Here is a 57,671-nt window from a genome sequence, read left to right as displayed (position 1 = left end):
TCAAAAAAGTGATGTCCTCAATTAATCGTTTCATGTCCTCTTTATTGGTTCCGTCATAAAAACCACGCACTCTTTTTTTGGTATCCACCAAAACAAAATTTTCGGTGTGAACCATATCGTAGAGTTCACTTGGTTTACCCAATTTTACAGCCAAATAGGATTTTCTGGCCATCGTGTAAATTTCTTTTTTATCTCCGGTTACTAAGTTCCATTTGTTGTCATCAACATGGTGTTTTTTGGCGTAAGCCTTCAAAACGGGAACACTGTCAGTCTCTGGAAAAACGGTGAAGGAAATCAATTTTACCTTTGGATTGTTGGCGAAAGCTTTTTGAATATCGGACAAATTGGTCGTCATCTTTGGACAAATGGAGCCGCAAGTGGTAAAGAAGAAATCAGCGACATATATTTTTCCTTCGTAATCTTTTTGGGTAATGGTTTTCCCATTTTGATTAATGAATGAAAAATCGGCAATCGTATGATATTTGCTTTTGTACTGAACGGTGCTGTCTACTAATTCTGGATTTACATCCGCGGGATTGAAAATGGGAAGTGTTTTTTTTGGCTTTAAAGCTGAATAAAATAACGATAAAATAATTGCCGAAAAAACAATGAAAACTCCAAAAAAGAGACGGTATTTTTTAAAAAAATCTGACATGGTTCTATTTTGATGCAAAAATACAAAAACGGGATTTGTTTTTAATTCAAATTAACACAATCTTATTTTAAGCAGATTCTTTCCAAATAAAGGGTGTAAATTATTTCTTTCATGATTAAACCTTTTAGAAATTTTGGTGTCAAAACCTCCGCATATATTTGATTTTAATAGAAAATCAAAAAATTATTAATAGCTTTGTTTACATAACTAAAAAACAAAAAAAATGAAAAAAACCAGCAATAAGCAATTGCTTTTTGTGATTCCTGCAATTATGGGTTTTGCGGTGAGTCAAGCACAGAATGTTCCGGCAGCTAAAGAACCGGGAATCAATGTGAATTACATGGACAAAAACGTAAAACCAAGTAATGATTTCTTTCGCTATGTGAATGGAACTTGGTTGGATGAAACGGCGATTCCAGCTGATAGAACCCGTTGGGGTAGTTTTGATGAATTGCGTCAAAAAACGGATGCTGATGCATTGGCGATTTTAAAAGAAGCTACAACAAATCCAAGTTACAAATCCAATACAGATCAAGGCAAAGCGGTAAATTTATACAAGTCTATTCTTGATACCGTAGGAAGAAACAAGTTAGGTATTGCTCCGTTGAAACCGTATTTGAAAAAAATTGACGCGGTTAAAAACGCCAAAGATTTAGAAGCATTAATGATTGAGATGGAACCTATCGGTGGCATTGGATTTATGGGTGCTGGCGTGGGAACTGATGCGAAGAACAGCAGTAGAAACGTGATTAATCTAGGTCCTGGAGGCGTAGGTTTGCCGGACAGAGATTATTATGTTTCTGAGGATGCCGATTCTAAAGAGAAACGTGCGAAATATGTTTTACACGTTGCCAAAATGTTGCAATACCTTGGGGATAAACCAGCAGTGGCTAAAATGAATGCTGAAAAAATCTTGGCTCTTGAAATTGCAATGTCCAAACCAAGATTGGACAGAGTAGAACGCAGAGATCGCCGCAAGTCTTACAATCCAATGACATTGAGTGAATTGAGTAAATTAACTCCATCGATTAACTGGAATAATTATTTTACAAAAATTGGATTGGCAAAAGTAGATACCGTTATTGTATCGCAACCAAAATACATGACGGCGCTAGAAACTATTTTTAAAGAAAATAAAGTAGAAGACTGGAAAGCATACATGCGTTGGAGTTTATTGAACAGTGCTTCTAGCCAATTGTCAACTGAAATTGAAAACGCAAACTGGGAGTTTTACGGAAGAACATTGACGGGTGCAGTAAGCCAAAGACCACGTGACGAAAGAGCACTTCAAACGATCAACGGAGCGGTAGGAGAAGCTTTAGGAAAATTATATGTAGAGAAAAAATTTCCGGCTGCAGCCAAAGCTAAAGCGGAGAAGATGATCAAAAATATATTTTCAGCTTTCGAAAACAGAATCAATAATTTGTCTTGGATGTCAGCAGAAACAAAGGTAAGCGCGCTTGCTAAATTGCATAAATCAAGAATAAAAATTGGTTATCCAGACAAGTGGAAAGATTATTCGGCCTTGACGATTAAAAGTCCGGCAGAAGGCGGAACCTATTTTGAAAACGCTAAAAATATGTCTCAATGGCGTTTCAATGAGAATATTGCTGAGTTAAGTAAGCCAGTTGATAAAGAAAAATGGGGAATGTCACCGCAAACGGTAAATGCGTATTACAATCCTTCAAATAATGAAATTGTATTCCCGGCAGCTATTTTGCAACCGCCTTTTTACAATTACCAAGCAGATGAAGCGGTAAATTATGGTGGAATTGGTGGTGTTATTGGTCACGAAATTTCACATGGTTTTGATGATTCAGGATCTCGTTACAACGCTGACGGAAACTTAGTAGACTGGTGGACGGCTGAAGATTTGAAACAATTCTCAGCTTTAACTGGAGCACTTGCAGCTCAATACAGCGCCTTGCAACCTATTCCGGGAACTTTTGTAGATGGTAAATTTACGCTGGGTGAAAACATTGGAGATTTAGGTGGCGTAAATGCTGCTTATGATGGTTTACAATTGTATTTGAAAGAAAACGGAAATCCGGGATTAATTGACGGATATACTCCAGAACAACGTTTCTTTATTTCCTGGTCAACGATCTGGCGTTCAAAAATGCGTGATGAAGCCTTGAAAAATCAAGTAAAAACAGACCCGCATTCTCCAGGAATGTACCGCGCTTATGTTCCTTTGCAAAATATAGATACGTTCTATAAAGCGTTTGATATTAAAGCAAATGATGGCATGTATATCGCACCTGAAAAGCGTGTAAGAATCTGGTAATTTTCAAAATAAATAGAATTTCAAAAAGCCCATTCACTATCGTGAATGGGCTTTTTAGTTGGTGTGAAATATATATGTTTAGAATACTTCTTATCTTTTGAGTTAGATGGTAAACTAGTTAAAGATACTATTATGGATGAATTCCATTTGGCTTTAAACGATTTTCTTAAAATTCACTTTACAATAAAAAAAATTAAATAATCATCTACTTCAATCTATATTTAATATATTTATATATAGCTTTGGTGTGAAAGACAAAACCTATTAAAATAAATAATTAATAACATATGTATAATAGAAAAATCGTCCCCTCAATATCATTGTTTTGGATTTTGATTTTCTTTAGTGTTGCACAAGCACAAGAAAGAGTAATTATTGTTAATGCGGTAAAAAATCAAAACAATTCAGTTGAGATTTCTTATGAAAAATTCAAACCGGGTACTTATACAGTCTATCTAAAATTTAAAAATTTAGAAAACACATCATCAAGTGATATTGAGAAAATTGTAAAAGACAAATCTGGAACATTGTATACTTTACGTCCAAGGGATCCAAATAAAGGGATTGGATACAGTTATTCAGTCACTTATGTTCCCGGTAACTTCAAAGTTAAAGTTGACACTACTTATTGTTATCTGCTGCCATTTAAAAATGCTAAGAATTATATAGTTTATGAGAGCAAGAATGTTTATGAAGTGTATTTTAACAAAAAAAAAGACATCATGTTCAAGTCGTACGCTATTCGAGCCAAAAATCCTGATAGCATTTATGCCATGCGAAAAGGAATTGTTATTGAGGTTGCCAATAAACAGTCTAATAAAACTTATCAAGATGACTTAGTTTTTACCACTCAAAGAAGCAGCATACGTGTGGAACATGAAGATGGTACCTATGCAAACTACAATGGTTTTAAATCTAGCTCAATTAGTGTTAAAGAGGGTGATGCTGTTTATCCATCAAGCTTTTTAGGAGTCATTGATGAATTTAACAAAGAGTACTACCTTCTAAATTTTGACATCTACTATCCTGTCAGAGAAAAAAACAACAATGATCATAAATCAATGCTGTCACACAATTATTTAACTCCTTATTTTCACACCACAGAAGGTGACGTACAATTGGTTAACGGTGGGGAATATACCGCATTAGTCAAAGAAGAATTCATTTCAACCGAGATGTCCAAAAAAGAAATTAAAGCTTTTTCAAAGAGATAAATGCAATCGATGTTGTCGTATTTAAAAGAGTTAAACAATGCAATCCTAGTTGAGAAAACAACTTTTTATCATTTTTATAATTCACAAAATTTACTAATTATGCGAATATCCTTGTTTATAGTTTTGTCATTATTAGCCTCTTGTGCTCCTATTAAAATAAAAAAAATCCCCATGCCCGATGGTGACATTCAAGATATCAAAGGTCACGTAAAGGAAATAAAAGTCAAAAACATAAAAGGATCTTCTGTTATAGACCCAGAGACAATACCCTTCGGACTAATTTCAAACTGGAACAGAGAAGGTCATAAAATTGCACAAAAAGACATTTATGCAAAAGATTATTTTGACGAAACTTTATTTTTTTATCAAAAAGGATTAGAAATCAAATCAATTACAAAATCAAATACCAATAGCCCAGAATTAATGATGGAGCACAAGTATGATAAAAAGAGTAACGAAATAGAGTATTTAGCCTACTTTGACAAAAAGCTAGATAGCAAGAGAGTAACACAATATGACAAAAGAGGAAATAGAATAGTAGTCGTACATTTTGATGGAAATGGAGAACTAAAATTCACAGAAAAAACAACTATTGACTACAAAAACAAATCTTTAATTACCTATTCATACAATGAACAAGGAGAACTTAAAGACGGTTATTTAAAATGTATTTTTGATAAAAACGGAAATAGAATCAAATCAGAATTAGAATTTAAAAAGGCTAAATACCATTCAGTTACAATTAATGAATATGATAAGCGAAATAACTTATTAAAAACTTATTCTTTGCCTAAATCACCGAAGAATACTCTTGTAGAATACAAATATTCCTTCGATAAGATTGGAAACATAATTATACAAGAAAAATTTGAAAATAGTGTTTTGGTAAATACAGTGTTGATCGACATTGTTTATTGGTAACAAGCTTTTACCTTAGCTCATAAATATAAAAGTTAACTCTGGTAATAAACTAAATAGTATAATGTAGAAAATCCCAAGTGAAAGCCTGGGATTTTTTTTGTTTTATTAATTAAGTATTTTTAATTATCATTTTTCTTAAAAAGAATAACTACCTGTTATTTATTTTTTAAAAAGAATTTTTTCTTTTCCGTTTGTATATTCGACAGTCAAAATGGGCTCGAAAAATCCTTGCTTATTTTGCTTTTTGACATATTTTATGGAGTCTGATGTGAAATCGACTCTCTTAACTATTGTTTTTACTACACAGGTGATAAGACCTTTTTCTTTATCTACTATCATATGGCCTAAACTCAATATGCTATCATCCTTATAATAAATGCAGGCGCAGATAGATTGTTCTGTGTTTCCTTTTTTGTAAAAAAGTGAATATCCTTTTTCATTTACTTCGTAATGATTAAAATTTTTATAGTAGGTTTCATACTTAAACTTTCCAATTTTAATTTTTTCTACCTTTTCAGTCTCCTGACAATAAAGGAAGGTAGTACATAAAATAGCGATGAATAGAATTGTTCTTTTTGTTAATGTCATAATCGTTATATTTAATTTAAAATCCAAATTCTTATTGATTTCACTCCGCCTTTGGGATATGTATTTGCACCTCCAATTACATATCCGTTCTCAATTAAATCAGCATGTCTCGTTAAGACGTCACCCGATGAAGTACATTCTGGATGAAAACTAAATCACAAACAATTAAGAATTAATTTCCCTGTTTATAATACCATAGACAATATAAAAAACGATCAAGCCCACAAAAAAAATCCAATCTTTAAAAAAATATTGTCTTCCTGTTTTTTTGATTAGATAGACGATTGACATTACTATTAAATTAATTATAGTCATAATTGCAAAATAAGCTGGAAAAAGAAGCGCTAATGCGTCTTGATAGATTATACCCCAGTAGCTAAAAGATAAAAGAGAAGCAATTAGTAGAATATAATTTAACCAACTCAAATAAATAAATTTGTCTTTTTTAATATCTGATGAAATAAAAAATAAGTATAGTGATAAAGTAAATATTGAAAACATTAAAAATTGAAATGCTCCAAAGTATCCTTTTGTGTCGAAATACATTAGATTGAAAAAATAATCAATCAAAGCTAAAATAATAGATAAGCTTCCTGTAAATACAAAAGTTTTCTTAAATAAATATATATGTTTTTCCATGCTTAATTACATCCTAAATCACTTATTGCTACTTCTCCTCTCAAAACTTGGCAAACTTTTGTCCAATCTGGCCTCCAAATAACGTTTGGACTAGCAGATTGGTAATGCCATATGATATTGCACTATCATAACCATATATACTTTCTAACTAACTGTTCTTAAATTGTATTTTGCTTTTTCTTTGTAATAGTCAGTTTCTTGAAAGGCAGTTTTATAGCTTTCTGAAATCTTTCCAAAATCAAAAAAATTCTTAAAGAAATATGAAAATGAAAAATCGAATCAATTTTTTTGAGACGGTTACTCTTTATTTTTATATGATTTCGCTACTATTTTTCCTTCCTTTCCTCAATGAATAATTCACCATATACAATCCAAAAAGGGTAACTCCGCCACCTATCGCAATGGCTGCATTGAGGACTTCACCAAAAATCACAGCGCCTAAAATCACGGCTATAATTGGATTGATATACGCATAAACACTACTTATTTCAGCAGGAAGGTTTTGAAGTGCATAGATAAAGGCAATGAAAGTCAGTACCGAACCAAAAACAACTAAATAAGCAATCGACCACCACGAAATTGCAGGAATAGTGCTCAGACTAACTGAAGTTCCTGTGGCTCCATTGTACGCAAAAAGTAAAATACTGGATATAAACATTTGCAGCCCTAAACTAAAATACGGATTAAAGCTCGCCGCCTTTTTCTTTGTATATAAGGTACCAAATGCCCACGTTAAGGTAGCAATCAAGGATAAAAAAATACCCAACCTAAAATCAGCCTCCATAAAATCACTCAAATGATCGTAAAAGATAACGCAGACACCGCCAAAACTGATAATTAAACCAATAACCGTGAGTCTGGCCAATCGTTCTCCTCTAAAAAAAGTAATGATTACAATCCATAAAGGAACAATAGCTCCAATGATTGCTCCCAGTCCGCTACTGATGTATTTTATGCCCCAAGTGCTTAATCCGTTACTTAAAACAAAATTAAGGATGCTTAAAATAATAATGGTTTTCCATTGTTTTCCTTTTGGCCAAGGAGTTTTTTTGAACAAGAAAAAGGAGATATACAATAGTCCGCCAATGAATTGTCTAATGGCAGCAAGTTGTAACGCCGGCATGTGTTTTACACCTTCTTTTGAAGCAATCCAAGTAGTTCCCCAAAAAAAACTGACCCAGCATAAAGCCAAAATAGGCAATCCAATAGCATTGACTTTCGACAAAAAAGCATTTTTAATTTTAGTTTTCACGTTATAAATTTGGTTTCGTAAAAGTATACTTTAAAACGGTTTCTATTTTAGTACTCAAGATTGTTTTTCCAATTGATGGATTGTTATGATTAAATTTTGGCAAAGCCAAATCTAAATCCAGCGCTTTTTGACTGTAATACATTTCTCGTGAAGGATGAGATGGAGCGACCGCATTGAAAGTTTCATTCCAAGCATCATTTTCTATAATTTTTAGAATTATACCAATGCAATCTTCCTGATGAATTAAATTAATCGGAGCGTCCGGATTATCCAAATTTTCACGACCAGCCAGAAAATGTATCGGATGACGGTCGTCGCCAATTAAGCCCCCAAAATGCAATGCCGTTGTTTTGAAATTGCTATTGCTCAGCAAAAGCAGTTCTGTTGCCAACAATTGTTTACCGCTTTCAGTATCCGGTTTCGGAATTGTTTCTTCAGTTACCGATGCATCATCATCATTATAAACTGATGTCGAACTGATGAAAAGCACTTTTCTAACAGATGATTTTTCTATGAATGGAATCACATTTCTAATCTTGGAAACAAAATTTTCTGTACCTGAACCGCGAAGTTTCGGTGGAACATCGATGATTAAAATTTCAGAATTTTCCAGAAAATTCGTTAGGTTTTCAGTTGTTTTATTTTCTGAAAGCACAATTAAAAAAGGGGCAATTCCTGCATTTTTCAATACGTCTAATTTTTCTGCAGATGTCGTCGAGCCATTTACTAAATAATCGTTTTTAATTAAGGCTTTCGCCAAAGGCAGACCCAACCAACCACAACCCAGAATACTAATTTTTTTCATTTTTATTTTTTGTAGCCAATTTGTTTGCGCTCTTTTCGTATGTTGTCTTTCTCGTCTTTTGTGATGAGGTAACTCAAAGCTTCATATACATCACTAAATTTCTTATCGTATTTTGTTTCTATTTCAAGCAATTTTTCGTTGAATTCCTTGTGTTCCAATGCATATTTACGAATAATGACGAAAGTACGCATGATAGCAATATTTACATGTATCGCTACATCCGAATTTAAAATGCCACTAAGCATTGCTATTCCTTGTTCCGTGAAAGCAAAAGGGGTTACAGTTACGTTTCTTTTATTTTGGTTTGCGGTCACAAATTGTGACCGCATACTTTCCCATTATTCAATATTTAGTCGAAACATAAAGTCGACGGGAAATCTTTTTATATTTCTTTTTACGGCTTGATTTAGGACTTTGGTTTCTACTTCATAAAGTGCAGCAAGGTCAAAATCAAGTATCACTTTTTGTTCCCGAACATCATGTATTTTATATTTTAATGTATGTATCTGCATATAATTTGTAGTGAGTTCGTTTTTTTATGGTTTTTCTAAACTGTCTTTCACAACGCTTAAACTATCTTTTATAATAGAATTTGAAACAGCAGCTTCCAAAGCATTCACAACAGATACAGGTCTTGGTTTTATTTTTTGTCTAATGACCACAGCATCATTCAAAACAAAAGGCATTGGCATCATCCAGTTTTCTCTTTTTGTTATTTGAAATAAAGGGTTTGTCATTAAATCAAAAGAGCTTTCCATCAGTTCCATGTCTAAAACTGTTGAGGCATTTATGCTGAACTGCATTTCTAAAGATGCGTTTCCAACAACATAATAACTCAATATTTTCTTTCCTTTTCGTTGGTAAAGCGAATTTTTCTGGCCTAATGTGGTCACGCCATTGGCTTTGAAATTATGAATAGCCATTTTTTCATTTGCAAAAATATCATAGCGATTTACGTTTCGATTCGGAGAAATTTTAATTTTAAAAAATCTTTGATTGCCCACGATTCTGTCTTCCAGAAATTCTATACTTGGTTTCAGAATGTCTTTTTTGGGCGCTTCGGAAGCATAGGTAAAACCAGAATTGTATTTGCTGAACAATGGTATTTCGTTCAGAGCGGTTGCGTTTTTCGGGTTTTCACCTAAATAGCCTTTGGTCCAGGAGTCAAGATTGGTGTCATACGTTGCCCAATTGGCTTGATCCGTATCGACATTGTACACATACAACAAACTGTTTGATTTGGCTTTTCCATATTCGTAACCTGATTCGGAGTGTGCTTTTGCAAAAAAGCCAATGGCAAGAACTAATAAACCTAAAGACCAAATTCCTTTTTTGGCGAAAGCCCCAAAAACGGGTAAGAATAGAGCAAAGATCAAAACAGTAAGAACAGCACTTCCAAAAAGCACTTTTAATCCCAAACCAATAGGAAACATTTGGATGAAAGGCGTTATGATGATCAAAGCAGGAATGCTTAAAAAAAGATTTAATGTTTTATTTGATTTTTGAGTAACAATGAAAATACCAAAAATAATCAGACCAAAGTACACTGGGATAATCAAAAATCCGGCGCCTTGTAAACTAAAAGCAAGGGCTCCATTTATCAAAATCCAAATAAATAATGGCGCTACGTAATGATTGATGGTTACTTTTCGTTCTGAAAATAAATGATAAAACAGCATGCTTATCGCCAAAGCCAAAAGTACAAATGCGGCAATGTAAGCGTGTCCGTTATACGTAAATCCGTTGAGTAAATCATTGTATTGCGGATACACATTTAGCAATGCTTTCCAGCCAAAGAACGTAATTAATCCAGTACTAATTATCGAGGCGAAAAACGGAATAAATCCTTTTATAATTACGCGCAACGATAAAATACGCTTGGCTTTTCCTAAAAACAACAGGAAAATAAATAGCGCCAGTGCGATTATGACCATTGGTAAAACCCAGCTAAAAGGATAGCTTATAAAAGTATACGGAATGGTAAAGTAGACATAATCTTCGCTGGCTTGTGTCGTGCTTAAGTTGGTATTTGAAAAATAATTTAACAACGGCATCAAATAAGAACCTTGATGTGCCAGTGTGTTTTTGTTCAAGTGATGGATATCGTCCTGAGCAGTATGATAATTAAAATGGTCATCGATAAAAGCAAAATTATAGCCTTGAATATTGCCTTGTTCCCTAAAAACAGTCAAATCGGTATCATTGGGCAACATTTTATAAATGCTGTACATCAAGGAATTTGAAACTGGAAAAGTCGCTTTTGCGGCAGCGAACTCTTTCACTAATCCAGCATTTCCCTTGTTAGTTTCCATCAGCATGTAGCTGGGTCCGGAAGAACCACGTGCTTCAAAATTGAGGACCAAACCTATTTCTTTTGCCCATTGATGTTGGGTTACAAAAAGTGCAGCGCCGTTTAATCCTAATTCTTCCGCATCTGAAAACAGAATAATAATGTCATTTTTATGCGAAGTTTTATTGTATAAAAAAGCACGAATACTCTCCAGAATTGTCGCTACACCAGAACCCGCATCGCTCGCCCCTTTCGAGTAGGAATGTGGCGCGCTGTCATAATGAGAAAGCAATAGTAAGGCCTTCGAACTATTGGAACCTTTTATTCGGGCTAATATATTTTTTGACTGCACCAGATTTCCCCAATCACTCAAGGTATATCCTTGCTGGACGGAAGTTTCCAGTCCTAAGTTGTTAAGCTCTTTCACGAGATAATCAGCGACTACTTCATGTTCTTTGGAACCTACATAATGCGGTTTTTTTGCAATAGCTTCTACTTGGGTCAAAGCTCTTTTGGTCGAAAACTCAGCAAGGGAACTTTCTTCATCAGAAGTCCAATGTGGCATCATGGTTAAGTAAATCAATCCTAGAGTTCCTAGGATAAATAAACCGGCAAAAATGGAGGAATAATCTTTTTTCATTTTTAGTTAAGTAGATTTTTGGGGGGAGATCTGGTGTTAAATATCTTTTTTGACTATCATATAAAAATCATTGTCCAAAAGCATATACCCTTGGTCATATAGGAAATAGTAGGTATTTCCAGTTTTGGTTTGTAAAATATTGGTAAAAAATTCAAAATCGAAACCTTTGCTTAGGAGTTTTGTCCGTGTGGTTTTTGATTTTCCGTCAGTATTAATTTCAGATAAAATGCGATAATTTTTGCGCAACTTGTTGTTGATGTTGCGCATAAAATTAGTACTGTCTTTGTTTATTTTATTATTGAAAGCGTTACGACAGCCGTCGCTACAAAACTTTTTGTCTTCACGGCCCACAATTTTTTCTTCGCATTCTAAGCAGGTTTTGTTCATGGATTGATTTTTTTGATGTCGTATAAGTCAGTTCTACGATCTTTTAGAATTCGAACACTTCCGTGCTCGTGAAGTTCTTTCAGTAAGTCTAAATCTACATCGACAATCAGTGTCATCTCCGTATTTGGAGTTGCTTCAGCTTTGATTCCGTTACTTGGAAAGGCAAAATCAGAAGGCGTAAATACTGCGGATTGCGCATATTGAATGTCCATGTTGTTCACCTTTGGGAGATTACCCACACAGCCAGCTATGGCAACATAACATTCATTTTCAATCGCTCTGGCCTGCGCGCAATGTTTGACTCTGGTGTAGGCATTTTGAGTATCAGTCAAGAACGGAACGAATAAAATGTTCATTCCTTCATCCGCCATTAATCGGGATAATTCAGGGAATTCAACATCATAACAAATCATGATGCCTATTTTTCCGCAATCAGTATCAAAAGTCTTAATTTGTGATCCGCCTGTCATTCCCCAATGCTGTACTTCGTTTGGAGTGACGTGAATTTTAGCATACATTTCAGAAGTCCCGTCTCTTTTACAAAGAAAACCAACATTGTATAACGTACCATTTTCCAGGTAAGGCATGCTTCCCGTGATGATGTTGATATTATAAGAAATGGCTAATTCCTGAAAGCGTTTGCGAACAGGTTCTGCATGTTTGGCTAATTCGCGTATGGCTTCCGCTTCCGATAAATGGTTGTAATCCGCCATCAATGGAGCCGTGAACAATTCCGGAAATAAGGCGAAATCGCTTCCGTAACCAGAAACAACATCTACAAAAAATTCACATTGTTCGAATAAAGCTTCCAGATTATTCAATTGACGCATTTGCCATTGAACGAGTCCCAATCGGATTACGCTTTTTGCGAGGTTTATCAGTTTTGGACTTTCGTCGTAATAAATGTTATTCCATTCCAGCAAAACTGCAAATTCTTTAGAATCTGAGTCGCCTTCCAAGTAGTTTTTAAGTACTCGGATCACGTGAAAATCGTTACTCAACTGAAAAGAAAGAACAGGGTCATGCAATTCTTTCCTTTTTACTTTTTCGATATAATTTTTAGGAGTAAGTGTTCCTGCGTGTTGTCCGTAGTTTGGAATCCTGCCGGCAAAAACAATTGCTTTCAAATTCAATTGTTCACACAATTCTTTTCGGGCGTCGTATAATCGTCTTCCAAGGCGTAGTCCTCTGTAATTTGGATGAATAAAAACATCTATTCCGTATAAAACATCTCCTTTTGGGTTATGAGTAGAGAAGGTGTATTTTCCGGTTATGTCCGAATAATTATGGTTTTTATCTACTAAACTTTCGTCAACAATTAGAGACAAAGCAGAACCAACTACTTTTCCATCTACCAAAATTACCAGTTGACCTTCGGGAAAAAGGCTTAATAATTTTTCAATATGATGTTCTCTCCAGTAAGAACCTACCATTTCTTTGTACGATTCTACCATAGAGTTTTTTAACTCTTTATAGTCATCAAATTTCAGATTTCGTAACTCTACTTTGTTTATTTTGGTTTGCATAAAAATTTTATTTTATCAAATATATATAAATTTTCCCATTTACAAACGCTTACAAATAGTTACAACCGAAAGTAAGTAGTTAGCAACCGAATACTTTTTGACAGTAAGCGCATCTTTGCAGTGTTGATTTGAAAGAACAATTCAACAAATAACTTATATACACTAACATTTAAATTTTACACGCCATGAGTACATTAAGAAACAAAGTACAGTTAATTGGACACGTTGGGAATGATCCGGAAATCAAATCATTTGACGGAGGGAAAAAGTTGGCCAATTTTACATTAGCAACTAATGAAAGCTACAAAAACGAAAAAGGAGAAAAAGTAGAGGAAACCCAATGGCACAAATTAGTGGCTTGGGGAAAAACGGCAGAAATTATAGAAAAGTATGTTACCAAAGGAAAAGAAATTGCTATCGAAGGAAAACTAACCCACAGAAGTTACGACGATAAAAATGGCGAAAAAAGATATGTCACCGAAGTAGTGGTTAATGAGGTAATGCTTTTAGGAAAATAAAATCAGTTCCCAATAGTAAGTCCCGGTTTGCAGCTAAATTTTACTGCAAACCGGGACTTTTTTTTAACAAAAATTGAACGCTTTTATTGGTTCATTAATTCCTGAAAACAATCCACAAATTGTCCGAGATGAAAACCATCCATTAATCCGTGATGAACATGAACAGACATTGCCATGGTTTTTTTGCCGTTGTCAGCAATTTTCATTTTTCCAAACGAAATTTTAGGACAACTATCCGGAAAAGTATAACTTCTTGCGTGGGATAAAGAGGTAAAATCTAACCACGGAATCGCCGAAAAGTGAATGACATTATCATCGTCAAATGATCGGGTAAAGAGTCCGGTTGTAGTTTGAATACGTTCGATTTCGTTAGAAGTGTTTGTTGCAAAAACCGAAAAATCAGAATTGTATTCAATCAATGAAAAACCAAACGTCCCGTCTTCCCGACCAATAGTCGCTGAAGCATTAACTTGGTCACAAACATATATATTGTTGTCTGAAATTCGATAGCGAAACGATTCAATCGCATTCACTGCGATCAATGTATTATGTAAATAGTAACTGAAAAAGGAAGCTTTCAATGCTTTTGCAGTTGTGTAGGCTTTGGTACAATCAATTTCGACAGTGGCGCCAAAAAATGGTTCTTCGAATTGTTTGAAAAAATGGAAGTGTTCTTTTCTTGACCAATTTTCTGTATCTAAAAGGGTTCGCAAAATGGGATATTTTTATTTATTTTTCAAAAGTACTGTTAATGTTTTGAATCATAAATCCGTTTTTTTGGAATTTTTGTTTTAAGGAACTGAGTAAATGTTCTTCAAATCGAAACAAAAAGACATAAAAAAACCCTAAAAGAAATTTCTTTTAGGGTTTTTATAGAATATGGAGAAATAATTATTTTACTCTGAAAGTAACTCTTCTAACTAATTTTCTTGCAGCATCTGAATCTTTATCAACTGAAGTGTCTTCACCAGCAGCAACAACATTCAATCTTGATGCATCAACATTAGCTTTTATCAAAGTATTTTTTACATTATTTGCTCTTGCAGCAGATAATTTATCATTGTATTCTGATCTGCCTAATTCGTCAGCGTGACCAATAATGTCAACTGTAGCAGTAGGATTGTTTCTTAAATATGTCAAGATAAAATCTGTACCTTCTGTAGAAACATTTGTTGGAGTAGATTTATTGTAATCAAAATAAACAGCAACATAACCACCGTTGATTAAACTTTTGATCAAATCGTTATTGTAGATAACAGAACCGTCACCAGTATTTCCAGCATAATTTTTCAAGATGTATGCTTCAGTATCGTCAGCAACATTGTTGCTGTTCTTATCAATTGATCTACCTTTTGTATCCACCATTGCACCTGCAGGAGTATTAGCTTCTTCATCTAAATAATCAGCTACACCATCTTTATCTGTGTCTAACATTTTATTTTCAATAGCCATAAATCTTTGGTCAATTGCGTCGAATCTACCTTCATTGTCAATCACCCAGTCAGCATGTTTTTCGTTTTTACCTAAGTAAACTGTTAAACCTACAGTACCATTAAAAAGAATTCCTGAAAATCCTCTTGCGCTACGAGTACTTGCAGCATCAAAAGCAGCATCTTGAGCAGCATTAAGGATAGTTGTGAAATCTCCTGTCAAAGCAATTCTGTTTGATAGTTTGATTTGACCTGTTACACCAGCAATGAAGTTACCCATTCTGTCTTTCAATGCAGAATTTTGATCTTCTAATTGCGCTAAACCAAAACCAGCATGACCGATTAAACCAAGTGTATTGGTCCAAGTTTCAAAGTTCATGATTCTTCCTAAGTTAGCAACGGCTTGTAAGTCTGCTCTGTAATATTTAGTGTCGAAATCAATTGAATTGTTTTTTCCTTCAAAACTGTTCATTCCAAGATCAGCTTTCAAACCAAATTTGTTATTAAACATATATCTAACTCCAAGATCAGCCACGAAAGGACTTGGCGTAGAAGTAAAATAACCAGCAGTCATTGGTCGTTGTGTTTTATTAACACCACCTGCAATTTCAATAGACCATTTATTATAGTCGTTTTCAGTACTTTTTACAGTTTCTGTCTGAGCACTCATTGTAGTAATTGCTGAAGCAAAAACTAACGTAAGTATAATTTTTTTCATTTTGGGAAAATTTTAATTTTCGGCAAATTTACTACACAAAATCGTTAGATTTACGAAAAAGAGTAAATTATATAAGAATTTGTTGTAATTTTATAAAAATAGGGTTCAAAAAGAGTTTTTATTGAATTATTTGCAAGATCAGAAGAATTTTTTTTTTAAAATCTAAAAATTTTTATGGCGAATTAGAATACAATCCTGCTTTTTAATCGTTCGTCAGAATTTCAAATGTCTGATTAGCAGGCACTTATTTTTTGTTTTTGATATCAAATTTAGTGTTTTATAATTGTCTTAAAACCTCCGTGATTTTTTCGAAAGCTCTGAAGTTTTCATGCTCCACTTTATGGTCAATTTTTTCGTGTGCCCAAGTTGTATGAAACGGAATATGAACGGCGTGTCCGCCAATGGCCAAAACAGGTAAAACATCAGATTTTAAGGAATTTCCAATCATTAAAAATTCTTCCGGTTGTATTTCCAATCGTTTGATTAAATCGGAATAATCAATTTCTTGTTTGTCAGACATCACTTCAATGTGGTGAAAGTAATGACCCAAACCCGAATTGTGTAATTTTCTTCGCTGGTCTAATAAATCGCCTTTGGTGGCAACCACTAATTTATAATTTCCGTGTAAAGCTGCTAAAGTTTCCTCGACGCCTTCTAATAAAACAATCGGTTTTTCGAGTAATTCTTTTCCATATTGAATGATTTTTTCGATGATTTCAATAGGAATGGTATTATTTGAAATATTCATGGCTGCTTCAATCATCGAGAGAATGTAGCCTTTTATTCCGTATCCGTACAATTTTAAATTATCAATTTCTACTTTAAATAGTTCTTTGGAAATCCCTTGATGGGACAGATAATCTTCCATTAAACCACAAAATTTCTTCTCGGTTTCATCAAAATACGTTTCGTTGATCCATAAGGTGTCATCAGCGTCGAAAGCAATTATTTTTAGATTCATGGTGTGTTATGTTTTTTGGGTATAATTACAAAAGTTACTTCTGAATTATAATTTCAATTAGTTTAGTTGTAAAATTTGTCTTCTTTCCACTTTTCAGGATTGGTTTCTATATAATTTTGTATTCTCTCAAATGATTCGGAATCACGAATAATATGGTCGTGAAAACGTGCTTGCCATTCAAAATCAGCATGGATAAAATGTGCATTTTTGGTTACCACCGATTTGTAGGAACGAATTATGGTGGAAATCGTTCCTCGTTTAGGAGAAATTTTTGACATTGTTTCATTTATTATTACAATATCTGTATTATTTGTAGAGACGTTGCAATGTAACGTCTTTACAACGGTATTTGATTCAATTACATTTTTTTTGTCAATTATCAATATTCCATGAATGTGATTCGGCATAATGACATAATTTCCCAATTCAACAAATGGGAAATGTTTGGGGATTTCTGCCCAAAATTGATCCGTCAATTTTCCGATTTCATTCAGCTGCATTTCATTTTCATCATTGCCCAAAACGATTTCGCCAAAAAAATGTTCCCGGTTTGAAGTACAAATGGTTATAAAATAGGCACCGTTATTTCCATAATCCCAATTTTTCAATCGGGCAGAGGGTATGCGGTATTTATTTTGGAATTTGGTATTCATATTATTTTCGTTCGGATTTATCAGATAGAGACGTTGCATTGCAACGACTGCCGTCTCCTGTATGTTGATGATAACGAATATAATAATTTTTTATATAATTTCTGAATGGTTCTTGGTTAAAACAGTAGAGACGTTGCAATGCAACGTCTCTACGTAATAGTGGATATATGAATGTTTAATTTATCGTCTCCCCATTCGGAACTCCATCATTATCTGGATTTACAAACACTAATTTTCCTTCGGTATTAGTTGTCATCAAAATCATTCCCTGACTTTCTACGCCGCGAAGGTTTCTTGGAGCCAAATTCACTAAAACAGTGACTTTTTTCCCTACAATATCTTCTGGTTTGAAACTCTCCGCAATTCCAGAAACGATGGTACGCACGTCAATTCCGGTATCTATTTTCAAAATCAAAAGTTTGTTCGCTTTCGGCATTTTTTCGGCTTCCAGAATCGTTCCTGTACGGATGTCCATTTTGGCGAAATCCTCAAATTGAATCGCTTCTTTCTGTGGTTCTGCTACTTTATTTTCGGCTTTGTTGGCTGTTTTAGTCGCTTCTAGTTTGTCTATTTGTTTTTGAATTTCCTCATCTTCAATTTTGGCAAATAATAATTCCGCCTCGCCAATTTGGTGTCCCGCTTGAATCAAATCAGAAGTTTGAGCAATAGTATTCCAGTTTAATGGGCTTTCTATTTTTAGAATTCTTGATAATTTTTTGGCTGTAAATGGCAAGAATGGTTCGCAAAGTGAACTTAACGCAGCCGCAATTTGCAACGCCACATACATTTGCGTTTGCACGCGTTCCGGATTGTCTTTGATGACTTTCCAAGGCTCTTCGTCGGCCAAATATTTATTTCCCAAACGGGCCACATTCATCAATTCGCTCAACGCTTCGCGAAATCTGTAACGCTCCAGAGAACTTGAAATCACAGCTGGATACGCTTTCAATTCAGCCAGAGTTTGTTCATCAACTTCTGATAGCACATTTGGTTGCGGAACAATTCCGTTGTAATACTTATTGGTTAAAACCACGACACGATTAATTAAATTCCCGTAAATCGCTACTAGCTCATTATTATTTCTCGCCTGAAAATCTTTCCAGGTAAAATCATTATCTTTCGTTTCCGGTGCATTTGAGGTCAACGCATAACGCAAAACATCTTGCTGATTTGGGAATTCTTCTAAATATTCGTGAAGCCAAACCGCCCAGTTTTTAGAAGTTGACAATTTATTTCCTTCTAAATTCAAGAACTCATTCGCAGGCACATTGTCGGGCAAAATATAACTTCCTTCCGCTTTCAGCATCGCAGGAAAAATTATACAATGGAAAACAATATTATCTTTCCCAATAAAGTGAACCAGTTTTGTATCCTGATCTTTCCAGTACGGTTCCCAATCTTTTCCTTCGCGCAAAGCCCATTCTTTGGTAGAAGAAATATAGCCAATCGGCGCATCGAACCAAACGTATAATTTTTTACCTTCGGCACCTTCAACCGGAACGTCAATTCCCCAATCGAGGTCACGAGTAACCGCGCGAGGTTCTAATCCGCCGTCAATCCATGATTTTACTTGCCCGTAAACATTCGGTTTCCAGTCGTTTTTATGTCCAACGAGAATCCATTCTTTCAAGAAATCTTCATAACGGTCCAAAGGCAAAAACCAGTGTTTCGTTGCTTTCATAATCGGAGTTTCTCCCGTAATGGTCGATTTTGGATTTATCAAATCCGTAGCATTTAAGGTCGAGCCACATTTTTCGCATTGATCGCCGTAAGCTTCTTCGTTGCCGCATTTTGGACAAGTTCCCACCACAAAACGATCTGCCAAGAATTGGTCTGCTTTCGCATCATACAATTGCTCGGTTACTTCTTCAATAAAATCACCTTGTTCATACAATTTTCTAAAAAATTCCGAAGCCGTATCATGATGGATTTTGGCCGAAGTTCTTGAATAATTATCAAACGAAATTCCAAAATCAGAGAACGATTTACGGATAATTCCATCATATTTATCGATTACTTCCTGTGGCGTAATGCCTTCTTTTTTAGCTTTCATCGAAATTGCCACGCCGTGTTCGTCACTTCCGCAAACAAACAAAACGTCTCTTCCCTGCAATCTTAAATATCTGGAATAGATGTCCGAAGGCACGTAAACACCCGCCAAATGGCCAATGTGAATCGGTCCGTTCGTATAAGGCAATGCAGCTGTAATCGTATATCTTTTTGGATTCTGTATCATAAAATTATTTTTAGATTCTGAAATTAATTCAGAACGAGCTGCAAAAATAAGCAATAGAATTTTTATTTGGAGCTATTTCCCGCTATCCGTTGCAATCTTTCTATTTTAAAGAAAAAAATAGAAAGGATTTTCACTGCCATCGGGGCTAAAAGATTTCGTATGGTGACAACTTTTTACGCTAAGCATATTTAGTTATCTAACAATACTAAAAGATTCAAAAACTTAAGATCAGCAATATAAAACTCTAAAAAATAGTATTATATTTACATTTTTTTTACCAAAGTATTTTAAATCTAAACGCTTACAATTAAATTCAACTATTTATTAAAATGAAAAAAATAACGATACTGTCACTGTTTTTATGTGTTTTTTCTGTTTATTCTCAGATTCAAAAAGAAGTTTCCAGCGATTGGACTTCTTTTAACCAAACTATAACCATTCAAACTGCCGTGTCAAAAAAGTTTAAAGTAATTGCCTCTGTAAAAGTGGAGTCCGAAGAACCTATGGCTTGGGCTGGGGTTTGGGCTAGAGTAGATACCAAAAATGAAGAAGATGGCTTTTTTGATAACATGAATGATAGACCAATTAAAGCAAAAGCTTGGCAATCCTATACTGTTGAAGGAATTATTGATACCAATACTAAATCATTAAGTTTTGGTGGCTTGTGTCTATATAATGGAAAATTCTACTTCGATAAATTTGAATTGCTTATTGAAAATGAAAAAGGCATTTTTGAACCAATTACGGTTTTAAATGCCAGTTTTGAAACTCCTGTAAAGAATGGTGATATTCCAAAATGGGACTTAGGAATATCCAAAAACAAAATAGTCAAAGTAAAAGAATATAAAATTATATCTGATAAAAGTAACGTTGATGGAAAGTTGGGGTTATTGATCGAGGGAAGTGGTATAAAAATAAAAGAGACTGGAAAGATCGGTAATGTTGAAGGAGCTTCACCTCAAATTGGCGCAATGATTTCGATGCTTGAAGATTTAAAAGACCGTGTTGAAAACACAGTCAAAAATATGGATAAATACGAAATTGATTATTTACATGATGAAGAAGCTAATAGGATTGGGGCTTTGGTAATGCATTTAGCGGCAGCCGAGGCTTATTATCAAGTTGTAACCTTTGAAAACAGAGAATTTAACCCAGAAGAAAAGAAAAAATGGGGTTTGGCTTTAGATTTAGATAAGGGTGGTCGCAATGAGATAAAAGGGCATGACATACAGTATTATTTAGATCTATATAATGAAGTTAGAACAAAAACGATAACTGAGCTAAAAAAGAAAGATGATGCTTGGTTTGCTACAGAGCAAAAAAGATATGGTGTAACAAACCAGTATTGTTGGTTTCATGTTATGGAACACCAATCCAGTCATTTAGGGCAAATTTTATTTTTAAAGAAAAGGATTCCGCCGCAAATGGCAGTGGATTTAGAACAAAAGATTAAAAACTAAAGTAATAAAATTTTATCAATAGTACGTCAATTAGGAAAGCCACGTTATTAATGTGGCTTTTTTCATCTTTACAAACGGAATTAATAAAGACTGTAAATTATGACAAAAGGACCCGAAAAAAATACCAAAAATAAGGCTTTACATACCAAATTGCTGAATCGGAAAAAGACTAAACTTCAAGAAGAAAAAAAAGAAAAAGCGATACGTTTGAAAGCTTTAGTGACAAAAATGAATCAGAAAAAGACTAGTGACGAATCTGATGTCAGTTAAATAGTAACGCTAATCAATCTGTGCTAATCTGTGCAATCCGTGGCTAAAAAAACATTTCGATTCCTCACTATTTTACCCGAAATTTGCAGCACATATTCAAATACAAAATAAATGGAATTCGGTAGAATAATTATTTCAGAAACAGCAATGAACAGTGAAAATCTCCAAGATGTAATTCACTCTAATATTTCAGTAATCAACTTAATGCGTGAGGAAGGCGTAAACGATGATTTGATTCACGAAGATGCCATAATGAGTTATTATTTAGATTATTACACATCACAATATACCGAAGGAAATTTTCCTCAATTTGTATACAATTCGGGTTGGGATAAGGAGCTAAACGAATTGATTGATGAAGGTTTGGCTTTGATTGGCGCCGAAAAGCATTTGGACTTGTTTCAACAGCAATCCAAAAAAGTAAAATTGATGAGCAGTGTCAAGCTCAATAAATTCCTAAAAGGGAAACTGGAAGGCGTAAATCCTATCCGAGATTTACTCAACAACGACGCTTTTTTCGAAATAGAAGAGAATTTGGTTACTTTGAATGCTAATTTCTTGAAAACCCACCCCGATTTTGAAGTGCTTTCTGTAGATGACATGTTCGCCACTTTAGAAGAATTTGTGGGTCATGAGATTAAAAGAAACTAATCTAAACTCAAAGGTCGCAAGTCAAAAGTCTTAAAGGTATTTTCTATTGTACTCCATTGTCTTTTCAACATGATATTATATTTAAATTAAGGGTGACTAAACAAGGTTATTTCCTTAAGCTTGACTTTGTGACTTTATGACTTTGGACTTTGGACTAATTTTTTGTCCCATTTCTAGCAAACATTTCCTTAAATTTGCTTCAATTATTATTTAAGTTAGCGTTAAAAAAATCAACTATGTTACAAATCGCATTTATTAGAGAGAATCAGCAAAAAGTAATCACTGCTTTGGCCAAGAGAAACATCGATGCAACAAGTGTTGTTGAAGAAGTGGTACAACTAGATGAAAAACGTCGCGCTACGCAAGTGGAGTTAGACGGAATTTTATCCGAATCTAATAAATTATCCAAAGATATTGGTGAATTGATGAAAGCTGGAGAGAAATCGAAAGCCTCAATTTTAAAAGAAAAAACAGTTTTATTGAAAGAGAAAAGCAAGAAATTATCTGAAAGTGCTGATGTACTTGCTGCTGAACTTTTGGAAAAATTATACACATTACCCAATCTTCCGGCAGATATTGTTCCTGCTGGGAAAACACCAGAGGAAAACCTAAACGTTTTTCAAGAAGGGGAGATTCCAGTTTTGCACGAAGGAGCGCAACCTCATTGGGAATTAGTAAAAAAATACGACATCATTGATTTTGAACTTGGAGTAAAAATTACTGGTGCAGGATTTCCGGTGTATAAAGGAAAAGGAGCCAAGTTGCAACGTGCTTTGATCAATTATTTTTTGGATAAAAATACCGCTGCAGGATACAATGAAGTTCAGGTTCCACACATGGTAAATGAAGCATCGGCTTATGGAACGGGACAATTGCCAGACAAAGAAGGGCAAATGTACCATGATAAAACCGATGATTTATATTTAATTCCAACGGCTGAAGTTCCGGTAACTAACTTGTTTCGTGATGTTATCTTAAACGAAAATGAATTGCCAGTTTTAACGACGGCGTACACGCCATGTTTCCGCAGAGAAGCAGGTTCTTATGGCGCGCATGTACGCGGATTAAACCGTTTGCATCAATTTGACAAAGTCGAGATTGTTCGTGTAGAACATCCAGATAAATCGTATGAAGCTTTGGACGGAATGGTGGAACACGTGAAAAATATTCTTCGAGAATTGAAATTACCATATCGAATATTGCGTCTTTGTGGTGGTGATATGGGTTTCACGGCAGCCTTGACCTATGATTTCGAAGTGTTTTCTACCGCGCAAGATCGCTGGTTGGAAATCAGTTCAGTTTCTAATTTTGAGACTTTTCAAGCGAATCGTTTGAAATTACGTTTCAAAGACAAAGACGGAAAAAACCAATTAGCACACACCTTAAACGGAAGTGCACTAGCTTTACCAAGAGTTTTGGCCGGAATTTTAGAAAACTATCAAACTCCGGAAGGAATCGTAATCCCGGAAGTATTGCGTCAGTATTGCGGGTTTGATATTATAAATTAAACATAACATTACTGAAAAACATTTTGTTGATGAAAAGAATTACGGTGTTCTGTGGCTCCAGTTTTGGGAATGAAAAAAATCACGAGGTTCAAGCTATTTTGCTGGGACAGGTAATGGCTAGGAAGAACATCGATTTGGTTTACGGTGGCGCAAAAGTTGGTCTAATGGGTGCAGTTGCAGATGGTGTTTTGAGCGAAAACGGAAAAGTATTTGGTGTTTTACCCCGTTTTTTGATGTCTAAAGAGGTTGCTCACGATAATTTGACAGAATTAATTATTGTAGAAAGCATGCACGAAAGAAAAACCAGAATGAATGAATTAAGCGATGGCGTAATTGCATTGCCTGGCGGATTTGGAACTTTAGAGGAGTTTTTCGAAATGCTGACGTGGGGGCAACTCGGACTTCATAAGAAACCCATTGGGATTTTAAACGTTGATGGATTTTATGATTTATTATTGCAATTCATCCAAAAAATGATCGATAGCGGTTTTTTAAAAGAAATCAATCAAAAGATGATTTTGGTTAGTGATGATGCGGAAGACTTATTGAGCAAAATGGAAAATTACACAGCGCCGGAAGTTGGAAAATGGATTAAAAAGGGAAATGAATAAAGACGTAAATCTGTATTCCATAATCCAAATCTGAATTAGAAAAACAGATAAAAAAATGAAAAAAATCGTTCTCTTAATACACCTGTTTTTATCGCTATTTGCGTTTGCTCAAAACGAACAATTGGCGCAGTATTATTATGATAAAGGCGATTTTGAGAAAGCGAAGATCAGTTATGAAGAGTTGCTGCAGGAGATTCCACAAAATTCACAGTATTTTTTAAGAATAATAGATTGTTCTCAGCAATTACAGCAGTTTGAAAGCGCCGAAAAAGCCATTCAACAACGACTTGAAAAATACAATCAAGGAAATCTTCTGGTAGAATTAGGATACAATTTTCAGTTGCAAAAAAATGAAGCTAAAGCCAAAATTTACTACGAACAGGCGTTAGACCGAATCAAAAAAAATCCAAATGATGTTTACGGAATTTCCAACGCTTTTGAGAGAAAAGTGTTGCTCGAATATGCGCTAAAATCGTATCAAACCGCTTCAGAACTTGATAAAAATTTTAATTTTAATTATCAAATTGGATTGCTTTACGGTCAATTATCCAATATGGAAATGATGATTTCTACGTTTCTGGATGAGGCATATGCCAATCCTCAAAATTCCATTAGAATCCAAAATCAGCTGGTTCGTTTTATGATGGATGAAGGTGACGCAAACTTCAATGAAATATTAAGAAAGGCGCTGATTGTAAGAACCCAAAAAAATCAAGATCTGTTTTGGAATCATTATTTGAGTTGGTTTTATGTCCAACAAAAAGAATTCGAAAAAGCATTTATTCAGGAAAAAGCCATTTATAAACGTAATTCAGAATCGCTTGCTAACATTGTAAATTTAGGGCAGTTGGCAATTGAAGACGAGAATCAAGAAGCAGCTAAAGAAATTTTAAGTTTTGTATTGGAAAATACACAAGATTTTGAATTGCTTATCCAAGCGAATTCTTATTTGGTAACAATGAGAATTGAAAAAGCATCTGAAAAAGATTTTGCAGCCATCAGTACGACATTAGACGGTTTGTTGAAACAGTTTGGGCTAAGTCCTTTTACCTTATCTTTGCAGCTAATTCAGGCACATTTCACGGCATTTAATTTAAAAAAACCTGAGGAAGGAAAGGCAATGGTCAAGCGAGCGCTGGAATTGCAATTGAATGATTATGAAGTGGCTAATGCCAAAATGGAACTGGCCGATATTTTGCTTTTCGAAGAAAAATTCAATCAGGCTTTAATCTATTATTCGCAAATTGAATTGGATTTAAAAAATGATGTAATGGCGCATGAAGCCAGTTTGAAAGCCGCAAAAACCAGTTATTTCAAAACCGATTTTGCTTGGGCGTTGAAGCAATTCAAGGAATTGAAATCAGCCAATACACAGTTGATCGCCAATGATGCTTTGGAATATTTTCTGTTAATTAACGACAATACCGTAGCAGATTCGACACAAACAGCTTTGAAGCAATTTGCAAAAGGAGATTATCTGTTGTATCAAAACAGAAATCAGGAAGCTATAACACAGTTTCAATTGATTTTGAAAAACCATAAAGGACAAGAAATAGAAGCTGTGACCTTGTTGCGATTAGGAAAAATATATGAAAAGAAAGGCGATTTTGCTTTGGCTTTAAGCCAATACCAGACTATTATCGACCAACATAGCGACGGAATTTATATAGATGAAGCGTTGTATTTTTCGGCAGAAATTTATAACAAGCAATTGATTCCTGAAGAAGCGAAGCCGTTGTATGAAAAAGTATTGTTCCATCATCAGGACAGTATTTATTTTGTGGAAGCGAGGAAGAAATTCAGACAATTGCGAGGCGATACTAATTTATAAAAAAGGTTAATTGGTTATTTGTTTATACGAATAACCAATTAAACAAATCAACGACTAAACAGTTAAAAATGATACTATACAACGTTACCACAAACATACACGAAAGCGTTCACGATCAATGGATGATTTGGATGCAGCACAAGCATATTCCTGAAATTCTGGCTACAGGGAAATTCTCTTCCGCAAGAATGGTGCGGGTTTTAATTGAAGAAGAAATGGGCGGAGTGACCTATTCGGTTCAATATGCCACAGAGAGTAAAGAAACTTTGGAGAAATATTACCAGGAAGATGCACCGGCTTTTCGTGAAGAAGGATTGAAATTATTTGGAGATAAAATGCTGGCGTTTAGAACGGAATTGGAATTGATTGCTGATTATAAATAGTCATGGAACTCTATTTTCAAACCAAAGAAGAAAGCAACAGAAAACAATTGGAGGATTTTTTGAAATTGTCCAAAGCAGAACGTTTTTATCAATTTTTGCGTTTGATGGAAAAGGTTAATCAATTTCCAATGAAGTATAAAAAAGACACTAATTCGAATTTTATTATTCAAATAAAAGCAAACTGATATGTTTCAAAAATGGGAAGAAAACATCAATCAATTTATTTCTATTGCCAATAAACATGAAGTAAGAATGTTGATGGTGGGCGGAGGTGCGGTAAATTATCATGGATACCAGCGCCACTCCGAAGACGTCGATTTTTGGATAGAGACAACGGATGAAAACTTTAAAAAATTAGTAGCGGTTTTTAATGATATGGGATATGAAATTGATGATTTTCCAGAAAATGTAAAAAAACAAGAACAAAATATATCCGTTAAATTCTCTCCTGTAGACTTGGATTTAGAATTAATCACAAAATTTTCCGTAAACAAAACTTTTGCAGAAGCATTTAAAAATAGCGAGGAAGTAGAAGTGAATGACAATCTTTTTTTAAAATGGAATGTACTGTCATTAGAAGATTTAATAACAAGCAAAATTAAAGCAAACAGACCTAAGGATTTATTGGATATTCAGCAATTGCGAGAAATAAATAAAAACCAATAAAATTAGCTAAATAAAAAATACTGAAAGTATTCAGCATAAACATGGAAAAAGTAACAGCCAAAAAACACCTCGGACAACATTTCTTGAAAGACGAAAGCATTGCAAAAGACATTGCTGACACCTTGAACTTAGAGGGATATGAGGATATATTAGAGATAGGTCCGGGAATGGGAGTTTTGACAAAATATTTGTTGGAGAAGCCAGTGAACACCTACGTTATTGAAATCGATTCGGAATCAGTGACGTATTTGGACCAAAATTATCCAAAATTAAAAGACAGAATCATTTCTAAAGATTTCTTGAAATACAATATTAACGATATTTTCGAAGGGAAACAATTTGCTATTATTGGAAATTTCCCGTACAATATTTCAACACAAATTGTGTTCAGAACTTTGGAATACCGCGATCAAATACCAGAATTTGCAGGAATGTTTCAGAAAGAAGTTGCACAACGTATTTGTGAAAAAAAAGGAACCAAAGCCTACGGAATTCTGTCGGTATTGGTTCAGGCTTTTTATGATGCCGAATATTTATTTACAGTAGATGAGAATGTTTTTATTCCGCCGCCAAAGGTAAAATCAGGAGTTTTACGTTTGCGCAGGAAGAAAGATTACAGTTTGCCTTGCGGCGAAAAATTGTTTTTTACCGTAGTGAAAACGGCTTTTCAACAACGACGCAAAACGTTACGAAATAGTTTAAAAACCTTAAATTTGTCGGATAGTTTGAGAGAAGACGAAATTTTCAACCTTCGACCAGAACAATTAAATGTAGAACAGTTCATAGAACTTACCCAAAAAATAGAAGCCGATGGAGTTTAAAATCAGCAAAGAATTAATTCAGGAATTAGAGCAACTCATTCAAAATAAAAACGACCAACAACTGGAAGTATTATTGAATGACATGCACCATGCTGATATTGCTGAAATTCTCGATGAGCTTGATTTTAATGAAGCGACCTATATTTTTAAAGTTTTAGACAGTGAAAAAACCGCCGAAATTCTTCTTGAACTGGAAGATGATTTGCGGGAGAATATATTAAGCAGGCTTTCAGCAAAAGAGATTGCGGAAGAATTAGATGAGCTGGAAACGAATGATGCGGCCGATATTATTGCGGAGCTTTCTAAAGATTTGAAAGCCGAAGTAATATCAGAACTTCAAGATGTTGAGCATGCCAAAGATATTGTTGACTTATTGCGTTATGACGAAGATACCGCAGGTGGAATCATGCACAAGGAATTGGTTAAAGTCAATGAAAATTGGAATGTGCTTACTTGTGTAAAAGAAATGCGCATTCAGGCCGAAAATATTTCCAGAGTCCATTCGATTTATGTGGTGGACGATGAAGACCGACTGAAAGGACGTTTGTCGCTAAAGGACTTATTGACAACCTCTTCCAGAACACCAATTAATGATGTTTACATCCGAAAACTAAACTCCGTAAAAGTAGATACTGAAGATGTTGAGGTGGCCCGGATCATGCAAAAGTACGATTTAGAAGCTATTCCTGTCGTAGACGAAATGGGACGATTAGTAGGAAGAATTACTATTGATGACATTGTAGACGTAATAAAAGACGAAGCCGATCAGGATTATCAATTAGCGGCGGGTATTTCCCAAGACGTTGAAGCGGATGACAGCATCTTTGAACATACAAAAGCACGATTGCCTTGGCTGGTTTTGGCGCTTTTGGGCGGATTCATCACCGTAAGAGTGTTGGGGTTGTTTGAAGGAGCGATGCTTCTGCACGGAAATTTATTCTTTTTCACGCCACTTATTGCCGCTATGGCAGGAAACGTAGGGGTGCAATCATCGGCAATTATTGTGCAGGGCTTGGCAAACAATTCATTGAGCGGATCCTTGTTTAATAGATTGATCAAAGAAGTTTCACTAAGTTTATTAAACGGAGTAATTCTGGCTACGATATTATTTTTAGGAAGTCATTTTCTGTTGAATGTCGAATTCATCATTGGGATTATTGTGACTATAGCATTAATGTCTGTAATTATAATTGCCTCGTTAATAGGAACTTTTATTCCGTTATTGCTGGATAAATTTGGAATTGACCCCGCGCTGGCAACCGGACCGTTCATTACAACGAGCAATGATATTTGCGGAATTCTGATTTATTTTTCGATAGCAAAAATGATTTTGGGGTTTTGAAAAAGTGAAAAGTGAAAAGTACTTTTCAAAAAACTTTATTTTATTTTTTGTCAATTAAAAAGGGACAAAAATAAAAAAATAGATAAAAATAATTTAAGACAAATTAAATTCTAATTTTTATAAAAGAATCTAAAAAATTCAACAAAAACTAACACTTTCCCATATTGGCTCCGTCTCCTTTGGAGAGGGTTGGGGAGAGGAAAAACCATAACCAGCATGAAAGTACACATCATTGGCGGAGGAAATTTAGGCGTTTCTATCGCATTAGGACTATCAAAATTTTCACCAGAAAATCAAGTTACGATAACCCGAAGAAACACCTCCAGCATTCTGTATCTCGAAAAATCAGGTGCTACGGTTTCCACCAACAATACCCATCAGATTCAAGAAGCTGATGTTATTATTTTGACGATAAAACCGTACCAAGTAGATGCCGTTTTAGCCGAAATTCTCCCTGTAATTTCCAATAAAATTATCGCTTCGGCCGTGAGTGGATTATCAATCGAAAATTTACAAAACAAAATTGGTACCGCTAATAGTGCGATCCGAATCATGCCCAATATTGCGGCACAGTTTGGCGCATCAGCTACTTGTATTGCGTTTCATGAAAAAGACAAAGAAAAGGCTCAAGAAGTAGTTTCTCTTTTTCAGAGTTTGGGAACTGCTCCTATTATAGACGAAAAATTAATGGATGCTGCAACGGTACTCGCGGCCAGCGGAACTGCTTTTGCATTGCGATACATTCGCGCTTCGATGCAAGCCGGAATCGAAATAGGATTTGACTGGCAAACTGCATTAGCTATTTCTGCACAAACCGTAAAAGGCGCTGCCGAAATGCTTCTGGAAGAAAAAGTACACCCGGAACAATTAATTGACCGTGTAACCACACCACAAGGCTGCACGATTGCGGGATTGAATGAAATGGAAATGCACGGATTCAGTTCGTCCTTAATACGAGGAATCAAAACGTCCTTGAAACAAATCAAGGGTTAAGTGTAGTTTGGGCTGGTCCTGTTTCTCAAATTATTAGTTAAATAATGCGTGCCGGTCTGCCGTGCTGACCATGCAATCTTTAAAAGTCTAAAAAGAATTTTCTATAAAACTCCAAATAGAAATTACTTCACTTGTTAATCAAGATTCTGAAAAGTAGTATCTTGATTAACAGCGAAGCAATATTTTTTTTACTTGAAATAAGTTCAACCAACGGGTTAGTAATTTGCATTTTGACTATTGCCCGTTTCCTTCAACAAAAATCTAAGCCATAAGATTGTTTAAATCTTTTATTTTTTGGTAGTTTGCTTTTACAGCAGCATGTTGTTGTTTAATCATCACCAGTTGTTCCGCGGATAAATCTTCATCGTGACTTAACGCGTCATCGTAGGTTTCAAGGGCAGCTTCTTCTCCATATTCACATGAATTAATTATCGCTTTTCTGTCGCTACCTGTCATAGCAGATTTGATATCCATCCATACTCTAAATAATTTACCGGATGTAGTTGTTCCTTCTGTAGGTGTTCCACCTAATCTTTTTACTTCCGCAACAAGTTCTGATTTGCATTTTAGACTTGTTTCAGTAAAATGAGAAAACAATGTTTTCAAATCTGTTTCATCAGCCTCTTTTGAAGCAGTTTCGTAACCTATAATTCTATCGTTGTTGATTTGGATTAACGAATTTAACGTGTCAATTGCTTTATCAATGTTCATCTTTTTGGTATTTATTAAGAGAATTAATTTTCACTTACACAAATATCAGTATACTCTACAATAAAACTTTTACACAATTTTTTTTTAAATTTGCAACATTCACACATTGTTAAGTATTTGACAAACAGAATGTAAGACATGCTGCAGTAAAAAGTTTTAATTGTGAATTCAAAACATTTTTAACTCGTATAATACGTTACATCAACAATCAAAAATCAGTAATAATTTTGTTTTTTTATTTAAATGTGGAAGTTGTAAAGTGTTGTTTTTCTTTTTTACTACTTTTAATTGTGAATTAATTTTATAAAATAAATCTTATATTTGAAAAAACTACCTGCTCCGCAAAATGCTCATCATACAAGCTGCTCAAATGTCTCTGAATTTACGTCTGCAGGAACTAAATTTTAAAATCAAAAAAAATGAACGAGAAAATCAAAGTACTTCAAATTATTCATCTCGCTATTTCCGCGGGAACAGTAATTGCCTATTTATTTATTGGACAGCTTTCAATTGAAAGTTTAAAAATAGAGTTTATTGATTCCTCAGATTTGATATATTTTGCTATCCCGATTTTAGCTTTTTTCGTGAGCAATTTTTTATTTCAATCGCAACTTAAACACGTCGACGTTAAACTAAAACCTGAAGATAATCTTCCTATTTACCAGACCGCTTCAATTATTCGGTGGGCCATTCTTGAAGGTTCAGCCTTATTTTTCTTGTTTTTAAAACAAGATTTATTGATCCTTGGAATTTTGATAATAGTATATCTTTTATTTTTAAGACCGACAGAAGATAGAGTTATTAGTGCGTTATCTAAAGCAATATAACTGCAATTAGGCTTTTTTACAAAGTGTTTATCATACAAGCTGCGCAAATATCTTTGACGTTGCGCAATTTTTTTACTAAAGCTTCATAAATATCAACATTTCGTTTTCGTGTAAAACATTCAAATAAATCCTATATTTGAAAAAAAACTATCGTGAAAAAACTACTCTTATTAGCGCTTATTTTAATTTCAAGTTATACCGTAAACGCCCAGCAAAACAAACAAAAACAACTGCTCAGGCATGTGGTAATGTTTGGTTGGAAACCGGGAACAGATGCCGCAGCAATTGACAAAGTGGTAACTGCTTTTGGGAATTTGGAACATAAAATCAAATTAATCAAAGCCTATGAATGGGGAATCAACAACAGTCCTGAAAACCTAAATAGTGGTTTGACTCATTGTTTTGTTTTGACTTTCAGGAGTGAAGCGGATAGAGATGCGTATTTAATTCATCCGGCTCATAAAGCTTTTGTAGCTGTTTTAAGTCCGGCGCCGGATAAAGTTACAGTAGTTGATTATTGGGTTAATAAGTAAAAGGAAGATACAATCAGTATCATGGAGATAGCTTTTAAATAAACTAAAAAAGCCTCGTTTGCTGCTTCTTAAACGAGGCTTTTTTCTTGTAAAAATGGAGTTAGATTATATACTATTTGGTTATTTTTTTTGCTTTCCCGGATTTCAAACTAAATTTCAACCATAAGAAACCAACAGTTCCTGCAATAAAGGAAGCAATCAAAATTGCAATTTTAGAATAGATAATTACTTCTTCTCCGTCGTTTTTAAAAGCAAGCAAGGTTATGAAAATAGACATCGTGAAACCTATTCCGCCCAGCATTCCTGCGCCCAGAATACTGCTCCATCTTAGATCTCTTGGAAGCGTACAAATCCCTAAACTCACAGCAAGAAACGAAAACAACCATATCCCTAATGGTTTTCCAACCACGAGGCCTAGCATAATTCCAATCGTGTTGGGATGATTCAAGCCTTCATACCAATCTGATTTTATGGCAATACAAGTATTTGCTATAGCAAACAAAGGAAGAATAAAAAAGGCAACTGGTTTGTGTAAAAAATGCTGTAATCGGTACGAAGATGTTTTTTTGTCACCATTTCCAAACGGAATTACAAAAGCCAATAATACTCCGGTTATCGTCGCGTGAACCCCAGAATTCAGCATGAAATACCACATCGCCGCTCCACCAATCAAATAAGGAATTAGGCTGTGTACTTTTCTTCGGTTCAGGATAAACAAACCGCCCATAATGGCAAAAGCAATAAGCAAATTCATATAAGCAATCGTGTCTGTGTAAAATATGGCAATTACCACAATGGCACCTAAATCATCGATTACGGCAAGCGCAGTCAAAAACACTTTCAGTGATGTAGGTACGCGATTTCCTAAAAGGGACAGAATACCAATGGCAAATGCAATGTCGGTCGCCATAGGGATTCCGGCTCCGTTTTGTGTAATAGTTCCATAATTCAGCAGTAAAAAGATTCCTGCCGGGAAAACCATGCCGCCCAAGGCTCCAAAAATGGGTAAAGCCGCATTTTGAATACTGGATAATTCTCCTTGATACATTTCGCGTTCTAATTCTAAACCGATGAGAAGAAAGAATATAGCCATTAAACCATCATTAATCCAATGTGTTATCGAATGGCTGCCAATATTGGTTTCCCAAAACGCAATGTAGCCGGTTTGAATTGGCGAATTGGCTAATAAAAGAGAGAGTATCGTAACAAAAAGTAATAATAGGCCACCTGCTTTTTCACTTTCAAAAAAAGCTTTGAATGTTTTTGTTAATTTCATTTTTTGGTTTTCATTTATTATAAGCATGAATTTTATAATAAAAAATTCAGAGGGCTAATTTACAAATTACAACTTTAATCTCCGTTGTTAAAACAATAAACCGTAATTTTTTTGTTAATTTGAAGTATCAAAAACCGAACAATTATGGACATCAAAATCCTTCACATAGACAGCAATCATCCCGTACTTTGGGATCAATTACAGCATTCCGGATTTATAAATCACAGTGATTTCAATTCTTCAAAAGAACAAATCGAAGCCAAAATTCAAGACTATCAAGGGATTGTAATTCGGAGCCGATTCAAGATTGACAAAACATTTTTGGACAAAGCCACTAATTTGCAATTTATTGCGCGCGTGGGAGCAGGATTAGAGAGTATCGATTGTGAATATGCCACATCCAAAAACATCACGCTGATCGCGGCTCCGGAAGGAAACAGAAATGCGGTTGCCGAACATACATTGGGAATGATTTTGTCACTTTTTAATAAATTAAACCAAGCCGACAGCGAGATACGTTCAGGACACTGGAATCGGGAAAGCAATCGCGGTCATGAACTCGACGGTAAAACGGTGGGAATTATTGGTTACGGAAACATGGGAAAATCTTTTGCAAAAAAACTTCGTGGTTTTGATGTCAAAGTGTTGTGTTACGATATTAAGGAAAATGTAGGTGATGCTAATGCGAAACAACTTTCACTAGCAGAATTTCAGCAAAAAGTGGATGTCGTAAGTTTGCATATTCCGTGGACTCCCGAAACGGATAAAATGGTTGACAGTGATTTTATCAATGGATTTACTAAACCCTTTTGGATTATAAATACATCTCGCGGTAAGAATATTGTTACTGCCGATTTGGTTGCGGCCATGCAATCTGATAAAATCCTCGGTGCTGGTTTGGATGTTTTGGAATACGAGAAATTGTCTTTCGAGACTCTTTTTAATGATAACCACACCCCAGAAGCTTTTCAATATTTGTTGAAAGCCAAGAATGTAATTTTGACGCCGCATGTTGCCGGTTGGACATTTGAAAGTCACCAGCGATTGGCTCAAGTAATTGTAGATAAGATAAAAACTAAATATTTTGGTCAAGCCAAAGATGTAGAGCCGGAGCAACGCGTGACAGGAATTGGCGGTTTCTTTTTTAAATCAAAAAATTCAAAAGAACTGGTTGCTTGGTATGCAAAACACTTGGGTTTAAAAACCGATCAATATGGTGCTACTTTCTGGTGGAAAGACAAAGAGGGTAATGATTGTTCTACACAGTGGTCGCCATTTGTGGAGGACACCACTTATTTTGCACCAAGTGAGAAACAATTCATGCAAAATTTCCGAGTGCATGATTTAGAGAATTTATTAAAAAAATTATCGGATGAGGGTGTAACAATTGTGGGTGATATGGAGTCTTATGAGTATGGAAAATTTGGTTGGATTCTGGATAGCGAGGGAAATAAGATCGAACTTTGGGAACCAACAGATAAAGCATTTCAATAAAATTTTATATTTTTAACCGCTGAAAAACAAGCTAATACCAATAATTTATGGAAAACTTGAAAAATGAAGAATGGAATAATCCGCTTCCAGTACGACAAAACAACAAGAGACTTGCGGCAGGGCTGCTTGCTATTCTTTTAGGACCTTTAGCGATTCACAAATTTTTTTTAGGTTACACTACAGTAGGGATTATTTGGTTAGTAATTAGTTTATGCACTTGTGGAACCGTAACCGGTTTATTGGGACTTATTGAAGGAATAATTTATTTAACAAAATCTGACGAAGAGTTTTACCAAACGTATCAAGTTGGTAAAAAAGCATGGTTTTAATACATAAAAAATCCCGAATAAGTTCGGGATTTTTTTTATAAACAGGCATTCTGCAGTCAATCTTCTTTCTCGCTCAGTTTGCGTTCCAATTCAGCCTGAAACTCTTCCATTACCGGTTTCATAGTGCTTTCCGGAATATCTGCAATTCGGATGTACATCAATCCATCAACGGCATTATTAAATAACGGATCCACATTAAAAGCGACCACCTTCGCGTTTTGTTTGATGTATTTTTTGATCAAAACCGGCAAACGCAAACTTCCTGGTTCGAGCTCATCAATAATTTTATCAAACTTATTTAAATCGGATTCAGCTTCATCAAAAATGAAATCTTTATCGGCATCCTTCAGTTTGACCTTGTACGCTTTCTTCGGATGAATGTATTGCGCAATATACGGATCGTAATAATTAGACTTCATGAATTCAATCATCAGTGATTTCGAAAAATCAGAAAATTGGTTGCTGATACTCACGCCTCCCAATAAAAATTTATGTTCCGGATAGCGTAAAGTGGTATGCATAATTCCTTTCCAAAGCAAGAAAAGCGGCATTGGTTTTTGTTGGTATTCTTTGATGATAAAGGCGCGCCCCATTTCTATGGATTTGTGCATCATATCATGTAATTCTGGTTCAAATCGGAAGAGATCATTGAGGTAAAAACCATTTATTCCATATTTCGGATAAATTTCTGAACCCAATCCCATTCGGTAGGCACCGGCAATTTTATTAGCTTCATTATCCCATAAAAACAGGTGATGGTAATATTGATCGTGCTTGTCTAAATCAATAGACTCATTGGTTCCTTCGCCAACTTCTCTAAAAGTTATTTCTCGAAGACGGCCAATTTCGTGCAGGATATTGGGTATTTTTTTTGCTTCAGCGAGAAACACTTCGTAATTTTTACTTTGTAAAAGACGACAATCCGTACTTCGCAATGCATCCACTTCCTTCGTCATTTTGTCCTGATTGGCGGGAGTGACAATTTTCTTTGGACTTTTAAGAATTTTTAAAGTAGGTGTTGGCAAAAAAGTGCTTTCTTTTTCAAAAGGATTTGCCAGCATGTACGTTTTCTTTCGTAAAAATTCTGAGTATTCCTCGAGCGTAGTATGTTCGTTTTGTTCGCTTACTGAAATCGGTTTCCCAATGCGCACTTTTATCACACGATGTTTCTGGCTAAATACTTCTGACGGTAGTTTTGCGGTCCTAAAAGTCCCGCTGATTTTAGAAAGCAAATAAAATAACCGACTGTTTTTAGCATGAAAATAAATGGGAACGACAGGAACTTGGGCTTTTCGGATTACTTTAATAGCGCCTTCTTCCCAAGGTTTATCTACCATTAATTTTCCGTCTTTATAGGTTGAAACTTCTCCTGCAGGGAAAATACCTAACGGTTTTCCGTCACTCAAATGGCGAAAAGTTTCTTTTATTCCTACCACACTCGATTTAGTATCCTTATGATTTTCAAAAGGATTCACCGGCATGATGTATTTTTTGAGCGGTTCAATGCGATGCAAAAGGAAATTAGCGATAATTTTGAAATTTGGTTCTCTTTCCAGCATCAATTTTAATAACAGAACTCCGTCAATTCCTCCTAACGGATGATTTGAAATGGTGATATACGCACCTTCTTTTGGCAATCGTTTTAAATCCTCTTCAGGTATTTCAAATTTTATTTGTAAATCATCTAGAATTCCATTTAAAAAGGCAACATCCTGAAGATGTTTATTTCTGTCATATACTTTATTTAAGGTAGAGATTTTTAGCGCCTTCATCAGCATCCAGCCGGAAAAAGTACCTAAAACTCCGTACTTATCTGCATTTATTGCTTTTGCAACTTCTTTCGCGGTTACTAAACCCATGTATTTTTTGTTTTTTTTGGAGCAAGAAACAAAGATAGCAAAAAACTCCATTTTCTCTATTTTTCTCAATCAAACTTGTACTTTTTTGTTACATTTGGAACCCACATTCAAACAATATAATTTTTTCCGAGAAAATAAAAAAGTGGGTTCCTGACAACCGCAGGGGAAGATAATTTTCCGGAAGAAATTCAAATTTTTTTTAAATGAGAATTATTTCATACAACGTAAACGGAATCAGAGCCGCCATTTCTAAAGGATTTATCGATTGGTTGCAACACGCAAATCCGGATATTATTTGTCTACAGGAAATTAAAGCGACCGAAGATCAAATCCCTGTCGAAGATATCACAAAAGCAGGTTATCCGTACCAATACTATTATTCAGCAACGAAAAAAGGATACAGTGGTGTAGCGATTCTCTCTAAAATCAAACCCAACAACGTCTTTCACGGCACCGGAATTCACCACATGGATTTCGAAGGAAGAAACCTTCGTGCTGATTTTGATGATTTTTCGGTGATGAGTTTGTACCTGCCATCGGGAACAAATATTGATCGATTGGATCATAAATTCACATTCATGGATGATTTTCAAACTTACATCAACGAACTAAAAAAAGAAATGCCAAACCTTATTATTTGTGGCGACTACAACATTTGTCACGAGGCAATTGATATTCACGATCCTGTCCGCAACAAAAATGTTTCGGGATTTTTACCACAGGAGAGATCTTGGCTAGATGGATTCATGAAGTTGGGATTTGTTGATAGTTTTCGCCATTTCAACTCTGAACCGCACCAATATTCGTGGTGGAGTTACCGCGCCGGAGCCCGAGGAAACAACAAGGGTTGGCGTATCGATTACAATTTAGTCAGCGATACTTTAAAACATAAATTAAAAAGAGCCGTTATTTTATCCGATGCCGTTCATTCGGATCATTGTCCGGTTTTAGTGGAATTAGAGTAACAATTTTAGGAGCTGTTTCCCGCTATCCGTTACAATCTTTCTCGTCCTAAACTTGTTTCAGGATCCTGAAACAAGTTCAGGACTAGAAAGGATTTTCACTTTTATCGGGGCTAGGGCATCCGATTATAATTTAATTTTTGCTTTCATCGCAACTTAAGAAACAACATAAATACCAACAAAATGATTAAAAGAGTTTCCATCGGATTATTAGTACTGGCGCTTTCCACTTCCTGCGTAACCAAGAAAATATACAATGATTTAGAAAGTAAATACGCCGATTCCAAAAAAGAAAATAGAAGTTTAGCAGATGATAATGCCGATTTGCTAAAAGCTAAAAACCAATTAGAATTAGACCGCGACGAGTTAAAAACTGATTTAAGCAAATCCAAAGCGGAATTGGATAAATTGAAAGCAGATTACGCGACGGCTCATAATAAGTTCAAAGTCTTGCAGGATTCGTACGTCGCTTTAGAAAAAAATAGCGGAGACGCTTTGCAAAGCAACATGAAGAAAAATCGTGATTTGCTGGAACAATTAGACGAAAAAGGAAAAGCATTGGCATTCGAACAAGAGCGATTGAGCAAAAGCGCACAACGTTTGCAAGAACTGGAAGATTTGATCGCTGCCAAAGAAGCCAGCATGAAAAAACTAAAAGAAACCTTGTCGAAAGCCTTGAATAGTTTTGAAGGAAAAGGGCTGACCGTTCAACAAAAAAACGGGAAAGTGTATGTTTCCATGGAGAACAAATTACTTTTCAATTCGGGAAGTTGGGCTGTAGGTTCCGAAGGTAAAAAAGCAGTTGTAGAATTAGGTAAAGTTTTGGGTGACAACCCGGATATTTCCGTGCTTATTGAAGGTCATACAGATGATGACGCGTTCGCGGCTTCAGGTCCTATTGCGGACAACTGGGATTTATCGACCAAAAGAGCGACGGCAATTGTCGCTATTTTGAGTGAAAACAAGAAAATCAACAAGGAAAATCTAACGGCTGCCGGAAGAGGAGAATTTTCACCATTGGGAAGCAATGCAACCGCGGAAGGAAAAGCGAAGAACCGTAGAATTGAAATCATTCTGACGCCAAGATTAGATGAAATTGCCGAAATGTTGAATGAGATAAATTAAGATTAAAAGATCTAATGTTATAATTTTTACCATATCGGTATTTAATTGCTTATTCAAAATGAAACTTAATGTTGCAATGGTTTAAAAAAAGAACTTTCCTATAACTACCGCCAATTTGCTAATTTTATCTTTCGATTGAAGGCTTTTAATTTGCGAATTTGCGGTTATATTTTGTAAAATTTTCTCAATTTTCTGTTAACAGCAAATGGTAACGACAAACTAATTTTATCTTTGTTTTCGAAAAAACATAATACAATTCCCTTCAATATGAAATACACCACTTTACCTAATACTGATGTAAAAGTCAGCAAAATTTGCCTTGGAACCATGACTTTTGGACAACAAAATACAGAAGCTGATGGCCATGCCCAAATGGATTATGCCTTAGAAAACGGAATCAATTTCTTTGATACTGCCGAAATGTATTCGGTTCCGGCGCGTGAAGAAACGTACGGAAGTACAGAGAAAATCCTAGGAACCTGGTTCAAAAAAACAGGTAAAAGAGAAGAAATAGTTTTGGCTTCTAAAATTGCTGGACCCAATCCAAATTTCACATACATGCGTGAGAAAAATGATTTTTCGCCCGCCAGCATCAAATTTGCTTTAGACCAAAGTTTACAACGCTTACAGACGGATTACATTGATGTGTATCAATTGCATTGGCCGGAACGTAAAACGAACTTTTTCGGACAACGCGGTTTCAAAGTACAAGAAGATGGTTGGGAAGATAACATTCATAACGTTTTGGAGACATTAGACGGTTTTATTAAAGAAGGAAAAATTAATCACATCGGACTTTCTAATGAAACGCCGTGGGGAATTATGCGTTTTCTGGAAGAAAGCAAATACAACGATTTGCCAAGAATAAAAACGATTCAAAATCCATATTCGCTATTAAATCGACTTTTTGAAAACGGTTCCGCTGAGATTTGCATCAGAGAAAATGTCGGTTTATTGGCTTATTCGCCAATGGCTTTTGGAGTTTTATCCGGTAAATTCCTTACAGGTGAAAGTCTTCCAAATGCCAGAATAAAATTATTCCCACAATTTTCCAGATACAACAGCACACAAAGTACCGAAGCTACACGCTTATATCAGGAAATCGCCAAGAAAAACGGATTGTCTTTAACAGAATTGTCTTTGGCATTTGTATCGCAACAGCCATTTGTAACGAGCACAATTATTGGCGCAACCACATTGGAACAATTAAAAGAAAATATTAATACGATTCAAGTATCACTTTCGGATGAGATTTTAATGGCGATTGATGAGGTGCAAGCGGTAATTCCTGACCCGGCACCATAAATTAATTTTAACCACAAAGTTCACGAAGTTTTATACTTTAGGATCACAAAAAATCAGTTCAAATCTTTGTGAAATTCGCGCTTTCTTTGTGAACTTTGTAGTTAAATTTTAAGAATTAAAGGTCAAATTCGTCATCAACGGCCACGGAATCCACTTTAATTTGCGTGGAATCTTGTACTTTAAATTTGATAAAAGATTTTGCAGGTCCTGAAATCAATATGGGTAAGGACTTGTAAATAGTGTCTTCAGGAGTTAAAAGCCCTCTTCGAAACATGATATTTGTTAAGAACGATTCTTGTTGTATCGCAAAATCTTTCAACATCCCTTGATCGTTGAACTGATACATGAATTTTTTCGGACTTGGAATAATTCTGGCGAGATACAAGCATTCGTTCAGCGATAATTCCGAGGGTGTTTTTTGAAAGTAAAACTGACTCGCTTCACCAATTCCATAGACATTTGGACCCCATTCGATAATATTAAAATACACTTCGAGCATGCGCTCCTTGCTCACAATCCGGTTGTTTTCTAGAATGTAAACCAATAAAATCTCTTCCAGTTTACGCGACACTGTTTTCTCTCGACTGAGAAAAACATTTTTCACTAACTGCATGCTGATGGTACTGGCACCGCGCGAGAATTTTTTGGTTTTAATATTTTTGATGATCGATTGTTTGAAAGCTTCTTTGATAAACCCACGATGCGAAAAAAAAGAAGGATCTTCCGTTGTCAAAACCGATTTTCTTAAATACGGCGAAATTTGGTCCAGCGGCGTGTAATTTGCATTAGCCGAACCCACTAAAACCGGGCGCTGCAACACGTTTTTTATAAGTGCCCGATACACAAATTCACCATTAAGTTTGTTGAGATTGGCTTTACCATATTTGGTAATTTTTAAATTTTCTTTCTTCAATTTACTGTGGAAAACCAACTGATTGGGTTTGTTTTGATTATATGCAAAATCCAATTTATAATCAAAAGTACCGCTGGCTTTCATTCCTTGAAAATTGGCAAATAAACCGTCAGGAAGCGAAGTAATAAAGTCTTGCGCTTTCATTTTTGGGATGTTTACTTTGAGTTTATAAATCGTATCTTTTTCCGTTTCATAAGCCGCGTAAGGATGAAATTTTATCTTGTTCAATTGAACCGTTGAGTTGCTGTCAATTGAAATAAAATTAGAACCCAATAAAAATCGGTAATCAAATCTGGCGTTTTTTAGCAATACATCTTTACTGGCAATTTTTGGGTGGTTAATTTTTAAATTAGCAATAGCCATAAAACCATCAATATGTAATTCGTCGCCGTCTTTATCTATGTTTTGAATATTCAATCGGATAGAATCAAAACTCGATTTCAGGTTAAAACGTTCGTCTAAATAAGGCATTTGGATGGCGCCAGTATCTATATTTACAAAACGGATATCGGCTTTTTTGTTTCTTGGATCGGCAAAACCTTTGATTTTCCAGCGTTGTGAAATGGTGTTGGTTTGAACTTTTATTGAAGCTTCCAATTGCTTACTGACCAATAGCAATTTTTGAAAATTGATGGTTGCTTTTTTCCCGTTATCATTGAGTCGGAAAGAAAGATTGTCCAAAATCATATCTGTCGGGACTAAATTCAATGCTTTTGAGATGATGTTGTAAGCAAACTGTGCGTAATCTCTTTTCTCGTCGCGAATCTCAGTTTGAATGTCTTTATTTAGAAAAGCATCGTAATTTCCTGTTTTCCCTTTTTTTATCAGCTGTACAAAACCATTTTGTATTTCTAAAGTTCCAAGTTGTACATCGCCCATAACCAAGCGCAATAAATTGACGCTGGTTTTTAATTTTTGTATTCTTAGAAGCGTGTCGGCATTTTTTGGAACCAATATTATTTCAGTAAGATTCAAGCCCGATAATCCGTCAAAAGAAGCTTTTTTTATTGTAAAAGTACTATTATAATCCACTGCCATTTCATGGGTAACTTTTGCAATCGTCTGCTGTAAAACGGCATCACGAAACATATAAAAACCAATAATAAAAACTGCAAATAGTACAAAAAGTATTTTTGCAACTAAAAATATTTTTTGTTTTTTCATAAATGGTTTAATAAGTAATAGAATCTAAAACAACAGGCGTTTGGAATATTGGACATAAAGAAAAGGAAAATAATACTAAAGGAAAGTTTTTTATAATTTTCTTTAGAAGGTTGATTGGGAAAATGATTGATATTCCATTTTAAGACATAAAAAAACTACAACATAACTGAGTTGTAGTTTTTTTATGTCTTAGAAGTAGGGATATTAGCTGTTGGGTTCCGGTTTTTTATATTCGGAAGGGTTGTAATAACGTCTTACTTTTTCCACAATTTGGTTTAAGGTCATTTTGTCTGCGGTTTCTACTGCTTTTAGTTTTCCGGGTTCGATTAAATTTCCGTCCATTAATTTTTTTTCTAACTTTGTTTTGGTTTGTGCCGGACCAAAAACAATAAGTTCATCTGATTTTTTGACATAAGACAAAACGGATTTTATAAAGTAATTGAGTTGTTCTTCTTTTCGAGCCTCAAATTGTGATTCGTTAGTGCTATGATGGCTGTCGCTGGAGAAAGTGCCTTTGTTGCCTTCCCTGTTGTGATATACGTTGTTTTCAACCTCAGAATCTATTTCAGTAATTTTTTCTGTATCACCATCAAGAGCAACAATTATTGCTTTTGAGGAATCTATCCAAATGCCAGTTTGTCTTTTCATGTCTTTGATTTTTAAGTTAAAGTAGATTGTTTTAAAACAGCTTTATTTTGATTTTCATTCAATCCGTTGGGTGTAATTCGATGTGTTTAATTTTTTTGAATCCACTCTGACTTCGCCCTGTGCAGGCTAGACACATAGATTATAAAGTTTCGGAAGGCGTTTCACTTTTTTAAGGAAAATTGTAGTTGTGTGAACCCAATAATTGTCCTATCTAACTCTTTTTCTCTATGTTTCTTTGTGGTTCATTTTTTTATTTATGATTAGTTAAAATTTTATTAATTACGCCCAACCGGTATTCATTTAGTTTTCATCCATTTAAAATGAACGTCAGTTCGCTTATTAAAACTTGTTCTGATTTATTTTTTCCTGAAAACGAAGAAGCGATGGCGTTGGCAGTTTTTAGAATTAAGGCATTAATTTCCGTCGTGAACAATTGCTGATGTTCTGTTCTGAAAATTTTAAAGTCGGAAATCACTTGTTCCAATTCCCATTCATTTGCGACCAGCCGGTCAAAAACAATTTCGATTTCATAAGCGGTGTCATCGCCAAATTCATTGAAATTGTTTTCCAGCGAAAGCAATTCCTTCTCAAGGTTTTATTTCAGTTTCTCTATTTCCTCTCTACCAATTGTTTTGTCAATGGCAGCAATATAATAAAACACCTTGCCTAAATGTTCGTATAAATGAGTCATAGTTTGACGTGAAGGTTTCATTTTATTTTCGTAATGCATTGTTAAACATAAAGTTACAAAAATTAATTAATTCTTCTTCTGAATTGTTGTTTTTCTTTAAAATAAGGAATTTTTAAAGTGACTCAAGGAAAGTTGAAGAAGTTAAAAAGTACTATTTCGTTTTTGCATCCAAAAAAGACAACAGATTGTCAGTTTCCAGTTTTTGATTGGCGTATTTTAATTGAAGTTCAGAACCTTCGCCCATTCTATTGTAGTATTCCAACGCTTTTTTTGCAAAGAAGCGTTTATGAAAATATTGAAGTTCAGGAATTTAAGGAAATGTTTTATGAAAAAGCATTTCGTAATAGGCTTGCCATTCTCTTTCATTTTTATCTTCAATCAAGTTTTCTGTCATTTTTTGACCCATGTGAATCATTTCATGCAGTAGCAAATTGAGCATTAAGTGCAGCGGATATTTGAAAGTGTTTTCAGGAATGCGGATAATTTGGGGTTCGCCAAGAGCGCCTTCGGTAGTCATTAGGATAAATTCTGGTTTGGCTTTTTCCCTCAATTCGAAGCCTTTAAAATTTGGGTTTTCTAAACCATATTCTTGTATTAAAAACCTGGCAGCAGCAATGGTTTCTCCAAGTTCATGAAAGGTATTGACGATTTATAAATGTTCTGGATACGATTTCATTTTAGGTTATTACTATTTTGTGTTATTTGCTGACTGTAATGGGAATGGATTGCAGATTTTCGCTATGGTTGTGTTAATATGCCCGAGCCGTGGGGTTTTGTGTTGTGGTTATATAATATTTTTTCTTATAATTTGTTTTGTTGTATTGTAAAGTGGATTGTGGTCCCTTTATTTAATTCTGATGTTGCCCAGATTTCCCCATTTAGTTTTTCAACTATCTTTTTGCAAGAGGCTAAACCTAAGCCGCTACCGTCAAACTCTTCTTGATTATGTAAACGTTTGAATGGTTCAAAAATAGTTTTGAGATATTCTGGTTTTATGCCTATTCCGTTATCTTCTATTGAAAAAGTAAAGATAGAGTTCGATTCTTCGAGCTTTATATTCAATTGTGTGCGTGTTCCTTTTATTTGATATTTTAAGGCATTACTCAATATATTTTTGAATAATACGATCAGTGCCGTACGTGAACTTTTTATTACCGGCATTGTGTCAATATTGATTTCTGGCTTGTGACCATCGATATTTTCAGTTAGTTCTTCAAAAATAGATGTAATCAATAAGTTCACATCGATGGACTCAAACTCTTTGGTAATAAAACCTCCTTTTGCATAATCCAGTAAATCATGTATCAAAAGGTTCATTCTAGTAGTGGTGTTGTTAATTAATTTAAAGAATGTTTGGTCGGTATCGTCCCATAAATCCTCGTGTTTCACCTTGATAATTTTTAGCGCTGCTTGAACAGAACCTAACGGTTGCTTCAAGTCATGTGATGCCATTGCCGAAAAAGCTTCCATGTTTGAAGAGTATTCCTGTAATTTTTGCTGATAAGAGACCAACAGTTTATTTTTCTTTCTAAGATCTAATAAAAACATTACCTGATTTGATAAACTTTGCAGTGCTTCAGTTTGTGCTGCGGATAATTTACCGGGCTTTTGGTCTATGACGCACAATGAACCTAAAGCAAAACCTTCGGAAGTAACGAGTGGAATACCATAATAAAAAACGATATTAGGGTGACCCGTCACCAAGGGGTTCGCGGCAAATTGAGGATTTACACGAGCATCTGTAACTTCGAAATGCGACTGAGGATCTGCAATAGCATGTGCGCAAAAAGAATGCTCCAATGGTGCCGGTTCACCTTCCCCAAGTCCTAAATTTGACTTGAAATACTGACGCTCACTATCAATGAAATTGATTAGTGATATTGGCGTATTACAAATTGAAGAAGCAATTTTTGTTAAATCATCAAACATTTTTTCCGGAAGAGTGTCCATTATATCAAACTCCATCAATGCTTTTACACGCTCTATTTCATTATCGTTTTCTAGAGTCTTCATATTTTTATGTCTTACTTTCAGTATGATTATTTTTCTTTAGTTTAATGTTCCCTTATTGAGGAACAATATTTATTCCTTAGATTTTTCTTTAACAGTGTAATTTGCCTTTAATTTTTTTCTAAATTATTTATCATCAATACCAGCAATTAGTTAGTAATAAAATTTTACAAAAGTAAAATAAAAGATGACATTTGTTAAACCCTGTAGCGCATACTCGTAATCTCTTCACTATACAAATCTATAACTAAAGCTTCTACTTCATACACCAAGCATTCGTAATTTCTTGCAGCAATGAGCCTATAAAAAGGAATGTTATTTTAAATATCAGCCAAACAATTCACTCGCCACATCTTCAATTTTGGCTACTAATCTGATTTTAATTCCGGTATTTTTCAACGCAATTTTATTGTATTTGGATACAAAAATGGTCGAAAAACCTAATTTTTCTGCTTCCTGAATGCGTTGGTCTACGCGGTTTACCGGACGTATTTCACCAGAAAGTCCTACTTCGCCGGCAAAGCAAAAATCTTTATTGACTGCAATGTCTTCATTCGATGATAAAATGGCGGCAACAACAGCCAAATCGATCGCAGGATCATCTACTGAAATTCCTCCTGTTATATTTAGGAAAACGTCTTTGGCGCCAAGTCTAAAACCAGCTCTTTTCTCTAATACGGCCAGAATCATATTGAGTCTTTTGGCATTATAACCCGTGGTGCTGCGTTGCGGTGTTCCGTAAACTGCGGTGCTTACCAAGGCTTGGATTTCAATCATCAACGGGCGCATGCCTTCTAAAGTGGACGCAATTGCTGTTCCTGATAATTGTTCGTCTTTGTGAGAAATTAATATTTCTGAAGGATTAGAAACTTCGCGCAAACCATTGCCCAGCATTTCATAAATACCAATTTCGGCAGTAGATCCGAAACGGTTTTTTAACGAACGTAAAATGCGATACACGTGATTCCGGTCGCCTTCAAATTGTAAAACCGTATCTACCATGTGTTCCAGTATTTTTGGTCCGGCAATATTTCCGTCTTTGGTAATATGACCAATCAGAATCACGGGAATATTGGTTTCTTTGGCAAATTTAATTAGTTCGGCGGTGGTTTCACGAATCTGAGAAATACTTCCGGGAGTGGATTCAATATAATCCGTATGAAGCGTTTGAATGGAATCGATAATCACGATTTCCGGTTGTATGGCTTCAATTTGCTTGAAGATATTTTGTGTTTTGGTCTCGGTAAGAATATAGCAATTGTCTCCGCTGGGTGTGATTCTTTCGGCACGCATTTTTATTTGCTTCTGACTTTCCTCGCCCGAAACATATAAGGTTTTATACGGTAATTTTAAAGAAATTTGAAGTAATAGCGTACTTTTTCCAATGCCGGGTTCACCGCCCAAAAGAATTAAGGAGCCGGGAACTATTCCGCCACCCAGAACGCGATTCAATTCGCCATCAGTGGTGTCCATTCGGATTTCTTGCGCTGAATCAATTTCGTTTATTCGTAATGGTTTTGGTGCCTTACTGCTGGTAGAGGTTTCGCTTTTCCAAGTTGTTTTTTCTTGTTTTTGGATAATCTCCTCTGCAATGGTATTCCATTCTTTACAAGAATTGCATTGTCCTTGCCATTTTGCATATTGTGCGCCACAGTTTTGGCAAAAAAAAGTTGTTTTTACTTTTGACATTATTTTTTTGGTGTTTGACTGGTCATATCATCGTATTTTTCCATCATCATATTTTTTGTCAGGTTGCCAATTTCCTCTAATTGGGACGCGGTTTGATAACGTTTTGCCGCTTTTTTAAGGTCGCCCATTTTTTCATACATTAAACCCAATTCATAATCGGCTAGCATTGATTTTGGATAATTTTTGTTGGCAATTTCAGCTAATTTATCCAGTTCTGAATAGGCTTTATTTTTAAGAATTGCAGCTTCAATAGCTTTGAAGTCGTTGACGCGAATGGGCATTTTTAGACCTAAATTTTTAGACAAAACCTCGTATTTATTAGTCAGGTAATCTACATATCCCGATTGAAGTATGACAATTTTCTCCGAATATTCGGTAGAAGAAATAGGTTTATAAGTGTCGAAAAATTGGTACAAAGCATTTGGAATCGAATACAGAACCAGTGAATAATGGGAAGCTCCTGCAAAATTATCAAACTTATAATTAAGTAACGGATTCGTCACCTGTTTTATACTGGTGTCTAATTTCTTGATGGATGTCTGTAGTTTTTTTACATCGCCATCACCATTTGACTGATAATAAAAAATTGGTTGTTTGAGTTTTGAAAGTTGCTCCGGAATGCGATTTTCCATATCAGGCGCTAATTCGGGGCTTAATGAAATATAGGCATTGAAAATGGGATTGTCTTTATACAGAAAAAAGTTCAAAAAACCAGCAGTCGTGTCATGACCGGCGATGATGCGGAAAGGCGCAACAGGGTATTTTTTTTCAATGTATGGTAGTAATTCCGTGCCAATAAACTCAAAAAATTTCGCTCCTTTTCCAGAAGGTACGCCATCTGCTTCGTCATAATTGCAATCGTCAAATCGTTCCTTATTTTTGTTTTGGCTGATGCCAACGATAATGGTTTCCGGTAAATCATCCCAATAGGCTCCATAATTTAAAGCGCCAAAGAAAGGTTCAAACAAGTAATCGCCGTCCAATAAAACGAGAATCGGGTATTTTTTATTAGGGTTTTTTTCAAAAGAAGGCGGAAGTCCAATGGTGATTTCCCGACTTTCACCAAGCACTTGAGAATCGAAAGCAATCGTAGTTTTTTGTGAAAATGCGGAAACAGAAAAGAGTAATAAGAGTATTAGTTTTTTCATGATTTAGTTTGTTTTAGAAATTATGGTTTGCTCTAAATAAGAGCAAGCAATATAAACATTATTACTTTTAATTAAAAATCAATGCCAGTAAATGTTAAGAATGCGCTTTGATTTCAAGGGCGAAATCAGCGTTTATTTGTTTAGAAAAACAGCGTTAAAAAAAACAGCTACTGATTCTCGGTTTTTAAAATACAAAATCAAAGAATAAGTAGCTAAAAAAATAGTTTTTGGTTTTTTATTCGAATATAAATTAAGTCAACGAATTGTCATTTTCATTTGGAAAAATAACCCATGGTTTGAAAGTTTTAGCTTCTTCAAAATCCATGCTTGCATAGGAAATGATGATGATGATATCGTCTTTTTGCACTTTTCTGGCAGCAGGTCCGTTGAGTGTTATGGTTCCTGAATTTTTCTCGCCTTTGATTGCGTAAGTATCAAAACGTTCTCCGTTATTGATGTTTACGATAGAGACTTTTTCGCCTTCAATAATATTTGAAGCTTCTAGTAATGACTCGTCAATAGTGATGGATCCGATGTAATTTAAATCGGCGCCGGTTACTTTAACGCGGTGAATTTTTGATTTTAATACTTGAATTTGCATGCTACAAAAGTAAATTAATTTAATGAAATGGTGTCAATCAAACGAATATTGTTGACTAATACGGCAATAAAAGCACGGTATTTTTTATTTTTATTTTTTCGTGTACACGATAAAAGAGTTGCTTCGTCCGCAATGGTGAAGTATTCTAATGTAAAGTGAGGATTGTTGCCGAATGATTTTTGAACCCATCCGGAGATTTCAGCGGTGCTTTTTGTTGCAAACTGCTCACGTACATTAGTTAGCACTTTGTAAATAATGGCAGCTTCATCTCTTTCCTGCGCTGACAAACGCTCGTTTCTGGAGCTCATGGCTAGATGATTAGATTCTCTGTAAATAGGACAACCAATTACGTTTACTTCTAAGTAATTTTTAGCAACCATCTTTTTTACGATTTGCAATTGTTGAAAATCTTTTTCGCCAAAATATGCGTTAGTAGGTTCAATAATTTCAAAAAGTCGCTTTACAATAGTACCTACACCATTGAAATGTCCGGGTCTAAATTTGCCTTCCATTTGGTTTTCCAATCCGTCGAAGTAGAACGATTCCGTGACTGGTTTTCCGTCATAAATATCCTCGACAGTTGGAGCGTACAAAATGATATTTGGATTCAGATTGGTAAGTTTTTTTACGTCATCATCCAGCGTTCTGGGGTATTTTTTTAGGTCTTCTGGATTGTTGAATTGGGTAGGATTTACAAAAATACTGACAACTGTAATGTCGTTTTCCAGCAATGATTTCTGCATTAAAGCCAAATGACCTTGATGTAAAGCACCCATCGTTGGAACAAATCCAATAGTGGAATGGATAGTTTTTATAGATTTCAAATAGTCCATTAAAGATGCTTTTCCGTAGAAAATATGCATGGCTGTATTATTAAAATTAAATGCAAACTTACTATTTTAGTTAATAACTGCATAAATTTTTGTAATTTTGCATGGTTTTTATTGCCAATAAATTAAGTAAATTACGATATGAAAGATAAGAGGATATTATATGTATCATCTGAAGTGGTGCCGTATCTCGCTGAAACCGAGGTCTCTTTAATGTCTTATGACGTTCCAAAAATGATTAATGATCAAGGTGGACAGATAAGAATTTTTATGCCAAGGTATGGAAATATTAACGAGAGAAGACACCAATTGCACGAGGTAATTAGACTATCGGGGATGAATTTGGTAGTTAATGACTTGGATATGCCGTTAATTATTAAAGTGGCTTCTATTCCAAAAGAAAGGATTCAAGTTTACTTTATTGATAATGACGAGTATTTCAAAAGAAAAGCTACGTTTGCTGATGAAGAAGGGGTGATGTATCCTGATAATGATGAACGTGCAATTTTCTTTGCAAAAGGAGTTGTTGAGACGGTTAAAAAACTCAATTGGGTTCCGGATATTATTCATGTTCATGGATGGATGGCCGCAATGCTGCCTATTTATATGAAGCATTTTTATAAAAACGAAGCATTGTTTTCGGAAACAAAGATTGTTACTTCTGTGTACAGCCAATCTTTTGAAGGGACTTTAAATGAAGAAATGATTAATAAAGTAAAATTTGATGGTGTTCCAGACGATGCAATAACAGATCTTGAGATTCCAAACTACGAAAATATCATCAAAGCAACTATCAAACATTCTGATGCAGTGATTATTGCTTCAGAAAACCTCTCTCCAAGTTTAACAAAATTTATAGAATCTTCAGGAAAACCTTTTTTACCTTTCGCACCGAAAGATGCATTCGCGGAAGCGTATACAAATTTCTACAGAAACGAGGTTCTTTAAATTAAACTTTTTTAATAAGTATGTACAATAATTCTTTTTTTAAGAAAATTCTTTTAGTAGCAAGTGTTGTTTTTTTATATTCTTGCGATAAAGATTATAACGAAATTGGTGGAGATTTAATCGGTGAAAATAATTTTGATTTTAAAAAAGAAACATACAGTGTTTCTGGTTACAATCAAAAAACAGGACCAATACAATCCAATAATCTTGAAGTAAATCCTTTGGGAATTTACAGTAGTACAAATTTTGGCGAAACAACCGCAAACTTCAATACTCAGTTAACTTTACCTGCTCTTATTACTTCAGTAAGTACAAAACCTTTTGTGGAAAGTGTAGTGCTTTCCATTCCGTATTACACAGACGCAGCCCAAACAAAAACGAATGCTGACGGAAGTCATGTCTATGCATTAGACTCTATTTATGGTCCGGATAAGGCTAAAATGAAATTAAGTATTTATGAATCAGGTTATTTTATGAGAGATGCGGATCCTATTGGAGGATTTCAACAATCTCAAAAATACTTTACAGATCAGAATACTGAATTCGATAATTTAAAAATTCCGACTCGTTTAAATGACAACGCTGATAAGGCTCAGAATGATGAGTTCTTTTTTAATCCTGCAGAGCATGTCGTTGTAACAACAGATACGGTAACGAAGGTGAAATCAACAGCATACATTGCTCCGGGAATGAAGCTGAATTTGAATAAGGATTATTTTAAAGCCAAGATTATTGATGCGGTTAATTCAGGTAAGTTAGCCTCAAATGAAGTTTTTAAAAATTATTTTAGAGGTCTTTATTTTAAAATGGAGAAATCCGGAGGCGGTCAAGGTAATTTAGCGATGCTGAATTTTAAAGGAGGCAAAATAACCATTATTTACAATGAGGATTTAGTTTCTACAACAGGTGGGGCTACAACACGAGTAAAGAAAACGATTGTTTTAAACATGACAGGAAATACTGTTAGTTTGTTGAATAACGATTTTAGCGTTAATGGAAGTGCATATGATGCCTTGCCAATTACTGGAAACACAACTGAAGGAGATGAGAAATTATTTTTAAAAGGTGGTGATGGTTCTGTAGCGGTTTTAGAGCTCTTTGATAAAACAGATGTAAAAGGATATGATGCTAATGGAGTGTTAACAGGTCCTAATAAAATTTCAGATCAATTAGATGACTTAAGAAACCCGGCAGATGGTAAAAAGATATTGATTAATGAAGCAAATCTTGTTTTTCATATTGATGCAGCCGCTATGGCCAACACTTATGAGCCACAAAGAATTTATTTGTATGATTTTAATAACAACCGACCTTTGACAGATTATTACCTGGACCCCACTACTAATAGTGCGAATCCAAAAAAATCGAAAATTGTTTTGGATGGCATTATAAAGAAGGATGCCACTAGTAAAAAAGGGGTGACCTACAAAATTAGAGTAACCAATCAAGTAAGAAATCTGATCAATAACAAGGATTCCATTAATGTTAAATTAGGTCTCGTAGTTACGGAAGACATTGGAATAATAACATCTTATAAGTTAAAAACTCCAAATACATTTATTTCTCAAGCGCCAAAGGCTTCTGTTATAAACCCATTAGGGACCATTTTGTACAGCGGAAAATCAACCGTAGCTGAGGCCAAAAGATTAAAACTTGAAATTTATTATACAAAACCTAATTAAACCAAGACTATGTGTGGAATTGTTGGATATATTGGATACAGAGAAGCTTATCCTATTGTAATTAAAGGATTGAAAAGACTCGAATATAGAGGCTATGATAGTGCTGGCGTCATGTTGTATGACGGTGAGAACTTAAAGGTTTCTAAAACAAAAGGAAAAGTTTCAGATCTTGAGGAGCGAGCTTCAAAAGAGATTACCATCAACGGAAGCATTGGTATAGGTCACACACGCTGGGCAACTCATGGTGTTCCAAATGATGTAAACTCGCATCCACATATTTCAAATTCAGGGGACTTGGCAATAGTTCATAACGGAATTATTGAAAATTATGCGCCCTTAAAAGCAGAGTTGATTAAGAGAGGATACGTTTTTCATTCTGATACGGACACCGAAGTATTAATTAATCTTATTGAAGAAGTACAGAAAAAAGATAATTTAAAATTAGGGAAAGCAGTTCAGGTGGCTTTGAATCAGGTAGTAGGAGCTTATGCGATTGCTGTTTTTGACAAAAAAACTCCAAATGAAATTGTTGCTGCCCGTTTGGGAAGCCCACTAGCAATTGGTGTTGGTGAAGGGGAATTTTTTATTGCCTCAGATGCTTCTCCTTTTATAGAATATACGTCTAATGCGATTTATCTGGAAGATGGTGAAATGGCAAATATTAGATTGCATAAACAAATGAAAGTGCGTAAAATTAAAGATGATACTTTAGTTAATCCTACTATTCAAGAGCTGCAAATGAATTTGGAGCAAATTGAAAAAGGTGGTTACGATCATTTTATGTTGAAAGAAATTTATGAGCAACCAAGCGTTATCAAAGACACATATCGTGGAAGACTTCATGCTAATGAAGGTTTGATTCAAATGGCAGGTGTTGAGGATAATTTAGAAAAGTTTTTAAACGCGGAAAGAATCATAATTGTGGCTTGCGGAACTTCGTGGCATGCTGGTTTAGTTGCAGAGTATATTTTTGAAGAATTTGCAAGAATTCCAGTTGAAGTGGAATATGCTTCTGAATTTAGATACAGAAATCCAATCATAAACAGTAAGGATATCGTTATTGCTATTTCTCAATCTGGAGAAACGGCTGATACCATGGCCGCTATAAAATTGGCTAAAGAAAATGGTGCGTTTGTTTTTGGAGTATGTAACGTAGTGGGATCTTCTATTTCAAGAGAAACTCACGCCGGTGCTTACACTCATGCGGGACCTGAAATTGGTGTTGCGTCTACAAAAGCATTTACAACTCAAATTACGGTGTTGACAATGATTGCGTTGCGTTTGGCTAAAGCCAAAGGGACATTATCAAATTCAGCTTTTCACACCTATTTACAAGAATTAGAAATTATTCCTGAAAAAGTAAGAGAGGCTTTAGAAACAAATGACAGAGCAAAAGAAATTGCTGCAGTTTTCAAAGACGCTCCTAATTGTTTGTATTTGGGAAGAGGGTATAATTTTCCAGTGGCTCTTGAGGGAGCTTTAAAATTAAAAGAAATCTCCTATATACATGCTGAAGGATATCCTGCAGCGGAAATGAAACATGGACCAATTGCGTTAATTGACGAGCACATGCCTGTGGTTGTAATTGCACCAAAACAAGGGCATTACGATAAAATCGTGAGTAATATTCAAGAAATTAAATCCAGAAGTGGAAAAATTATAGCGGTAGTTACTAAAGGAGATACACAAGTACGCGAATTAGCGGATTATGTTATCGAAATTCCGGAAACTTCGGATGCATTATCACCGTTGATTACTACTATTCCATTGCAACTGTTATCGTATCACATTGCTGTTATGCGTGAATGCAATGTAGATCAACCTCGTAATCTTGCGAAATCAGTTACTGTAGAATAAATTTCTAGATAATTGCATTATATATAACAAGCCTCGGAAGTTTTTTTCGAGGTTTTTTTTGTGTTTTATAATTTATTATATAAGAATACTGAGACGCTGGAAAAGTGAAATAAACGGTAAATTTTGCGGCTTTTTGAACTTTTATCAAATATCTAAAAATTAATAATTATTTTGTGATAAATGTATTTTTTATATGCGTGCATAATGATATTCTGGGTTTTTAGCATAAATTTTAACATTAAATAATTAATTATAAATGTGGAATAAGCGTAAATGGGGCAAAAGAACTGAAGAATATGAAATTTTTTCAGTCCTTTTTTATTAATATTAAAAATATTTGTACTTTGGCGGCATAAACCAACAAATTATATCCCAATGAGAGTGTATTTACTTTTTTTGTCATTGTTTTTTTGTAGCCTAACTTTTGCTCAAAACTCAATTTCAGGTATTGTTACAGACAGTAACAACCAACCTATTCCTGGAGCCAACATAAAAATTGTCGGAGAATCTTCGGGTACTATTTCCGATTTAGACGGTTCATTTACATTACAAACTGTTAAAAAGCCTCCTTTCGTAATTGAGATTACAAGTGTTGGGTTTGGAACTCAAAAGATCAATGTTTCCTCTGCTAATCAAAGAATTTCTGTAAAGCTTATAGATGAAGAAAATAAACTGGATGAAATTGTAGTTTCTGCATCAAGAACTCCTGAAAGAGTGATTGAATCACCGGTTACTATTGAAAGAATGGGTATACAACAAATAAAAAGTACAACTGCACCGACATTTTATGATGGTCTAGAAAATCTTAAAGAGGTGCATTTTAATACGAGTAGTATTTCTTTCAAATCTATAAATACAAGGGGTTTCTCTACAGTTGCCAATACTCGTTTTATGCAGTTGGTGGACGGGATGGACAACTCTTCACCAGCATTGAACTTTGTTTTAGGAAATCTGATCGGGCTGTCTGATATTGATGTTGCTAACGTTGAGTTGCTTCCGGGAGCATCTTCCGCTCTTTATGGCGCAAATGCTTTTAATGGTATTTTGTTCATGAACAGTAAAAATCCTTTTGCGAATCAAGGAATTAGTACTTACGTAAAATACGGACAAACTACTCAGCAAGCTGCTGGTACGAATGATTATTTTGATTTTGGATTGAGAGCAGCAAAGGCTTTTACTAAGCATTTTGCAGCCAAAGCAAATTTCAATTTTTTGAGAGCTACAGAATGGATTGCCGCAGATGACAGAAGTTTAACAGGTGGTTCAATTGGACACGCTAACAATCAAAACTATGACGGGTTGAACTTGTATGGTGATGAGGTTACTACTTTCATTACTAACGTAGGGCAGGTAAGCAGAACAGGATACCGCGAGCAGGATTTGAATGACAATAAAGTTAGAAGTGTAAAAGCAGATTTCTCTTTGCATTTTAAACCTTGGGAGGGTGAAACCGAAATTATATTACAACATAAATTAGGTTTAGGAAGTACTATCTATCAAGGAGCGAACAGATATGCATTGAATGATTTCTTTATGCAACAATCTAAAATCGAGATAAAAGGGAAAAATTTCTTTGTAAGAGGATATATTACTGACGAAGATGCTGGTAATTCTTATGATATGCGTTTTGCTGCGTGGAATGTTAACAGGGCTGCAAAATCAGATACAGAATGGTTTACTAATTATGCTACTGCGTATCAGTTATCGGGAGCTGTATTAGGTACTAACGCACAGCAATCTGCTACAAATGCAAGAAATTATGCAGATTACAACATCAAACCAGCAGGTTTACCTTTCTTAGTTACTCCAACAGGGAGTGCAAGATTTGAACCAGGTTCTGTACAATTTAAAAACGCTTTAGCAGCTGCAATTGCAGAGCCGGATTTAACTAAAGGTGCTAAATTTATCGATCAGTCTAAAATTTACCATTCAGATGTAAATTATAATTTTAAAGATTTGGTAAAATTTGCAGAGATTCAATTAGGAGGTTCATTCAGACAATATGAAATGAACTCACAAGGAACAATCTTCACTGATTTTGACGGTCCATTAAGATATAACGAGTACGGTGCTTACGGGCAATTGACCAAAAAATTCATGGATGATAGGTTGAAATTCACAGGATCTGCGCGTTACGATAAAAGTCAAAATTTTGACGGAAATATTTCGCCTCGCGTATCTTTTGTCTATTCTGCCGGAGCAACAAAAAGACATAATTTTAGAGTTTCCTATCAAACAGGTTTCAGAAACCCAACTACACAAGATCAATACATTGGTTTAGACTTAGGGCCGTTTGCTTTAATTGGTTCTGCTCCTGAGAATTTAGATCGTTTTACTGAAGTTAGAGGAGTTAGTGCTGCTGGTCAAGCATTAGGAATTCCTGCAACTTTAACTTTAACAGGTCAAAATGCCTATACTAATTCTTATACTTTGACATCAGTTCAGGCTTTTAGTGCTGCAGTTGCTGCAAGTCCATCGAATATTCCTGCAGCAGCAGCTTTATTAAAAGTGGCTAATCCTAGATTGGTTAAGCCTGAGGAGGTTCAGGCTATAGAATTAGGGTATCGTTCTGTAGTTAACAATGATTTGTCAATTGATATTAATGGATATTATAATATTTATAATGATTTCATGAATACTTCAAGAGTGATTAGTCCGTATTACGGAAATGTTAATACCGCTTTTGATTTTGGTAATCCTGCAACTTTGGGTACGCTTTCTGCTTTGAGTAATGGAGACAGAAGAGTGTATCAGGTATATACCAATACTACTGCAAAAATTACATCTTTAGGTTTTGGTGTAGGTTTGTCTAA

At 35.0% G+C, this 57,671-nt stretch carries 53 protein-coding genes and 1 pseudogene (2 of these 54 only partly in view); 27 read left to right on the top strand and 27 right to left on the bottom strand.

Annotated features, from left to right (window positions below):
- Positions 1 to 655, bottom strand: partial view of an SCO family protein gene (locus ACP7AQ_RS01760; protein ID WP_426094154.1) — the 5' portion only. Its footprint begins 11 nt before the window's first position; only the first 655 of its 666 coding nucleotides appear in the window; its start codon is at positions 653 to 655; the stop codon falls past the left edge of the window.
- A gap of 223 nt (positions 656 to 878) precedes the next feature.
- On the opposite strand from ACP7AQ_RS01760, the gene ACP7AQ_RS01755 reads away from it, so the two are divergent.
- The 3 genes from ACP7AQ_RS01755 (at position 879) to ACP7AQ_RS01745 (ending at position 5,077) form a co-directional block, all read left to right on the top strand.
- The gene (locus ACP7AQ_RS01755) at positions 879 to 2,942 is read left to right on the top strand and encodes a M13 family metallopeptidase (protein WP_426094153.1); all 2,064 of its coding nucleotides are present in this window, start codon (positions 879 to 881) and stop codon (positions 2,940 to 2,942) included.
- Positions 2,943 to 3,229: 287 nt separating this feature from the next.
- Positions 3,230 to 4,156, top strand: a complete 927-nt coding sequence (locus ACP7AQ_RS01750; RefSeq protein WP_426094152.1) for a hypothetical protein — start codon at positions 3,230 to 3,232, stop codon at positions 4,154 to 4,156.
- 99 nt (positions 4,157 to 4,255) lie between these two features.
- Positions 4,256 to 5,077, top strand: coding sequence for a hypothetical protein (locus ACP7AQ_RS01745; RefSeq protein WP_426094151.1), 822 nt, complete (start codon positions 4,256 to 4,258; stop codon positions 5,075 to 5,077).
- A gap of 159 nt (positions 5,078 to 5,236) precedes the next feature.
- Here the strand turns inward: ACP7AQ_RS01745 and ACP7AQ_RS01740 are convergent, their stop codons facing one another.
- From ACP7AQ_RS01740 to ACP7AQ_RS01700, 9 genes are all read right to left on the bottom strand, one after another.
- The gene (locus ACP7AQ_RS01740) at positions 5,237 to 5,665 is read right to left on the bottom strand and encodes a hypothetical protein (protein WP_426094150.1); all 429 of its coding nucleotides are present in this window, start codon (positions 5,663 to 5,665) and stop codon (positions 5,237 to 5,239) included.
- Between the two features lie 165 nt (positions 5,666 to 5,830).
- A complete protein-coding gene (locus ACP7AQ_RS01735) occupies positions 5,831 to 6,304 on the bottom strand; it encodes a hypothetical protein (protein WP_426094149.1) in 474 nt (157 codons plus the stop codon).
- A gap of 310 nt (positions 6,305 to 6,614) precedes the next feature.
- Complete coding sequence (locus ACP7AQ_RS01730; RefSeq protein WP_426094148.1) at positions 6,615 to 7,529, bottom strand: DMT family transporter; 915 nt, start codon at positions 7,527 to 7,529, stop codon at positions 6,615 to 6,617.
- Positions 7,530 to 7,557: 28 nt separating this feature from the next.
- Positions 7,558 to 8,361 carry an SDR family NAD(P)-dependent oxidoreductase gene (locus ACP7AQ_RS01725; RefSeq protein ID WP_426094147.1) on the bottom strand — a complete coding sequence of 268 codons (804 nt, stop codon included), beginning with the start codon at positions 8,359 to 8,361 and terminating at the stop codon, positions 7,558 to 7,560.
- Positions 8,362 to 8,363: 2 nt separating this feature from the next.
- Positions 8,364 to 8,690, bottom strand: coding sequence for a hypothetical protein (locus ACP7AQ_RS01720; RefSeq protein WP_426094146.1), 327 nt, complete (start codon positions 8,688 to 8,690; stop codon positions 8,364 to 8,366).
- A 9-nt stretch (positions 8,691 to 8,699) separates the two neighbouring features.
- Complete coding sequence (locus ACP7AQ_RS01715) at positions 8,700 to 8,873, bottom strand: ORF6N domain-containing protein (protein WP_426094145.1); 174 nt, start codon at positions 8,871 to 8,873, stop codon at positions 8,700 to 8,702.
- Between the two features lie 24 nt (positions 8,874 to 8,897).
- Positions 8,898 to 11,219: a M28 family peptidase gene (locus ACP7AQ_RS01710; RefSeq protein WP_426094295.1), complete on the bottom strand. Its 2,322-nt coding sequence runs from the start codon at positions 11,217 to 11,219 to the stop codon at positions 8,898 to 8,900.
- A gap of 108 nt (positions 11,220 to 11,327) precedes the next feature.
- Complete coding sequence (locus ACP7AQ_RS01705) at positions 11,328 to 11,678, bottom strand: hypothetical protein (RefSeq protein WP_426062568.1); 351 nt, start codon at positions 11,676 to 11,678, stop codon at positions 11,328 to 11,330.
- The gene (locus ACP7AQ_RS01700; protein ID WP_426062569.1) at positions 11,675 to 13,204 is read right to left on the bottom strand and encodes a GNAT family N-acetyltransferase; all 1,530 of its coding nucleotides are present in this window, start codon (positions 13,202 to 13,204) and stop codon (positions 11,675 to 11,677) included. Before ACP7AQ_RS01700 ends, ACP7AQ_RS01705 begins: the two co-directional genes overlap by 4 nt.
- Positions 13,205 to 13,389: 185 nt before the next feature.
- On the opposite strand from ACP7AQ_RS01700, the gene ACP7AQ_RS01695 reads away from it, so the two are divergent.
- The gene (locus tag ACP7AQ_RS01695; RefSeq protein WP_426062570.1) at positions 13,390 to 13,722 is read left to right on the top strand and encodes a single-stranded DNA-binding protein; all 333 of its coding nucleotides are present in this window, start codon (positions 13,390 to 13,392) and stop codon (positions 13,720 to 13,722) included.
- Positions 13,723 to 13,805: 83 nt separating this feature from the next.
- On the opposite strand, the gene ACP7AQ_RS01690 is transcribed toward ACP7AQ_RS01695, so the two are convergent.
- The 5 genes from ACP7AQ_RS01690 to metG all read right to left on the bottom strand — a co-directional run bounded on the left by ACP7AQ_RS01690 (position 13,806) and on the right by metG (position 19,720).
- Positions 13,806 to 14,435 (bottom strand): CatA-like O-acetyltransferase, encoded by a 630-nt coding sequence (locus ACP7AQ_RS01690; protein ID WP_426094144.1) that lies wholly within the window; start codon positions 14,433 to 14,435, stop codon positions 13,806 to 13,808.
- A gap of 178 nt (positions 14,436 to 14,613) precedes the next feature.
- The gene (locus ACP7AQ_RS01685) at positions 14,614 to 15,870 is read right to left on the bottom strand and encodes an OmpA family protein (RefSeq protein ID WP_426090492.1); all 1,257 of its coding nucleotides are present in this window, start codon (positions 15,868 to 15,870) and stop codon (positions 14,614 to 14,616) included.
- Between the two features lie 277 nt (positions 15,871 to 16,147).
- Positions 16,148 to 16,831, bottom strand: coding sequence for an HAD family hydrolase (locus ACP7AQ_RS01680; RefSeq protein WP_426094143.1), 684 nt, complete (start codon positions 16,829 to 16,831; stop codon positions 16,148 to 16,150).
- Between the two features lie 62 nt (positions 16,832 to 16,893).
- Entirely contained in the window at positions 16,894 to 17,484 is a 591-nt protein-coding gene (locus ACP7AQ_RS01675; protein ID WP_426094142.1) for a transposase, read from the bottom strand.
- Positions 17,485 to 17,659: 175 nt separating this feature from the next.
- Positions 17,660 to 19,720 (bottom strand): methionine--tRNA ligase, encoded by a 2,061-nt coding sequence (metG, locus tag ACP7AQ_RS01670; protein WP_426094141.1) that lies wholly within the window; start codon positions 19,718 to 19,720, stop codon positions 17,660 to 17,662.
- Positions 19,721 to 20,049: 329 nt separating this feature from the next.
- On the opposite strand from metG, the gene ACP7AQ_RS01665 reads away from it, so the two are divergent.
- The 12 genes from ACP7AQ_RS01665 to proC all read left to right on the top strand — a co-directional run bounded on the left by ACP7AQ_RS01665 (position 20,050) and on the right by proC (position 30,256).
- Positions 20,050 to 21,180: a DinB family protein gene (locus ACP7AQ_RS01665; RefSeq protein ID WP_426094140.1), complete on the top strand. Its 1,131-nt coding sequence runs from the start codon at positions 20,050 to 20,052 to the stop codon at positions 21,178 to 21,180.
- A gap of 99 nt (positions 21,181 to 21,279) precedes the next feature.
- On the top strand, positions 21,280 to 21,450 hold the full coding sequence (locus ACP7AQ_RS01660) for a hypothetical protein (RefSeq protein WP_426094139.1): 171 nt from the start codon (positions 21,280 to 21,282) through the stop codon (positions 21,448 to 21,450).
- Positions 21,451 to 21,561: 111 nt separating this feature from the next.
- Positions 21,562 to 22,101: a DMP19 family protein gene (locus tag ACP7AQ_RS01655; protein ID WP_426094138.1), complete on the top strand. Its 540-nt coding sequence runs from the start codon at positions 21,562 to 21,564 to the stop codon at positions 22,099 to 22,101.
- A 236-nt stretch (positions 22,102 to 22,337) separates the two neighbouring features.
- Positions 22,338 to 23,609 (top strand): serine--tRNA ligase, encoded by a 1,272-nt coding sequence (gene serS / locus ACP7AQ_RS01650; RefSeq protein WP_426094137.1) that lies wholly within the window; start codon positions 22,338 to 22,340, stop codon positions 23,607 to 23,609.
- Between the two features lie 29 nt (positions 23,610 to 23,638).
- Positions 23,639 to 24,220, top strand: coding sequence for a TIGR00730 family Rossman fold protein (locus tag ACP7AQ_RS01645; protein ID WP_426094136.1), 582 nt, complete (start codon positions 23,639 to 23,641; stop codon positions 24,218 to 24,220).
- 55 nt (positions 24,221 to 24,275) lie between these two features.
- The gene (locus ACP7AQ_RS01640; protein ID WP_426094135.1) at positions 24,276 to 26,051 is read left to right on the top strand and encodes a tetratricopeptide repeat protein; all 1,776 of its coding nucleotides are present in this window, start codon (positions 24,276 to 24,278) and stop codon (positions 26,049 to 26,051) included.
- 68 nt (positions 26,052 to 26,119) lie between these two features.
- On the top strand, positions 26,120 to 26,434 hold the full coding sequence (locus ACP7AQ_RS01635) for a DUF4286 family protein (RefSeq protein ID WP_426062582.1): 315 nt from the start codon (positions 26,120 to 26,122) through the stop codon (positions 26,432 to 26,434).
- Positions 26,435 to 26,436: 2 nt separating this feature from the next.
- Positions 26,437 to 26,619, top strand: coding sequence for a hypothetical protein (locus ACP7AQ_RS01630; protein WP_426090481.1), 183 nt, complete (start codon positions 26,437 to 26,439; stop codon positions 26,617 to 26,619).
- Between the two features lies 1 nt (position 26,620).
- On the top strand, positions 26,621 to 27,100 hold the full coding sequence (locus tag ACP7AQ_RS01625; protein WP_426094134.1) for a nucleotidyl transferase AbiEii/AbiGii toxin family protein: 480 nt from the start codon (positions 26,621 to 26,623) through the stop codon (positions 27,098 to 27,100).
- A gap of 41 nt (positions 27,101 to 27,141) precedes the next feature.
- Positions 27,142 to 27,921: a 16S rRNA (adenine(1518)-N(6)/adenine(1519)-N(6))-dimethyltransferase RsmA gene (gene rsmA / locus ACP7AQ_RS01620; protein WP_426094133.1), complete on the top strand. Its 780-nt coding sequence runs from the start codon at positions 27,142 to 27,144 to the stop codon at positions 27,919 to 27,921.
- A complete protein-coding gene (mgtE, locus tag ACP7AQ_RS01615; RefSeq protein WP_426062586.1) occupies positions 27,911 to 29,263 on the top strand; it encodes a magnesium transporter in 1,353 nt (450 codons plus the stop codon). Before rsmA ends, mgtE begins: the two co-directional genes overlap by 11 nt.
- A gap of 216 nt (positions 29,264 to 29,479) precedes the next feature.
- Positions 29,480 to 30,256, top strand: a complete 777-nt coding sequence (gene proC, locus ACP7AQ_RS01610; RefSeq protein WP_426062587.1) for a pyrroline-5-carboxylate reductase — start codon at positions 29,480 to 29,482, stop codon at positions 30,254 to 30,256.
- Between the two features lie 261 nt (positions 30,257 to 30,517).
- Here proC and ACP7AQ_RS01605 read toward each other — a convergent pair whose 3' ends face one another.
- Positions 30,518 to 30,967 carry a PA2169 family four-helix-bundle protein gene (locus ACP7AQ_RS01605; protein ID WP_426094132.1) on the bottom strand — a complete coding sequence of 150 codons (450 nt, stop codon included), beginning with the start codon at positions 30,965 to 30,967 and terminating at the stop codon, positions 30,518 to 30,520.
- A 419-nt stretch (positions 30,968 to 31,386) separates the two neighbouring features.
- Here ACP7AQ_RS01605 and ACP7AQ_RS01600 point away from each other — a divergent pair, with 419 nt between their 5' ends.
- Both ACP7AQ_RS01600 and ACP7AQ_RS01595 read left to right on the top strand, forming a co-directional pair.
- Positions 31,387 to 31,794 carry an MFS transporter gene (locus ACP7AQ_RS01600; protein WP_426094131.1) on the top strand — a complete coding sequence of 136 codons (408 nt, stop codon included), beginning with the start codon at positions 31,387 to 31,389 and terminating at the stop codon, positions 31,792 to 31,794.
- 152 nt (positions 31,795 to 31,946) lie between these two features.
- Positions 31,947 to 32,327 carry a Dabb family protein gene (locus ACP7AQ_RS01595; protein WP_426090477.1) on the top strand — a complete coding sequence of 127 codons (381 nt, stop codon included), beginning with the start codon at positions 31,947 to 31,949 and terminating at the stop codon, positions 32,325 to 32,327.
- Positions 32,328 to 32,439: 112 nt separating this feature from the next.
- Here the strand turns inward: ACP7AQ_RS01595 and nhaA are convergent, their stop codons facing one another.
- A complete protein-coding gene (gene nhaA / locus ACP7AQ_RS01590; RefSeq protein WP_426094130.1) occupies positions 32,440 to 33,603 on the bottom strand; it encodes a Na+/H+ antiporter NhaA in 1,164 nt (387 codons plus the stop codon).
- Positions 33,604 to 33,747: 144 nt separating this feature from the next.
- On the opposite strand from nhaA, the pseudogene ACP7AQ_RS01585 reads away from it, so the two are divergent.
- Together ACP7AQ_RS01585 and ACP7AQ_RS01580 are read left to right on the top strand one after the other, a co-directional pair.
- Positions 33,748 to 34,686 (top strand): annotated as a pseudogene (locus ACP7AQ_RS01585) (2-hydroxyacid dehydrogenase); the annotation flags it as partial.
- A 458-nt stretch (positions 34,687 to 35,144) separates the two neighbouring features.
- On the top strand, positions 35,145 to 35,426 hold the full coding sequence (locus ACP7AQ_RS01580; protein ID WP_426062592.1) for a TM2 domain-containing protein: 282 nt from the start codon (positions 35,145 to 35,147) through the stop codon (positions 35,424 to 35,426).
- Between the two features lie 56 nt (positions 35,427 to 35,482).
- On the opposite strand, the gene ACP7AQ_RS01575 is transcribed toward ACP7AQ_RS01580, so the two are convergent.
- Entirely contained in the window at positions 35,483 to 37,285 is a 1,803-nt protein-coding gene (locus ACP7AQ_RS01575; RefSeq protein ID WP_426062593.1) for a GNAT family N-acyltransferase, read from the bottom strand.
- 203 nt (positions 37,286 to 37,488) lie between these two features.
- Between ACP7AQ_RS01575 and ACP7AQ_RS01570 the strand changes: the two genes are divergently transcribed.
- The 3 genes from ACP7AQ_RS01570 (at position 37,489) to ACP7AQ_RS01560 (ending at position 40,677) form a co-directional block, all read left to right on the top strand.
- Positions 37,489 to 38,250, top strand: coding sequence for an exodeoxyribonuclease III (locus tag ACP7AQ_RS01570; protein WP_426090475.1), 762 nt, complete (start codon positions 37,489 to 37,491; stop codon positions 38,248 to 38,250).
- A 180-nt stretch (positions 38,251 to 38,430) separates the two neighbouring features.
- Entirely contained in the window at positions 38,431 to 39,372 is a 942-nt protein-coding gene (locus ACP7AQ_RS01565; protein ID WP_426094129.1) for an OmpA family protein, read from the top strand.
- Between the two features lie 267 nt (positions 39,373 to 39,639).
- On the top strand, positions 39,640 to 40,677 hold the full coding sequence (locus ACP7AQ_RS01560) for an aldo/keto reductase (protein ID WP_426094128.1): 1,038 nt from the start codon (positions 39,640 to 39,642) through the stop codon (positions 40,675 to 40,677).
- A gap of 115 nt (positions 40,678 to 40,792) precedes the next feature.
- Here ACP7AQ_RS01560 and ACP7AQ_RS01555 read toward each other — a convergent pair whose 3' ends face one another.
- The 9 genes from ACP7AQ_RS01555 to panC form a co-directional block, all read right to left on the bottom strand.
- Positions 40,793 to 42,754 (bottom strand): biosynthetic peptidoglycan transglycosylase, encoded by a 1,962-nt coding sequence (locus ACP7AQ_RS01555; RefSeq protein ID WP_426094127.1) that lies wholly within the window; start codon positions 42,752 to 42,754, stop codon positions 40,793 to 40,795.
- 204 nt (positions 42,755 to 42,958) lie between these two features.
- A complete protein-coding gene (locus ACP7AQ_RS01550) occupies positions 42,959 to 43,402 on the bottom strand; it encodes a hypothetical protein (RefSeq protein ID WP_426094126.1) in 444 nt (147 codons plus the stop codon).
- A gap of 307 nt (positions 43,403 to 43,709) precedes the next feature.
- The gene (locus tag ACP7AQ_RS01545; protein WP_426094125.1) at positions 43,710 to 43,982 is read right to left on the bottom strand and encodes a hypothetical protein; all 273 of its coding nucleotides are present in this window, start codon (positions 43,980 to 43,982) and stop codon (positions 43,710 to 43,712) included.
- Between the two features lie 421 nt (positions 43,983 to 44,403).
- Positions 44,404 to 44,643, bottom strand: a complete 240-nt coding sequence (locus ACP7AQ_RS01540) for a hypothetical protein (protein ID WP_426094124.1) — start codon at positions 44,641 to 44,643, stop codon at positions 44,404 to 44,406.
- Between the two features lie 251 nt (positions 44,644 to 44,894).
- A complete protein-coding gene (locus tag ACP7AQ_RS01535) occupies positions 44,895 to 46,106 on the bottom strand; it encodes a GAF domain-containing sensor histidine kinase (RefSeq protein ID WP_426094123.1) in 1,212 nt (403 codons plus the stop codon).
- A 324-nt stretch (positions 46,107 to 46,430) separates the two neighbouring features.
- Positions 46,431 to 47,792 (bottom strand): DNA repair protein RadA, encoded by a 1,362-nt coding sequence (gene radA, locus ACP7AQ_RS01530; protein ID WP_426062601.1) that lies wholly within the window; start codon positions 47,790 to 47,792, stop codon positions 46,431 to 46,433.
- Positions 47,792 to 48,940: an alpha/beta hydrolase gene (locus ACP7AQ_RS01525; protein ID WP_426094122.1), complete on the bottom strand. Its 1,149-nt coding sequence runs from the start codon at positions 48,938 to 48,940 to the stop codon at positions 47,792 to 47,794. Before ACP7AQ_RS01525 ends, radA begins: the two co-directional genes overlap by 1 nt.
- Positions 48,941 to 49,190: 250 nt before the next feature.
- Positions 49,191 to 49,541 (bottom strand): aspartate 1-decarboxylase, encoded by a 351-nt coding sequence (gene panD / locus ACP7AQ_RS01520; protein WP_426062603.1) that lies wholly within the window; start codon positions 49,539 to 49,541, stop codon positions 49,191 to 49,193.
- Between the two features lie 14 nt (positions 49,542 to 49,555).
- Positions 49,556 to 50,404, bottom strand: a complete 849-nt coding sequence (gene panC, locus ACP7AQ_RS01515; protein WP_426094121.1) for a pantoate--beta-alanine ligase — start codon at positions 50,402 to 50,404, stop codon at positions 49,556 to 49,558.
- A gap of 108 nt (positions 50,405 to 50,512) precedes the next feature.
- Here panC and ACP7AQ_RS01510 point away from each other — a divergent pair, with 108 nt between their 5' ends.
- The 4 genes from ACP7AQ_RS01510 to ACP7AQ_RS01495 all read left to right on the top strand — a co-directional run.
- On the top strand, positions 50,513 to 51,319 hold the full coding sequence (locus tag ACP7AQ_RS01510; protein ID WP_426062605.1) for a glycogen/starch synthase: 807 nt from the start codon (positions 50,513 to 50,515) through the stop codon (positions 51,317 to 51,319).
- A 20-nt stretch (positions 51,320 to 51,339) separates the two neighbouring features.
- Complete coding sequence (locus ACP7AQ_RS01505; RefSeq protein WP_426094120.1) at positions 51,340 to 53,001, top strand: DUF4270 domain-containing protein; 1,662 nt, start codon at positions 51,340 to 51,342, stop codon at positions 52,999 to 53,001.
- A gap of 9 nt (positions 53,002 to 53,010) precedes the next feature.
- Positions 53,011 to 54,858: a glutamine--fructose-6-phosphate transaminase (isomerizing) gene (gene glmS, locus ACP7AQ_RS01500; protein ID WP_426062607.1), complete on the top strand. Its 1,848-nt coding sequence runs from the start codon at positions 53,011 to 53,013 to the stop codon at positions 54,856 to 54,858.
- A gap of 375 nt (positions 54,859 to 55,233) precedes the next feature.
- Positions 55,234 to 57,671 carry the 5' portion of a carboxypeptidase-like regulatory domain-containing protein gene (locus tag ACP7AQ_RS01495; protein WP_426094119.1) on the top strand. It continues 388 nt past the right edge of the window, so only the first 2,438 of its 2,826 coding nucleotides appear in the window; its start codon is at positions 55,234 to 55,236; its stop codon lies off the right edge, out of view.

Origin of the sequence: Flavobacterium sp. DSR2-3-3 (assembly GCF_049896585.1) — a bacterium.
GTDB lineage: Bacteria > Bacteroidota > Bacteroidia > Flavobacteriales > Flavobacteriaceae > Flavobacterium.
The sequence above is the reverse complement of the archived record's forward strand: the minus strand, read 5'-3'. Positions and strand labels throughout refer to the sequence as shown.

What these genes read in the sequence shown, in the direction of transcription:
- ACP7AQ_RS01755 (WP_426094153.1), top strand. Translation starts at nt 879, where the DNA reads ATGAAAAAAACCAGCAATAAGCAATTGCTTTTTGTGATTCCTGCAATT.
- ACP7AQ_RS01750 (WP_426094152.1), top strand. Translation starts at nt 3,230, where the DNA reads ATGTATAATAGAAAAATCGTCCCCTCAATATCATTGTTTTGGATTTTG.
- ACP7AQ_RS01745 (WP_426094151.1), top strand. Translation starts at nt 4,256, where the DNA reads ATGCGAATATCCTTGTTTATAGTTTTGTCATTATTAGCCTCTTGTGCT.
- ACP7AQ_RS01740 (WP_426094150.1), bottom strand. Translation starts at nt 5,665, where the DNA reads ATGACATTAACAAAAAGAACAATTCTATTCATCGCTATTTTATGTACT.
- ACP7AQ_RS01735 (WP_426094149.1), bottom strand. Translation starts at nt 6,304, where the DNA reads ATGGAAAAACATATATATTTATTTAAGAAAACTTTTGTATTTACAGGA.
- ACP7AQ_RS01725 (WP_426094147.1), bottom strand. Translation starts at nt 8,361, where the DNA reads ATGAAAAAAATTAGTATTCTGGGTTGTGGTTGGTTGGGTCTGCCTTTG.
- ACP7AQ_RS01720 (WP_426094146.1), bottom strand. Translation starts at nt 8,690, where the DNA reads ATGCGGTCACAATTTGTGACCGCAAACCAAAATAAAAGAAACGTAACT.
- ACP7AQ_RS01715 (WP_426094145.1), bottom strand. Translation starts at nt 8,873, where the DNA reads ATGCAGATACATACATTAAAATATAAAATACATGATGTTCGGGAACAA.
- ACP7AQ_RS01710 (WP_426094295.1), bottom strand. Translation starts at nt 11,219, where the DNA reads ATGATGCCACATTGGACTTCTGATGAAGAAAGTTCCCTTGCTGAGTTT.
- ACP7AQ_RS01705 (WP_426062568.1), bottom strand. Translation starts at nt 11,678, where the DNA reads ATGAACAAAACCTGCTTAGAATGCGAAGAAAAAATTGTGGGCCGTGAA.
- ACP7AQ_RS01700 (WP_426062569.1), bottom strand. Translation starts at nt 13,204, where the DNA reads ATGCAAACCAAAATAAACAAAGTAGAGTTACGAAATCTGAAATTTGAT.
- ACP7AQ_RS01695 (WP_426062570.1), top strand. Translation starts at nt 13,390, where the DNA reads ATGAGTACATTAAGAAACAAAGTACAGTTAATTGGACACGTTGGGAAT.
- ACP7AQ_RS01685 (WP_426090492.1), bottom strand. Translation starts at nt 15,870, where the DNA reads ATGAAAAAAATTATACTTACGTTAGTTTTTGCTTCAGCAATTACTACA.
- ACP7AQ_RS01680 (WP_426094143.1), bottom strand. Translation starts at nt 16,831, where the DNA reads ATGAATCTAAAAATAATTGCTTTCGACGCTGATGACACCTTATGGATC.
- ACP7AQ_RS01675 (WP_426094142.1), bottom strand. Translation starts at nt 17,484, where the DNA reads ATGAATACCAAATTCCAAAATAAATACCGCATACCCTCTGCCCGATTG.
- metG (WP_426094141.1), bottom strand. Translation starts at nt 19,720, where the DNA reads ATGATACAGAATCCAAAAAGATATACGATTACAGCTGCATTGCCTTAT.
- ACP7AQ_RS01665 (WP_426094140.1), top strand. Translation starts at nt 20,050, where the DNA reads ATGAAAAAAATAACGATACTGTCACTGTTTTTATGTGTTTTTTCTGTT.
- ACP7AQ_RS01660 (WP_426094139.1), top strand. Translation starts at nt 21,280, where the DNA reads ATGACAAAAGGACCCGAAAAAAATACCAAAAATAAGGCTTTACATACC.
- ACP7AQ_RS01655 (WP_426094138.1), top strand. Translation starts at nt 21,562, where the DNA reads ATGGAATTCGGTAGAATAATTATTTCAGAAACAGCAATGAACAGTGAA.
- serS (WP_426094137.1), top strand. Translation starts at nt 22,338, where the DNA reads ATGTTACAAATCGCATTTATTAGAGAGAATCAGCAAAAAGTAATCACT.
- ACP7AQ_RS01645 (WP_426094136.1), top strand. Translation starts at nt 23,639, where the DNA reads ATGAAAAGAATTACGGTGTTCTGTGGCTCCAGTTTTGGGAATGAAAAA.
- ACP7AQ_RS01640 (WP_426094135.1), top strand. Translation starts at nt 24,276, where the DNA reads ATGAAAAAAATCGTTCTCTTAATACACCTGTTTTTATCGCTATTTGCG.
- ACP7AQ_RS01635 (WP_426062582.1), top strand. Translation starts at nt 26,120, where the DNA reads ATGATACTATACAACGTTACCACAAACATACACGAAAGCGTTCACGAT.
- ACP7AQ_RS01630 (WP_426090481.1), top strand. Translation starts at nt 26,437, where the DNA reads ATGGAACTCTATTTTCAAACCAAAGAAGAAAGCAACAGAAAACAATTG.
- ACP7AQ_RS01625 (WP_426094134.1), top strand. Translation starts at nt 26,621, where the DNA reads ATGTTTCAAAAATGGGAAGAAAACATCAATCAATTTATTTCTATTGCC.
- rsmA (WP_426094133.1), top strand. Translation starts at nt 27,142, where the DNA reads ATGGAAAAAGTAACAGCCAAAAAACACCTCGGACAACATTTCTTGAAA.
- mgtE (WP_426062586.1), top strand. Translation starts at nt 27,911, where the DNA reads ATGGAGTTTAAAATCAGCAAAGAATTAATTCAGGAATTAGAGCAACTC.
- proC (WP_426062587.1), top strand. Translation starts at nt 29,480, where the DNA reads ATGAAAGTACACATCATTGGCGGAGGAAATTTAGGCGTTTCTATCGCA.
- ACP7AQ_RS01605 (WP_426094132.1), bottom strand. Translation starts at nt 30,967, where the DNA reads ATGAACATTGATAAAGCAATTGACACGTTAAATTCGTTAATCCAAATC.
- ACP7AQ_RS01600 (WP_426094131.1), top strand. Translation starts at nt 31,387, where the DNA reads ATGAACGAGAAAATCAAAGTACTTCAAATTATTCATCTCGCTATTTCC.
- nhaA (WP_426094130.1), bottom strand. Translation starts at nt 33,603, where the DNA reads ATGAAATTAACAAAAACATTCAAAGCTTTTTTTGAAAGTGAAAAAGCA.
- ACP7AQ_RS01580 (WP_426062592.1), top strand. Translation starts at nt 35,145, where the DNA reads ATGGAAAACTTGAAAAATGAAGAATGGAATAATCCGCTTCCAGTACGA.
- ACP7AQ_RS01575 (WP_426062593.1), bottom strand. Translation starts at nt 37,285, where the DNA reads ATGGGTTTAGTAACCGCGAAAGAAGTTGCAAAAGCAATAAATGCAGAT.
- ACP7AQ_RS01570 (WP_426090475.1), top strand. Translation starts at nt 37,489, where the DNA reads ATGAGAATTATTTCATACAACGTAAACGGAATCAGAGCCGCCATTTCT.
- ACP7AQ_RS01565 (WP_426094129.1), top strand. Translation starts at nt 38,431, where the DNA reads ATGATTAAAAGAGTTTCCATCGGATTATTAGTACTGGCGCTTTCCACT.
- ACP7AQ_RS01560 (WP_426094128.1), top strand. Translation starts at nt 39,640, where the DNA reads ATGAAATACACCACTTTACCTAATACTGATGTAAAAGTCAGCAAAATT.
- ACP7AQ_RS01555 (WP_426094127.1), bottom strand. Translation starts at nt 42,754, where the DNA reads ATGAAAAAACAAAAAATATTTTTAGTTGCAAAAATACTTTTTGTACTA.
- ACP7AQ_RS01550 (WP_426094126.1), bottom strand. Translation starts at nt 43,402, where the DNA reads ATGAAAAGACAAACTGGCATTTGGATAGATTCCTCAAAAGCAATAATT.
- ACP7AQ_RS01535 (WP_426094123.1), bottom strand. Translation starts at nt 46,106, where the DNA reads ATGAAGACTCTAGAAAACGATAATGAAATAGAGCGTGTAAAAGCATTG.
- radA (WP_426062601.1), bottom strand. Translation starts at nt 47,792, where the DNA reads ATGTCAAAAGTAAAAACAACTTTTTTTTGCCAAAACTGTGGCGCACAA.
- ACP7AQ_RS01525 (WP_426094122.1), bottom strand. Translation starts at nt 48,940, where the DNA reads ATGAAAAAACTAATACTCTTATTACTCTTTTCTGTTTCCGCATTTTCA.
- panD (WP_426062603.1), bottom strand. Translation starts at nt 49,541, where the DNA reads ATGCAAATTCAAGTATTAAAATCAAAAATTCACCGCGTTAAAGTAACC.
- panC (WP_426094121.1), bottom strand. Translation starts at nt 50,404, where the DNA reads ATGCATATTTTCTACGGAAAAGCATCTTTAATGGACTATTTGAAATCT.
- ACP7AQ_RS01510 (WP_426062605.1), top strand. Translation starts at nt 50,513, where the DNA reads ATGAAAGATAAGAGGATATTATATGTATCATCTGAAGTGGTGCCGTAT.
- ACP7AQ_RS01505 (WP_426094120.1), top strand. Translation starts at nt 51,340, where the DNA reads ATGTACAATAATTCTTTTTTTAAGAAAATTCTTTTAGTAGCAAGTGTT.
- glmS (WP_426062607.1), top strand. Translation starts at nt 53,011, where the DNA reads ATGTGTGGAATTGTTGGATATATTGGATACAGAGAAGCTTATCCTATT.